Raw genomic sequence first — 57,671 nt, forward strand, 5'->3', positions numbered from 1 at the left:
GAAAACTTCACACCGACTACCGCCGCCCCTACTCCACCTACCGCGACGCCTACGACGCCACGCGCGGACTGTTCTTCTTCTCAATAGCCTGGGGTTTTGAATAACGCTCACTCATCAAACGCAGATACAGCAAATTTTGGGCTCTTCTGCCGTACGGGTGGGTGGGATTTCATGATCGATTAGGGCGCACGCCGTGCCGCGTCTACGTTTCTGACTTGCGAAGGTTAGGAACGATCATGGACGGGACGGTGTGCGCCCTACGAGACTATTACGGGACCTGTTGGGGGTCCAGGACATGGTGGTCGAGTCGACTCATCAGGAGATCTCCGAGGAGGACAGCCGGTGGGAGCTGATCATGCATGTCCGGCCGAGAGCCGGGCAGCGTGGCCGGTGTTCACGTTGCCGACGGCGGTGCGTGGGCTATGACCGGCGTGGGCAGGCGCGCCGGTGGCGGAGCCTGGACTGGGGCACCACCATGGTGCGCCTGGAAGCCGAGGTCACCCGGGTGTCGTGTCCCGAGCACGGGGTCATCGTCGCGCATGTGCCGTGGGCACGCCCGAAAGCCCGCCATACCTATGCCTTCGAGGACACCGTTGCGTGGTGGACCGCCCGCGCCGCGGCGTCGGTGGTGGCGGAGTTCCTGCGCACCACCCGGCGGGCGGTGCAGGCCATCGTGGAGCGAGTCGTGACCGAGCGGGCCGGGCAGACCGATCCGCTGGCGGGGCTGCGCCGTATCGGGATCGACGAAATCGCCTACCGCAAAGGTCAGCGGTATCTCACCTGCGTGATCGATCACGACACCGGCCGGCTGGTGCAGGCGGCCGAGGGCCGTAACTCCGACACGATAGACAAGTTCTTCGACGCCCTCGGCGAGCAACGCACGAAAGAACTGACCCACGTGCCGGCCGATGGCGCCGAGTGGATCCACGGTCCGGTGAAGATCAGGGCGCCTCACGTGGTGCTATGCCTCGACCCGTTTCACGTGATCCAGTGGGCCACGAACGCCGTCGGCAAGGTACGCCGCGGACTATGGAACACCCTGCGAGAGAACGGAAACACCGGCCAGGCCAGCGATGTCAACCGAACCCGCTGGGCCGTTCTCAAGAACCCCGAGGACCTCACCGGCGAACAGCGCACCACGCTCGCGGCTATCGCGAAGACCAACAACCGGCTCTACCGCGCCTACCTGCTCAAGGAGCAGCTCCGCGCTGTATTCGCCGCACGCGGCAAAACCGGACGGGCACTGCTCGCCGGATGGCTCACCTGGGCCGCACGCTGCCGCATACCCGAATTCGTCAAGCTGGCCAAGGCCATCCAACGCTACCGGTCACTCATCCGCAACACCCTCGACCACGGACTATCCAACGCCCGCAGCGAATCCACCAACACACACCTCAGGGTCCTCACCCGACGGGCCTACGGATTCCGCTCACCACAAGCACTCATCACCCTGGCCATGCTCACCCGAAGCCGCCTCTGCCCACCACTACCCACACGATCCACAAAGGACTGACACCAAACTCACCCACACCTACGGCAGTAGATCCGAATTTTGCTTCCAGCTCCACGAGCATTGACCATTACTCGAACTCTTCCTTCCGATCGGACTGAACAGGTTTGCCTAAAACCTGCCAGCTCGTTGCAGATTTTCTTTAATCAATGCCTTGTTTACCAGGCGGTAAACGTCCTTCCCCTTGGCCGAAACAATGCCGCCAACCTTGCCTCGAACGCGAATCTTCTTCCCCGTTGCCCCAATCCGCTTGGACAAGCGTATCCCCCTGTCGCGCGTAATCCCTGAGGTCAATCGCCAACCCATCCCTGCTTCCAAATCCAGCGACAGGGCGCCACTCAAAGTCAACGACAGTGGATCAAACTTCGTCGAAGACTTGCCCGCGCACCGCGACTTCCTGATCACCATCCAGCCAACGCAGGTCAAAAATCTCACCATACCACTCAAGCCTGCCGGATTCGAGTTCAGAGCGAGCGCTGACCGTGCCCGGATCAGATCGGTCCTCGTAGCGCCATCCTGAAGGCTCCTCCGCATCCATCCTCGCGAATACCATGTCGACGTAAACCACTGGACGAGGCTTCGACTCAACAATCTCAGGAACAGTCACGGCAAGATAACCCGCAAATAATTCTCCCGAGAAAACCGCCGCTATCCGACCGTCGAACGGAAGACTCTCTGTACCGGATTTCATTTCCCTACCGACCTCGCCGATGATTCACATGATAATTGTTGCGATACTTGGTGCCAGCCAGTCCGGATTCAAAATTTGACTGCCAACCACGCCTTCCCTTGAACTCAGGGGAACGGTACTGCCTATGCTTGCTTCTGGATACCCAACGCACACTACCACGTTTCGTCACAGTCTTCGTGGCTCTGAAACCTACCCAAATCCGACCAGCAACCTTCGACTGGCGGAAAGTCGCGTGGACACCCTTGTAGAACTGACCGCGCGTACGCTTCGCGGCCTTGAGCACGTTCCCTACTCCGCGTACGAACTTCGCCGCCTTATAGATACCTACTGCGGCCGTAGCAATCCCCGCGGTGACTGCACCTGCGGCGTACATCGCCATGCGTCCCCAGTTTCCCTGGACCGCGTTGCCGACTGCCGCAACGCCGCTCGCGATGGCGCCGATCGGGCCAGGCACCCACTCCGACACAACCTCCGCAACGTGCGTCACCGCGTTGACAGCGGCGCTGAGCCACCCCCACATCCGCCCGTCGAGGTCGGTTGCATTGATGGGATCCCCGGCCACGTAGTCGTAATCGTTGGCAGAACCGCCCTCCACCGGATCGACCGACAGGAACCGCCCCAGCAACGGGCTGTACGGCCGGGCTCCCATCTGCACCAGTGACAACGCACCAGCATGCTCGAACGGCCGCTGAAACTGACCCAGCCAGCCGTAATCCATCGAACCCGGCGAATTGTCCGGCACGTGCTGCGGATCGACCGAGCCTGACGGAGCCAGCGGCTGACCGTACGGATCGTAAGATCGCAGATCACCGACCTGATGACCCGCAACATCAGTGGAAAGAACAAGATCACCACGGACAGAGGGATGATCGAAGCTCGGAGCGAAAGTCCCATCGTTACCGAGCTTGCTGGTGTAGAGCACGCCGCCGGGAAGCGAGAGCGACAAGGACGTGAGACGGTTGTCCGCACTCAGCGTCAGATCAGGCGTGTCGCCATCACCAGTGAAGCCATAGCGAACGACGGTGTTGTTGTCGCAATCACGAGGATCACGACGGACAATGCGGTTGGTCGCGTCGCGGGTGTACGCGACGTCCGCGTTCTGCGTGGCGTTCGGGCCGGTGGTGCGGGCGCCGGTGTTGCGGTCGGAGCCGTCCCAGGTGAGGGTGGTGGTGGCGCCGTCGGCGGATTTCCAGCTGGTGGTGTTGCCGTCGGCGTCGTAGGTGAATCCGGTTAGTGCGGTGGCGCCTTCGGTGGCCAGGAGCCGGTCGGCGGCGTCGTAGCAGTAGCGGGTTTCCGCGGTGCCGGAGGTGGTTTGGTCGAGCAGGCGCATCCGGTTGGTGTTGAGGCCGGCATTCGCTCGGGTGCCGGTGGGGCAGGTCGCGGACGCGGTGGCGGTGTAGTCGTAGGTGTAGTGGTGGCCGGTGGCGTAGGCCTCGGTGAGGCGTCCCGCGCCGTCGTAGGCATAGTTGGGGGCGTTGGGGCGGGCGTCGTTGCCGCCGAGCGACTCGTCGACGATTGTGCCTGCCGCGGTGCGGGCGACCTGGGATACGACGTGCTTGTCGTCGCTGGTCTTCCAGTCCAGTGACAGGGGCCGGGCGGCGTTGTCCTTGCCGAGCGCGCTGAGGCTGGTGCCATTGGCATAGCTGACCGAGGCGAGTTCACCGGCGGTGTCGTAGGCAACAGTGGCGAGCACGGTGCCGTCGAGCTTCTGAGTCTGGACGCGGCCGGCGTCGTCGTAGGTGGAGGTCAGTGTGCGGGGAGCGTCATGGGGCGGAGCGACAGTGCTCGATGCGACGCGTCCGGCCTGATCGTAGCTGGTCGCGGTGCGGACACCGTTGACGTCGGTGTACGCGACATCGCGGCCGAGCAGATCGACGGTGGTGGTGATGGTGCCCTTGTCATCGGCAACCGAACTGGTAAGCGGATCACCGCCGACCGCGTAGGTGTGCGTGACCACCCGCGCCGGCGACGTGGCCGACGCCGGGACCCGCTCCTCGACGGGCCGATCGCGGCTGTCATAAGTGGTGCAGGTCCAGCCACCACCGGTGGCCTCGGCGACCACTCGGCCCGTCGCGTCGTAGACCTGCTCATCGACTCGGGCCGGGCCGGTCGCCGGGGTGGTCGAGGTGACGAGTTTCGCCAGGCCGCCTTGGTGTACCGGAGTGCTGTCCGGCACGCAGGGGTTGGCGCGAGCCTCGGTGTCGCCGTAGTAGGCGTAGGCGGTCTTCGCGCCGGTGGCCATGGTTTTGGCGGTCTTGCGCAGGTAGCCGGTTCCAGGAGCCTCATGCGCGACGGAGCCGTTGATCTTCAGCGCGGCGGGATTGCCCTGGCCGGAGGTGGCCAGGCCGTAGACGGGGTCGAGGCCGTTCTCGTCGAACCGGGTAGTGCCGACCTTGTCCGGGACGCCGTCCGATTCCAACGCGGTTGTCGAGGTTTTCAGGCCATAGCGGGGACGCAGTGCGGTTCCCGGTACGAGTTCTTCGGCTTTGCCGGGTGCGATCCAGTTGAGGTCGAGTTTGGCGTAGCCGCCGTTGTCGTAGTAGTCGATGCGGATTTTCTTGACCTGGCCGGCGGCGTCGCTGTGGACGGTTGCTTCGCGCCAGGCGGGGTTGCTGATCTGCCAGTAGTCCATGACGAGCTGGTCGTCGATCCACATGCGGATGCCGTCGTCGACGTTCGCGCGCAGCCTGTAATCGCCGGCGGCGGGGAAAACGAGGTCGCCGGTCAGCCGCAGCGAGAACGAGTCCGCGCTCAGTCCGGGGACGACATCGTTGCTGTACTCCCATGGGCTTTTGACGCTGCCATCGGCCGGGCCGATCCCGGTACGCCAGACTTTCGGCACACCGGACAGGGTCGGATTGTCGTAGTACGCCGCGGCCAGGCCGTTGATGTTCTCGTCGTAGCCGGTGTGGCCGTGCGACATCCCGCAGGTACCGTTGGGTTGCCGGCCGGTGAAACACGCCGCGGGAGCGGGGCCGTAGGAGTCGGTGGGCCGGTCGGCGTAGTCGTAAGCCGTCGTCGCCTTTCGGCCTGCGGGATCTGTTGTGGACAGTGGCAGGTCATTGGGGCCCCATTCCTGCAGCGACGTCTTGCCTGCCGCGTCCGTTGTGGACAATGTACGGTCGGCGTCGTCGTAGGTAACCTTGCCGGAGAATCCGACCGCCGGGTTCAGGCCCGCAGTGTCGGTGTAGGTGGTGCGGTTGGCGGGGTCGTAGCGGTAGGTCGTCTTCGGTCGCGGCTGTCCGGGTGCGGGGGCGGGTTCGGTGACGTTGGTGGCCTGGGTTTTGCCGTTCTGGTCGGCGTAGCCGATGGTGGTGTAGTAGTCGATCAGGTTCCGGCTCGCGGGGTCGGCGGCGACCCAGTCCGCGGCGAGCGGGCTGCGGATGGCGGTGACGCGGCCGCCTTCGTCGTAGAGGTAGTCGTTGTTCTCCGCCCCGGGGTCTTCGATCCGGGCGATGCGGCCTTGGACGTACCAGAGGAACGTCTGGCTTCCGTCCCAATAGGACACTCGGCAGAGCATCTGCGACGGTGCCACGGCGTCCGCCCCGGCCGGCACGCTGGTGCCGCCGTAGCAGTCATCGCCGGCGCGGTTGTAGTGCAGCGTGTGCGCACGACCGGACACCGGGTCCTTGATCTGGGTCAGCCGTGCCGGGGTGCCGGTGTAGATGTTCTGCAGTGCGGCGGGTTTGCGTGAATCGACGGCCGAGGCTTGGGTGTCGAGTTTGCCGTCGGCGCGGAAGGTGAACACGTCGCCGCCGTCGTGGAGGGTGACGCGGCCGCCGGTGTCCAACGCAAGGACGCCGTCTTCATTGTCGGGCGGGGTGTAGCCGCCGGTGCTCTTCTTGGTCCAGGTGTGCTTGGCGCCGGTGGCGTCGGTGAGCACAATGTTCTGGTCGGTGACTTTGGCTTCGGTGTAGCTGGAGCCGTCGCCGTCCAGGTCGGCCGAGAGCGTCCAGCCTTGCGGAAGCGCGGGCAGGTCGTTGGTGAACAGCCAGTCCGCCGGGACGATCTGCGGCGCGACGGTGGTGTTGTCGGTGGTACGGACGAACAGCCGCATCTTCGCCGCGCCGGTGGCTTCGGCGTTCTCGACCTTGATCGGCACCCGCTGACCCGCGGTCAGGGTGACGTTGGTGGATTCGGTCCAGTTGACGTCGCTGGGGACACCGACGTCGTAGACCTTCGCGCCATTGACCCACACGACCGCGCTGTTGTCGTGTACGCCGGCGAACTGGTAGGTCCCCGCCACCGGTGCCTGGAAGAAGCCTTCCCAGCGGGTGACGAACCAGTCCGCGGGCAATGCGGGCGGGAACGGCGAGTCGGTGCCCCAGTCGACGTTGACCTGCGGTTCGGTGCGCACCAGCACCGGCTGCTGGGCGTCGCTGATCAAGCCGTTATGCGACAGATCGGCGAAGTAGGAAGCCTTGAGGCCCTTGGTTTCCCGCTGCTGGGAATTGAACGTGAAGTTCAGCCCCGCGTTGCCGCCCACGGTGGTGAACGTCGGGGTCTGCTGCGACAGCGATGCGTTGCCGTTGGCCAGGTTCACCGTCACCGGGCCCGCGTCGTCGGTCGGGGACGGACCATGGTCACCGATGCGCTGGTCGACCTTCAGATGCCCCACCCAGGTCGGGGTGATCATGGTGGCACCACTGAACGTCATCGCCTGCCACGTGTAGGCGACACCGTCCTGCAACACCCCCGCCGGCACAGTCCAGAACGGGTCAGGCAGGCACCCGGACTCGACCACCACCCCGGACTTCGCGTCCGAACCCGTCGCGACCCGGAAGCAGTACTTGACCGCGTCACCGTCCGGGTCGGTGACCGGCTTGACCGACAGAGTCGGGGTCAGCGTGGTGACGACCGAGTTGTCCGCCGGGGCGACCAACGTCGTGGCGGGAGCGGGGCTGCCGGAGTCGACGGTGAGGGTGGCGTTGAGGTTCTTGTAGGTCCAGGTGCCCGGGTTCTCCGCGCCAAGCATCATGAAGAACACCGAGCCGTCGCGGGCGTTGACGCGGTCGCGGATGAAGCTCGTGAGGCCCTCGCCGGCGAAACTGCCGACGTCGCCGACGAGTGCGCTGGTCATGTAGCCGCCGACGGCGTTGAAGTCGAATCCCGAGGCGTGGTAGAGGTTCGCGTTCCAGGTCTTGACCGAACCCACGACGCTGGTGTTGCGGGTCAGGTCCATCCGCGCGCCGACGACGGTCTTACCGAACAACGGCGCATAATCCATGCGGAACACGCTGCGGTTGTAAGTGTCACCCCTGGCCTGGCTGTTACCGATCCGCAGGCCACACGCGTCGCAATCGGTGCCGTCGGAGCGGTAGGAGTGCGACTCGGTCACACCAAAAGTGAACGTCGGGTCGACCGACACCGGGAACACCCGCGCGGGATCGCGCAACCAGGCCGGGTCGACCGCGACCGTCAGCCACCACTCGCCGCCGGTCCGCGCAAGCGCGTAAGTGCCACCGGTCACCGCCGGAGCCGTCTCACCCTTGCCCGCCGAATCCCACGTCTCCAGCGGCGGCAGCACGATCTTCGCGGCACCGGAAGAGTCCGCGAGCGTGACCGAGCCGTTCTTCTCCAGCCTCGGCGTCAATCCGCCGGTGTCGAGCTTGAACCGCCACGAAGAGCGGCCGTCGGCGGGCGGGCGCTTGAGCTTGATGGTCTCCTTCACCGCGCCTGGGGTGACCTCGTACTCCAGATCCGTGCCCGCAGCGACCTCGGGATAGGTCACCGAGCCGCCCTTCACCACACCCTGCGCGGGAGCGGCCTGATCCAGCGCGAGACTCGCCGTGTGCCCAGCCGACTCCACCTGCAACACCGCGGGATCATCCGCCTTCGACGCCAGTGACGGGCTCAACGGATGCTGGTCCGCGTCGGACCGTTTGGTCGCCGGGTCGGCCTTCAACGTCGTATCGACCGGCTGCCACACACCCTTGGCGTCCTGCACGTTCAGCGGCTGACTGGACTGCCGCACCGACCGCGTACCGTCCGGGTTCTCATACTCGGTCGCGAACATCGACCACGACACCGGCTTCGAGCGCCGCGGATCGAAATGCGTCCCCGCCCCACCATCCAAACGCGACTGCCCGGAGAAATCCGCCGTCGAGGGCTTCGACAATTGCGGAACTCGTAGCGGAACCGACGGCAACAACGGAAGATCATGGGGCGCAACCCGTTCCGGCTCGGCTGCCCGCGCCGGGGGCGCGACCGCCTCCATTCCCCCGGCCAGCAGTACCGCGATCACCAGCACCAGCACGGCCCGGAGCGCTCCGCTCGCCTGGACAGCACACGACAACCGACGCACAGCCAGTCCCTCCCCTGGCACGGGCCCACGCCCGCGCCACCCGAACACGGAGCACGGTGGCGCTCCGCGAACCCAGCCGTGGCACCACAAGAGCACCGACCGGTCCGCCCGGAAAGCCTCGTCTTTCCGAGCTTGCGAAGATCGCATCGGTGAAACCACACAGCAGCGTTACAGCGTTTGCGTGAGGCGAAGATCACGCTTGCCGAGTGCACAAAAGGACGGTAGAAAATCCGATTCGAAGCCCTGGCGAGCTCGTCCGGGACATCCCCGGGCGGACGGCGCCCGGACTCGGCCAGGGAGATCCCTTTGCTCGCGACAGTGCCCGCCACCGCTGCCCGATCCGGCAGACACGGCACCACCGCGGTCCTCGCGGTGGCCGGAGCGATCCCGGCTCTGCTGGCGCTGCTGGCGGCGTGGCGGGCGCCGCGGATCCACGTGCTGCTCGACTACTGGCACGTCCTGGCGAGAATCACCGACGACGGAGGGAACCTGCTGTTCGGGCAGGTGTTCGCTTACCACCTGGATCAGCCGTTCGTCCTCCCGTCGCTGCTGTTCTACGCCGACGCGGCCTGGTTCGGCGGCGACAACCGGATGCTGACCGTCCTCTCTGTCGCCCTCGTCGGCGGTATCGTCGCCTGCCTGCACTCGATGCTGCCGAAGTCCCTTCCAGTGCAAGGTAAACTCGCACTCACCGTCGGGTTCTCCTGGCTGCTGTTCACCTCCCACGCCGCCGAGATCTGGCTGCAGGGAACCAACGGGATCAGCTGGATCCCGGCGGTGTTCTTCAGTTCGCTGGCGGTATCCCGGGCACACCAGGGTCGCGTGTGGACAGCCGCGATCGCATCCGCGTTGGCGTGCCTCAGCTTCGGCGCCGGACTACCGGTTCTTTTCGTCGTCGCAATCGTTTTCCGGCTGCGTGGCCAGCGCACCGCGACGCTCGGTTTCGCTGCTGCCGGTGCCGTCGTCATCGCCGGATGGCTGCTCACCAAACCGGTCGGACAGCAGTCCCTGGCCACCTCGGCGTTCGACCCCGACGGACGGCTGTCCGTCATCCTCGCCGCGCTCGGTGGCCTGTGGTCCGGCGACCTCGCCGTCGCCGCGATCATCGCCGGAGCGATCACCCTGGCGCTGCTGGCTTTGCTGTCCACCACTCTGCACGCGCAACCGCAAGCCTCCGGATGGATCGGGCTCGGTTGCTACAGCCTGGCTCTCGCCGTCCTCATCGGACTCGGCCGTACCAGCAGTCAGGTCCCCGGCGGCAACGTCGGGCTCATCAGCCGATACGTCGTCATCGCCGCGCTCGCCACCAGTGCCCTGCTCGTCCTCATCACCCTCTACCGTCCACAATGGCCATTGCGGGCACTGGTCGTCACCGTCGTCGCCGTCTCGCTGGCCACCCACGCCATCGGCGCCACCAAGGCCGACAACGCCCGCCGCGGCTATGCCCCACTCGCCCTCACCGCGATCGCCTTGCGCGTCGACGCTCCTGCTGTCCTCAACCAACTCCACATCCAGCGCGACGTCATCCCAGCCGCCCGTGCGCTCGGCGCCTACCCCTTCGACCCCGAATTCACCCTCGGCTGCCACGGCCACGAACTCGGCGACTCCCTCCGGACTGCCGACGCCACCGACCTCCCCGGCCCCGACGCCACCGGTGATACCCACGGCACCGTCACCACCGGCCGCGTCACCGGCGATGCCCTCATCACCGGCTGGGCCACCATCAACGCCACCAGCCCCGACTGCATTCTGCTGGCCGACGCCACGGGGACCATCACCGGCGGCGGCATCACCGGGCTCCCGTCCACCGCGCCCGGCCTCCCGGACGGAACGACCTGGCATGCCACCGCCCGCCCCGGTAACGAGCCCCTCACGGTCTACGCCGAGAAGGACCACCACCTCTACCGGATCACCAGTGGCGGGTAGCCAGTTCACCACGCAGCTTCGGAACACGCGAAGACCAGGTGCGCTACTGCGGTCTCGATCGAGAATCCCTCGATACTTCCGTCGCAAAAGACCTTCCGGCTGTCGCTGGGTAAACGGCGAAGAGGCTCCAGGATGCCAGACACCCGCTCACGACCGGTCAAGCAACTCCGCCAACGCCGCAGGCGCCGCCGCTGGCCCCGGCAACGGACGCCACCGCGCACCGGTCCGCCGCGCGAAACCAGCCGCCTCCGCGCAGTCGTCGGCCGGGGCCAGGATCACCAGCTCCGCGCAAGAACGCGCAGCTGGCAAGGGATCCTCGTCGTCGGTGGCGCGGCAGTCCGAGAGGAGTACGACCACCCGCCGCGCTGCGCGGGAGGTGGCCAACTGGCGGGAAGCCTCTCGTAGGGCGGTGGCGAGGGCGGTGACGCCGTGTCCACGCAAGCCGAGGACCGAATCGACGACGTCCGCGCGGCTGCGTACAGACCACAGTGGACGGATGACCTCGGCCTTGCGGGCGAACGAGACCACCGCGTGCTCGCCGGGTGACCGCCAAGCGCAGGCGGCGGCGGTGAGTGCGGCCGAGGCAAGGCGACGGCCGGTCATCGAGCCGCTGGTGTCGATCAGCAGGCACAGCGCGACTTCCGGGCGTCCCCACTGCCGGGCGATCAGCTCGTCGATACGCGGCGGACGTCTGTCCACAGTGGCGTCGAGTAGCGCGGGCAACGAAGCGTCCAGGTCGAGTTCGCCGCCCTGTTCGGCGTTGACTCGGCGCAACCGGCCGACGCCGCGGCTGCGGACAGCGCCGCGGCGGGCGAGGTCGAGCACCAGGCGGGTCGCCAGACGACGTGCGGCGGCGCGGAGCTTTTCGTCGGTCGCCAAGGACATTTCGACCAGTAAGGACACTGCCTGGTCGGGATCTTCGCGGAGGACGGTGTCGAAAGCGGTTTCGTCCAGCGCGCCCACCTCGGGGGAGACTTCGCCGAACCGTGGCTGCTTGGCCAGTTCGGACCGCGAAGTGCTGCGACGGCCTGGGCTTGGACGGCGACGTGCTGCGGAGCCCGCCCGAGGCGGGCTCAGGCTTCCCCCGGCGCGTCACCACCGGACGACTCGGGTTTGGCGCCGAAAACGGCGGTGTACAGCTCTTCGAGCACCGATTCGGGAGTGCGCCCGCAGCCCTCCCGCACGGTGATCCGGCCGGACAACGCGACCAGCGCGGCGTCGAAGCCGGTCTGCCATCCGGTCGGCGACGCACCGCGGATCCTGGCCAGCGACACCGCGACCCGCACGAGGTCGATCGCGCCGCGCACCGAGGAGCCGACGCGCAGATCGTCGTGTGCACGCGTGCGGCGCACCAGGTCCACGACCTGCGCACGCCACGCCGCGGGCACCTCCGCCCCGCGCCGCGCGACGATCTCGTCCTCCTCGCCGGCGCTCTGGTACCCCATGACGATCCGGCAGACCCGGTCGTAGACCGCCGCCGAGATCCGCGCGGTGCCGATCGCGTCGAACGGGTTCATCGCGGCGACCAGCCGGAACCCCGGCGCGGCGGGCACCCGGCCGAGCCGGGGCACGTGCAGCTCACCCTCCGACATCACGGTGATCAGCACGTTGAGCGTCTCCTCCGGGACCCGGTTCACCTCCTCCACGTAGAGCAATCCGCCCGAGCGCAGCGCTTCGGCCAGCGGACCGTCCACAAAGGTCTCCGCGGAATACCCCTTCGCGAGCACCTGCGACGGGTCGAAATGGCCGATCAGCCGCGCGGGGGTCAGCTCGGCATTGCCTTCCACGAACACGAACTCGGCGTCGCCCGCCGACGCGATGGCCCGCAGCAGCGTGGTCTTCCCGGTGCCCGGCGGCCCTTCGAGCACGACGTGCGCACCCGCGTCGAGCCCGGCGAGCAGCAGCTCGATCTCCCGCCCCCGCCCGACGACCGCGCCCGCGAAGGACGCGGGGCCGGGCACCGCGACCGGCCCCGCCACCGCGTGCAGTCCGCTCACGCCGCGTCGTGCACGAGGACCCCGCGCACGTTGCGGCCCTCGAGCAGATCGTCGTAACCCTGGTTGACTTCCTCCAGGGTGTAGGTGCGGGTGATGATCTCGTCCAGCTTCAGGTCACCGTTGCGGTACAGCCCAAGGATCTTCGGGATGTCCACGGTCGGGTTGCAGTCGCCGAACAGCGAACCCTTCACCGTCTTCTTGAACAGGGTGAGGATCGACCCGGGCAGCGTCACGTTGTTCACCGAGAGCTTGTTGAGCCCGGTCAGCACGACCGTGCCGGCCTTGCCGGTCGCGTTGAACGCGCCGGTCACGATCTCCTCGGTGACCAGGCCCGCGGTGACGATGGTCTTGTCCGCGCCGTTGCCGTTGGTGAACGACTGCGCCAGCTCCATCGCCTCCTCCGGGGTGGCCACGGCGTGCGTGGCGCCCAGCTCCATCGCCTTCTCCCGCTTGTTCTCCAGCGGGTCCAGCGCGATCACGTTCTTCGCGCCGGCGTAACGCGCGCCCTGTACGGCGTTGATGCCGATCCCGCCGACACCGGACACGATCACGGTCTCGCCGGGCTGCACGTCCGCGGCGTTGACCGCCGAACCCCATCCGGTGGGCACCCCGCAGCCGACCAGCACCGCCTTGTCCAGCGGCAGGTCGTCGTCCACCTTGACGGCGGAGTTCTGGTGGATCACCGAGTACCGGCTGAATGTGCCGAGCATGCACATCGCCCCGTACTCCCGAACCGCGCCGGGGCCGCTGAACGGGAATCGCGGGCCGGGCAGGTAACCCTCCAGGATCGTGGCGCCCATGTCGCAAATGGCCTGCTGCCCGGTGGAGCACCACCGGCAGGTGCCGCAGTTCGGGATGAACGAGCACACCACGTGGTCCCCCGGCTTGACCCGGGTGACGCCGGGACCGACGTCCTCGACGATGCCCGCGCCCTCGTGCCCGAGCACCATCGGCAGCCGGGCTTCGAGATCGCCGTACGCGATGTGCACATCGGAGTGGCACAGCCCGGCGTGCGTGTAGCGGATCAGCACCTCCCCCTGCTGCGGGCCGTCGAGTTCCAGCTCGACGATCTCGATGGGCTTGCCGACCTCGTAGACGACCGCTGCTTTGGTCTTCATCTGGTGAACTCCTTTGTCGGATAAGGCATTTTGGCGTGGGTTTACCTCACAATGCGATGTTGACGGCCTTCGTCTGGGGTGTACAGGTCGAGCACCCCGGCTCCGAGTTCGCGGCCCCGGCCTGACTGTTTGTAAACCGCCGAACGGCAGGTCGGCCGGCAGCACCGACAGCCGGGTGCCCGCCAGCTGCTCGGTGAGACGGGCGAGCACCGGCCGTGCGGCCACGATCAGACGGCTGCGGGGATCCACGTCGGACACCGAGATCACCCCGGGATCGAGATCGAGGGGCACCCCGAAGAGCCGGGACCGATGCCACGAGTCCGCGATCTGCGTGCGCATCAGCGGGTCCCGATCCGGCGGCCGCACGAGTGACACAGCTCCTCCCGCCTTCGGACGCCGACGTCCGAACAATCGACCCTACCTCCGCCGCCACGGCTGGGCCAGCCCCGCGCGGGGGCTCAGGAAGCCACCGCCTGATCCCCCAGCTCGACGCCGAACCCCTGGGGGACAACAAGATCGTTCCGGCTCAGCTCGTGCACACTGCGCTTGCCCAGCGCCAGCAGCGTGGAGTCGATGCCGTTGCGCAGGACGTCGAGCACGTTCTCCACGCCGGCCTGGCCACCAGCGGCAAGGCCCCACAGGTAGGCGCGGCCGATCAGCACCGCGCGGGCGCCGAGTGCGAGGGCCTTCACCACGTCGCTGCCGCGCCGGATCCCGCCGTCGAGCAGGACCTCCACCTGGTCGCCGACGGCATCGGCGATCGCGGGCAGCGCGCGGATGGTCGCCGGGGTGCCGTCCAGGTTGTTGCCGCCGTGGTTGGACACCGAGATCGCGCTGACCCCGGCGTCGACCGCCCGGCGGGCCTCGTCGACCCGGATCACGCCCTTGAGCAGGAACGGCCCGTCCCACTGCGCGCGCAGCCACCGCACGTCCTCCCACGAGGGCGGCGGGGTCTGCATCCACTGCCCGTAGGCGCCGAAGAACGTCGGCGCGGGCTCGCCCGGCTGCGCCATGTTCGGCACGCTCAGGTCCGGCAGCCTGCGCGTCTTGACGTAATCCAGCAGCCACCGCGGGTGCGTCGCGCCCTCCGGGGCGAACCGCAGCAGCTCGCGGAAACTGAGCCGTTCGGGGATGTGCGGGCTGCCCCAGTCCCGGCTGTGGGAAAACGACCAGTCGAGGGTGAGGATGATCCCGACGGCCCCGGCCGTGCGGGCACGTTCCAGGCGCCGCAGGATGTCCTCGCGGCTGCCGGTCCAGTAGACCTGGAAGTAGGTGTTCGGATTCGCCGCGACGACCTCCTCGATCGGCTTGCTGCCAAAGGAGGACAGGCCCATCGAGGTACCCCGCGCAGCCGCGGCGCGCGCCACCGCCACCTCGCCATCGGGGTGCACGGCCTGGACGCCGGTCGGCGAGATCAGCACCGGAAGCGCGATGTCGCGGCCGAGCACATGCGTGCCCAGCGCGCGTTCGGCCGCGTGCCCCGCGGTGCGAGGGGCGTAGCGCAGTTCGTCGAACGCGGCCAGATTGTCGTTGAGCGTCAAGCCTTTCTCCGAGCCGGCGATCAGCGCGGAGTACACCGAGCGGGGAAGACGTTTCTTCGCGCGGCGCTGTGCCTCCGCGATGGACTCGAACCAGGTGTTGCTCATCGTTTTCCCTTCGGATCGAACCGCGGCGAACGCCGGACGAGCGCCGGGCGCAGCGGCGTCGCGGTGCGGTGGGTCAGGCAGCCGGACCAGACACCGGCGCCGTAGGCGAGGTCGTCCGCGACCGCGGCGGCGGTGTAGCGGATCGGATCGAGCGCGGGCCGGGTCTTGACCCACGCGGTCAGCGGCGGGCCGAGCAGCAGCGAGGCGAGCGCCGCGCGACGGCCCCACTTCCGCCGTCCGCCCGGGATCATCAACGCGGCCAGCAACGGCGCGGCGTACTGCGTGCCGTACCGGCCGCAACCGAGCCAGGTCTGTTCGACGGCGGTCGCCGTCGTGCGCGCCACGTCCCGGGTGGGGACGTCGTGCGCCTTGAGCAGCCGGGCCGTGCTGCTCGCCGCCCCGCCGAACGCCAACGCGGCGAGCAGCGGACGACGGGCGAGCAAGGCCGCGACGGTGAGCGTGGGCCACGGGTGCAATCCCAGTGGCGCCAACGATTTCGGGTGACGCACGGACAACGGCGCGGCCGACGTGCCGTAACGGGCGCGACGACCGAGCAGCGCCCGCCAGGTGGCCGGTTCGTGGTGGTCGACGTGGATGTCCGGCGCGTACCGGATCCGATGCCCCGCAGCGTGGAGACGCCAGACGAGGTCGACGTCCTCCCCGACCCGCAACCGCTCGTCGAAGGCCCCGACGGACCGCAGCGCGCAGACGCGGGCAACGAGCGCGGCGGTCGGCACGTAGGAGGTGCGGCCACCAGGCAGCACACGGGCGGGACGGTCGCCGAGGTCGAGGCTGCTTGCCGCCCGGGTGTAGCGGCCCGCCCAGGTGCCTTCGGCGAGCGCACGCACGCGCGGCGCGACGGCGGCGACCATCGGGTCGGCGAAGTGGGCGGCAAGCCGTCCGGTCCAGTCTTCGGTGGGCACGCAATCGCTGTCCAGGAAAGCGACCAGCTCGGTGCCGACGTGCTCCAGCGCGGAGTTTCGGGCGGCTCCGGGACCACCGTTGACGTCACGCCGCACCAGTTTCGCACCGTACTTCGCCGCGACGGCCGCCACTTCCGCGGCGTCGGCGGAGGCGTCGTCGACGACGAGCACCGGGTGCCGTCCGTCGAGCGCGGCGAGGCAACGTTCCAGGAGCACGGCCCGGTCGTGCACCGGAATCACCACGGTGACGTCCGGCTCCCCAGGCTCCGGCGGGACCGGGTGTGCGAGCCCGGCGTCCGTGAGCTGACGGGCGAGCACCCCCGCGGCGGGCGATGCCACCGGGCCGTCTGCGAGTTCCTGCCAGGCCCGCCGACCGGCTTCGGTCAGCCGCAGAACGCGGGCCGGGGCTCCGCCGTACCAGAGCATCTCGGTCAGCTGCCGCGTTTCGCGGTCCAGCTGGATGCGAAAGCCCTGGGGCAGTGGTGGTTTCACAGCGCCAGCCCCCCGTCGACCGGCACCACGGCACCGGTCATCGCGCTGCTGCCCGGCCCCGCCAGGAACTCCAGCACCGCGGCGACCTCGTCTGGATCGAGCACCCGCCGCATCGGCTGTTGCGCGGCGAACGCGGCTGCGTCCGACAAGTCGTACAGCCGGGCGCTCTCCTCGAGAATCGGGGTATCGGTGGAACCGGGGCTCACCGCGTTCGCAGTCACCCCGGAATCGCCCAGCTCCACCCCGAGTGCGTGGATCAGCCCGGCGACGCCCGCTTTCGCCGCGCAGTACGCGGCCAGCATCGGCAACCCGCGGGTGGCCGCCGCGGAAGCGATCGCGAGGAACCGCCCCGATCTCGGACGCGACCTGCGCAGCAAAGCGGGCACCGCGGCACGGGCGAGGTTCAGCACGCCGTTGAGATTCACTTCCAGCACCGCCCGTTCCTGATCCGGCGGCACCTCCCACAACGGCACCCCACCGGCGATCACCCCGGCCGCGGCGACCGCCACATCCAGCCCGCCCCACCGGTTTTCCGCCTCGGCCACCGCGTCCGCGACCGCCGCCGGGTCCCGGACGTCCGCGACGAATTCCCCGATCTCCGGCGAATGTTCCCGCGCGGCACGCACCACGGCGGCCAGCTCGTCCGCGCCACCCATCGGATACGGCAGCGCCGGATCGTCCGAGGCACGATCCACCGCGAGCACGGCGTACCCCTGCCGGGCCAGCCGCAGCACCGTCGCGGCCCCGATCCCCCGCGCCGCACCGGTGATGAGCGCGACCCGCGCGGTCATCGCGGACACCAACCGTCCACTTGGGACACCAAGGCCACGGTGAGCACGGTCAGCAGCTCCTCACCCTCCGCCGCGTTCGCCCCGGTCGGATCGCCGAGCACGCCGTTGTCGCTCACCGCACGCACTCCTCCCTCGCGCAGCAACGGCAGCACCTCGCCGAGCGGCCGCCGATCCCCCGGCTCGGCACAGTCCATTTCGACCACACCTGGCCGCAACGCCAGCTGCATCGCGGTTTCCGGCCGCCCGGCGTGCGGATCCCCTTGCCAGCGCGGCTGATACACCTCGACGTCCCGAGACTCCGCACGCAGCCGCGCGACCGCCCGCGCGAGCGGCCCGGTGTTGCCTCCGTGCGCGGAAACGAACAGCAGGTGCCGGAACGTCTCGCCCGCCGAACGGCCGAGTTCCAGCACCAGCAGCTCCGTCGCGGCCTGGCCGATCGACAGTGTCCCGGCGAACCCGGCATGCTCACCGCTGGAGCCGTACGGCACCGGCGGCGCCACCAGCACGTCCGACCGGATTGCGGCCAGCCGTTCACACAACGCGACGGCCAGATCGGTGTCCGTGCTCAGCGGCAGATGCGGGCCGTGCTGTTCGGTCGCCCCGATCGGCACGGCCAGGATCGCCCCGTCCGCCGCACGCTGGGCGACGGACGGCCACGTCGCATCCGCCAGCCGCACACCGGTCACCGCCCCGGCGGCGTGAACCCGGCGAGCGGGTTCTCGTCGCACGCCCGGTCCGGCGGGCGGCGCATCCCGATGGTCACCGGCACCGGCGCACGCTTGCGGTGCGAATGGTCCAGCGACGGCTTCGGCGCACTGCCCGCGGCGACCCCGGCCAACGCGAGTTCCCCGTGCCCACGCACGCATTCCGGGTCCGGCCCGTCCAGCGGGAGACCGGTGAAGAACTTCGCGGCCATGCACCCGCCCCGGCAGGCGTCGTAGGCCGAGCACGAAGTGCAGGCGCCACCGCCCTGCGGGTTGCGCAGCTGCGCGAACAGCTCGGATTCCCGCCACACGCCGGTGAATCCGCCCTCGGACCGGATGTTCCCGGCGAGGAAGGTGTCGTGAATGGCGAACGGGCAGGCGTAGACGTCGCCGACCGGATCGACCAGGCACACCACCCGCCCAGCACCGCACAGGTTCAGGCCCGGCAGCCCGCCGTCGCCGTAACCGGCGAGGTGGAAGAACGAATCGCCGGTGAGCACGTTGTCCCCGTTGGCCACCAGCCAGTCGTAGAGCTCCCGCTGCTGGGCGGCCGTCGGGTGCAACTCGTCCCACACGTCCGCGCCACGGCCGGACGGGCGCAGCCGGGTGATCCGCAGCTGCGCGCGATAGCGGTCCGCGATCGCCTTGAACGCGTCGAGCTGGCCCACGTTCTGCCGCGTGACCACCACGGAGATCTTGAAATTCTCGAAGCCCGCGGCGGAAAGCCGTTCCATCGCACGGATCGCGGTGGCGTACGAACCCGGGCCGCGGACGTGGTCGTTGACCTCCGCGGTCGCCCCGTCCAGCGAGATCTGGACGTCGACGTAATCACTGGCGGCCAGTCGCCGCGCGACCTCCTCGGTGATCTTGATCCCGTTGGTGGAGAACTTGACGCCGACCTGGTGCTCGGTGGCGTAGTCGACCAGCTCCCAGAAATCGGCGCGCACGGTGGGCTCGCCGCCGCCGATGTTCACGTAGAACACCTGCATGCGCTGGAACTCGTCGATCAGTGCCTTGCACTCGGCGGTGCTCAGCTCCCGCGGATCCCGCCGGCCCGAGGAGGACAGGCAGTGCACACAGGACAGATTGCAGGCGTAGGTCAGTTCCCAGGTCAGGCAGATGGGGGCGTCGAGCCCGTACTGGAATTCGTCCACAAGCGACATCAGGCACTCCTCGGCCGGATCATCCGCGACGCGGCCAGCGCGGCCAGCGCGCCGCGGTAGCGCGGCAGTTCCGGTGCGGTGATCCCGGCGCCGGCACAGGCGGCCCGCGCGCTCGGGTGCTCGGCCAGCGACCGCACCACGGTCAGCAGGCCGGGGCTCTTCAGGAAGGACAGCCGGCGGGTGCCGAAGTGGTACAGCAGCGCGCCGAACCGCTCCGGCCGGACGGCCACCCGTTCGTCCAGGCACCAAGCGGCGTCCAGGTCGAACGGGCGGACGGCCGCCGCGGTCTCAGTAGACACCGCACATCCCGTCGATCGAGACCTCCTCGACCAGCAGGTCCTCGGCCACCACGGCATCCTCGGCCTGCTCGGTACGCTCGGACGGCTCGGCGATTTGCTCGCTCATCGCGACTCCTCTGACACGTAGCGGATTTCGGCACAGCGTGTCGAATACAGGGAGAGTAACGTCACGTCGTGCCAGAAAACAAGGCCCAGGGACGGAACGACACTCGCATGACCGAACGCACCCCCGCCGCGGGCCGCCGCGGCCGGCCACCCGGCACGAGTGCCCGCGCGCTGGAGGTCATCGCCCTGCAGCTGTTCCACGAGCGCGGTTTCCACGCCACCACAGTGGACGACATCGCCTCCGCCGCCGGCGTCAGCCGCCGCACCTTTTTCCGGTACTACGAAACCAAATCCGACGTCCTGTGGAACGAGTTCGACGCCGAGGTCGCCGCACTGGAGAAGCTTCTCGCCGACACCTCCGACGAGCTGCCCCTGCTCGACGCCGTACGCGAGGCCGTGCTGGCCGCGAACCACTACCGCGCCGAGGACGTCCCCGAGCTGCGCATGCGGATGAACCTGATCAGCACGGTCGCCGAACTCGGCGCCAGCGCCGCGGTGCACTACGACGCATGGGAACGGGCAGTGAGCACCTACGTCGCCCGGCGCACCGGCCGGCCCGCGGATTCCCTGTACGCGCTCGCAGTGGGCCGTTCGGTACTCGCGGTGTGCCGCGCCGCCTACGAACGCTGGTCCGCCCGCGCCGACGCCGACCTCACCGTCTATCTCGACGCCGCGCTCCGCGCACTGGCCACCGGCTTCCAGGACGCCGGCGCCGAACCCCCGGCGTGAGGACTACCGCGGCTCTCCCCAATCCAGCAGCAGGCACCGCAGCACACCGGCCGGTTCTCCGATCCGGTCGTCCGCGGAGAGAAACGGTGTCAGTGTCTCTTGCGGACAGCTCAGCCCCGTGGGCCGGTCCAGCCGGAGAACGCGGTCCGGGCCGGAGCACGATACTCGCCTTGCGCACCCGGTAGCCGAGGGCCTGCGGCTGATGGTGACGTTCGGCCAAACCGGCGAAAAATCGAGCGGATGGGTGGGGCACCAGCCACCGCGGGACGGCCGTCTAGGACGAGGCGAGTACACCGTTGCGGGCAAGGATTTCCCATGCAGTCCCGATGCTTTCGTCGGCGGCCGCGGCTACCATAGCGCCGCGCGCGGCGACCGGATCAGCTTCCGGCGGGATCATCAGCAGCGTCACGTGGTGGATGCGCGGGCCGACCACGATGACCGTGTGCGGCTGAAGAATGGAGAAACCTGCCAGGCGCACCAGATCCGGCCCGTGGCGAAGCCGGGCAGGAGCGAGATCCCACGAGACCGGGTTGAACCCGATGCGGTCGACCCGCCCGGAACGCTCGGCCAGCGCGGTGACGAGGGCGCTGAATTCTGTGACCGGTTCCCGGGAGCGTGGCCACCAGGCGCCATCGAAGCAGCCCTTCAGGGCATCCGGTCCCTTGAGCCGCAAGCGACGGCCGACCGGCAACGAGTCGATGAGAGTACCCGCGGCATCGCCATGCGCAGTGAACATCATCGCAGTGTTCCCGCCCGGCCGGCCCGGGATCGTCCTGGTGGCGGATCCCCGCGGAGGCGGGCCGATACCGCCAGGCTACGCCGGAACCCGGTCTCGACGGCGGCGCTCACCGGCGAGATCCGCGGCTGCCGCGTGGCTGGCGCGGAATCGGCCGCTCGTCCGGCTCGCCGCCGACGGGAACCGGGGGTGGCCGGAACAACCCGCCGTAGCGGTCGCCCTCGGGGCGGGTCAGTGCACCGGGCCGGGGCTGGGCAACGGCCGGATGGCTGAACAACGGCTCTTCGACGGTTCTGATGAATTCTTCCTTTCCGCACGATGGGCAGGGCACAAGACGGGCCACGCCGCACCAACGCCATTTTTCCGGTTGGGCGCCAACGGCGGAGTGCGGACCCGGCCGGGCTGCTCTGCGGCATCATTGCCGCTGGGATGACGATGGTGTGCGTAGACCCGGCTACATGCCGTACTCCCGTCCCCGGCTCAGGTGGCCGGGATGAGAATCCGAGGACGGCGCGGGCTCGAATGCCCACACACGAAATGCTCTCGGACACCACTGACGGTACACCCTCAGGCCACTGACGTCGCCGCTTCTCCGGAACCGCGGTAGGGCGCAGGCTTGGTCCGGCGCGCTGGCGCCCCCCTGGCGGGTGTAGTGTCGGCGACATCTTCCCGCACCGGCAGCAACCGGACCTTGGCTGTCGTCGGAGGCCTGGGCACGGCCGAAGCTTCGCGGAGCCGTCGACCTGTCGTCGAGTGCCCACCTGGCGACGGAGCGGTTATGCGGATGCCAGTCTCCGATGCGTTCGCACGGAGCAGGATCCGTGCTCTGGCCTTGTCCCCGCCGGGCTCCCCCTGCCATCTGGTTAAGGATCCACTATGGACGAACGGAAAACCGTCGTAGCACCGGACATCGGACATCCGTCCGGCAGCGACTTCGCCGAGCTGTCGGCGCTGATGAAAGCGGCCGGGCTGTTCCGCCGACGGCCGGTGCACTACGCGCTGCGCATCGGGATCAGTGTCGCGGCGTTCGGCGGCGCGTGGGTGCTGCTCGCGCTCGGCGGGAAAAGCTGGTGGCAGGTGTGTACCGCGGTGCTGCTGGCGGTGGCCTACACCCAGTTGTCGTTTCTCGGCCACGACGCCGGGCACAAGCAGATCTTCCGCGGCCGCCGCGCCAACGACGTGATCGGGACCGGGCTGGCCGGGCTGGTCGGGATCAGCTACGGCTGGTGGGTCGGCAAGCACACCCGCCATCACGCCCACCCGAACGTCGACGGCGCCGACCCGGACATCGACATCCCAGCGCTGGCGTTCAGCACCGGGCAGAGCCGCACCAAAGCCGGTTTCCTGCGCTGGATGGCAAAATACCAGGCATTTCTCTTCTTTCCACTGCTGCTGCTGGAAGGTCTCGACCTGCACTGGTCCAGCATCAAGGCGGTATGGCGCGGCGATCTGCAACGTCGGCGGTTGGAGGCCGGCCTGCTGGCCGGGCATCTCGTCGTCTACCTCGCCGCGGTGTTCGTGTTGCTGCCGCCGGGAATCGCGTTCGTGTTCATCGCGGTCCACCACGCGGCCTGGGGCGTCTACATGGGCTGCTCGTTCGCACCCAACCACAAGGCCATGCCGCATCTGGAACCGGGCCACCGACTGGATTTCCTGCGCCGCCAGGTGCTGACCTCGCACAACGTGAAGGGTGGCCGGTGGATGACCTTCACGATGGGCGGGCTGAACTATCAGATCGAACACCACCTGTTCCCCAGCATCCCGATGGCCAGGCTGCGGCGAGCACAACCCCTGGTGCGGGATTTCTGCACGAAACGGGCAATCAGCTACAGCCAGGGCAGCCTCTTCCATACCTACGCCCAGGTGCTACGGCACCTGCACGAGGTCGGGGCACCGCTTCGCGCAGGCGCGAAAGAAACATCCGGATGACCGTCTCAGATCAGCGGGAAACCGCACCGGAAAACGAGCCTGCTGCAGCGCACCTGGCCTTGAAGCCGGCCGGTGCCGAGCGCGGGTACGCCGACGGCGGCCGGTGGCCGTGTCACCGGATCTCGCCGGGCAGCTCACCACGCCGCGCCGTTGATGGGGTCCGGATGCCTGATTGTGACCTTCGGCGATCCGGACCCGTGTAGTGTCGGTGGCGCCCGGGAGCATCCCGTGCGCAGGCGATCGAGCCGGCGCCATCCCCGGCGCCTCGTAGTTCGCCCGGTCTTCGCGCGCCACGTGGTCACGATCTCGGCACGCCGGTGTTCTCGCCTCCGGTAGTCGCCGAAGCCTGGAGCGTCATGACCGTTTCCGACCATCGCGGCCGTCGTCGCGGTGCAGTCCCTGCTGGCCACCACGGTGCGGATCGTCAAGCAGTACGAGCGCGGGGTCCTGTTCCGGCCCGGCCGGGTGGCCGGGGCGCGCGAGCCGAGGCTGCGGCTGATCGTCCCGGTCGTGGACGTGGTGCGCCGGATTCCGTTGCGGGTCATCATGATGCCAATCCAGTCCCAGGTCCTCATCAGCCGCGGCAACATGCGCATCGACGCGTCCGGGGTAGCGGACTTCCGGGTGCGGGAGGCGGTGAAATCGGCCGTCTCGATCGAGAACGTCCACGCCGCGATCGACCGGATCGCCCAGACCACGCTGCGCAAGGTCGGCATCAACACCGACATCCGGGGAATCCCCGACCTCGCCACCCTGCAGCCGCGCAATGCGCAGAGCCTCGTCGAACTCGGCGTGGACAAGAACATCACCGTGGTGTTCCCCGCGCTGTCGATGAGCACTATCTGCGACCCAGGTGCCTTTCCGTCCCGCGAGAACGCGGCCGCGGACCGACCGCCCGCATCGGTCGCCGTGTCGCCCACCGGCTCGCCGGCATCCGGGTGATGAGCGCCCCGGCGCCCATCACGCTCCGAGCCGAACTGCCGAGCACCGCCGCGGCACACGGCTGTCCCGTCTGTCCACACGAGACGGACGCGCACGACGCGATCGCAACCCGCTTCTGCGCCGCGACCGCGGCCGGCGAGTTGCGCCGCCGCTGCGCCTGTGCCGCAGGCAGCCGTCAAACCAGAAAAGAGGAACAACCATGGCCACCGAAATCGCCTTCATGTCGCGTTACGAACAACGGGTCGCCCAAGTACGGGACCTGCTCAGACACGACACTGAGCTCTCTGACACCGCCTGCCAGGCGCTGGCGGTGCGCCTGCTGCACCTGCTCGACGAAGCACCCGAACAGCTGCGGCGCTGACGCCCCGGCGCAGTATCGAAACCACATTCCGGCAAAGGGGTCCGTCGCATTGCCTCAGCTCACTCTCGGCGTCATCGCACGTTCGCGAAAACCGGACGAACGCCGCCTGCCCATCGACCCGCGCCATTTCCACCGGATCGACACCGACCTGCTCGAGCACATCTACCTCGAACACGGCTACGGCGCGGACTTCGGCGTGCCCGACGAACAGCTGAAGAGCACCGTCGCCGGGGTACGCACGCGCGCCGAACTCATCGCCGAATGCGACATCATTCTGCTCGCCAAGCCGTTGCTTACCGACGTCGCCGAGCTGCGACCAGGCCAGACACTGTGGGGCTGGCCGCATTGCGTCCAGGCTCACGAACTGACCCAGCTCGCCGTCGATCGCAAACTGACCCTCATCGCGTTCGAAGCGATGCACCACTGGACCCGCGACGGTTCCTTCGGGCTACACGTGTTCCACAAGAACAACGAGCTGGCCGGCTACTGCTCGGTGCTGCACGCCCTGCAGCTGACCGGCTCGACCGGAGACTACGGCCGCCGTCTGCGCGCGGCCGTCATCGGTTTCGGTGCGACCGCACGGGGCGCGATCACAGCGCTCAGCGCCCACGGCGTCCACGACGTGCACGTCCTCACCGGCCGCGGCGTGACCGCGGTCGCCTCGCCGATCCACTCCGCGACCATGGTCCACTTCGACCACGACGCGGACCGGCCTGGCGACCCCCGCCGCAGCCACGCGCTCACCGCCCGGGGCCGGGTCCCGCTGGCCGGGTTCCTCGCCGAACACGACATCGTCGTCAACTGCGCGCTGCAGGCCCCCTTGGCGCCCCTGACCTTCCTCATCGAGAAGGACCTGGAGGCGTTCGCGCCCGGCAGCCTCATCGTCGACGTCTCGTGCGACGAGGGCATGGGCTTCAGCTGGGCCCGGTCCACCACGTTCGCCGACCCGACCTTCACCGTCGGCGACGGAATCACCTACTACGCCGTCGACCACAGCCCGTCCTACCTGTGGAACTCGGCGACCTGGGAGATCAGCGAGGCGCTCATCCCCCTGCTGCGGCCGCTGCTGGCCGGTCCATCCGCATGGGGGGTAGAGGACACCATCGGGCGCGCGATCGAAATCCGCAACGGCGTGATCGCGAACCCGGAGATCCTGGCCTTCCAACGACGCTCGGCGGAATACCCCCACCGCAGGAGCTAGGAACCTCCCACGGCCGCAGCCCGGGGCAGCCCGGTCGCGGCGGAGATCGTCTCCGTGGTGATCAGATGGTTGTCGGAGACTTGGTGCTGTAACGCGGTTTCCGCCTCTCGCGGCTCTCCGGTGGCCAGGAGTCCGACGCGTGGATCCGCGGCCGGCGGCGATCCGGGCGACGGCGGATTCGAGAACGAGCTGCAGCTGACCCAGAACCTCAGCTCCGAGTTCGTCGTCACCGGCGTGTGCGAGGCCGGGCCGCGAACCACTGCCGCGCCAAGGACGTCGCCGAGCTGCGCATGCGGATGAACCTGATCAGCACCGTCACCGAACTCGACCCCGGCGTGAGGACTACCGCGGCTCTCCCCAGTCCAGCAGCAGTCGCCGCAGGTCGTCGTTGAGACGACAGCGGACCGGCGCCGGCAGCGCGGCGAGCAGCCGCGTCTCGGCCCCGGTCTTGGTACTGAAGACCTCTTTCGCGCGCGACTGACCTTCCTCGGTGAGGCTGACGAGAATCTGCCGCCGGTCGTCCGGGTTGACGTCCCGGCGGACCAGGCCCTTGGCTTCCAGTCCGGCGACCCGCTTCGTGACCCCGCCCGAGGTGAGGTGCATGCTCGCGAGCAGCTCCCCGGCGGAGAGCCGATACGGCGGCCCGGACCGCGCCAGCGCACCCAGCAGCTCCAGCTCCCACAGCTCGATGCCGAACGCGGCCAGCTCGCGGCGCAGCTCGTTCTCCAGGTGGCGCGCGACCCGCAGCAGGCGCATGCTCAGCGCCTTGCTGATCCGTTCGTCGTCGGTCAGCTCGGTGATGCGTGTCATGACTCCGTCGACGTGGTCACGCGGGGGCGGCATGACCGGCTACTCTAGCACTGGTCATTATCTTACCGGTCTCGAATCCACGGGTGGTTCCATGAACGTGCCTGTCCCCGCCGAGCCGGATCCGCGGCGCTGGCGTGCCCTGTGGGTCTGCCTGATCGCGGGCTTCATGACCTTGCTCGACGTGAGCATCGTCAACGTCGCGCTGCCCTCGATGGAGCACGGCATCGGGGCCACCCCGGCGGACGTGTCCTGGGTGGTCTCCGGCTACGCGCTGACCTTCGGGCTGGCGCTGGTGCCGGCCGGGCGGCTCGGCGACGACTACGGCCGCCGCCGGATGTTCCTGCTCGGGCTGGCCCTGTTCGTGGTGACCAGCGTGCTGTGCGGGGTCGCGCCGAACGCGACCTGGCTGGTCGTCGCGCGGCTGTGCCAGGGCATCGCGGGCGGGCTGCTCAACCCGCAGATCATCGGCATGATGCAGCAGCTGTTCTCCGGCCGCGAGCGGGGCAAGGCGTTCGGCGCGTTCGGGGCGACGGTCGGGCTGTCCACCGCGGTCGGGCCGGTGCTCGGCGGCCTGCTGATCCAGGCGTTCGGCAACGGCGAAGGCTGGCGCTGGGTGTTCTACGTGAACCTGCCGATCGGCGTGCTGGCCATCCTGTTCGGCCTGCGGCTGCTGCCCAAGGACGGGCGCACCGGCCGCAAGCGCATCCCGGACCTGGTGGGCACGCTGCTGCTCGGCGGGGCCGTGGTGCTGGTGATGCTGCCGCTGATCGAGCAAGAGCAGCAGAGCGGGAGCCCGCGCTGGTGGCTGATGGGCGTCGCAGCCGGCCTGCTGGTGCTGTTCGTGCTGTGGGAACGGCTGCTCGGCAACCGCGGGAAGCACCCGCTGGTCAACCTGAAGCTGCTGACCGTGCGCAGTTACTCCATGGGCTCGGTGCTGGGGATGGTCTACTTCGCCGGATTCACCGGGATCTTCCTGGTGCTGACGCTGTTCTTCCAGCAGGGCCAGGGTTATTCGGCCCTGCAGGCGGGTGCGGCCATGCTGGCCTTCGCGATCGGCTCGGCGATCTCGCCCGTGCTGGGCGGCAGGCTGGTGCACCGGCTGGGCCGGCCGATGATCGTGGCCGGCGTCCTGCTCGCGGCGCTCGGGCTGGCCGGCACCGCCTGGCTCGTGCGGGACTACACCGGCAGCGGCGCCGCCCTCGTGCTCGCCGCGCCGCTGTTCGTCGCCGGTTTCGGCAGCGGGCTGGTGATCGCCCCGAACTCGACGCTCGCATTGGAGGACATCTCCCCCGCCGAAGGCGGCACCGCGGCCGGCGTACTGCAGACCGGACAGCGAATCGGCTCGGCCGTCGGCACGGCGCTGGGCGGCGCACTGTTCTTCGGCGAGCTGAGCCGGTCCCACGGCGACTACCACTCCGCGGCAGCACTCGGCCTCCTCGGCTCGACCGGGCTGGTCACCCTCGCCCTGCTCGTCGGCATCGTCGACGTGGTGCTTTCCCGCGTCCGCAAGGCCCGGACCGCCGTGGCCGAACCACCCGCGTTGACCGGCAGCGTACAGGGACTCGCCCCGCAAGAAACCGCCGCGATCGCCCTCACTTCGCTGGAAACCCACCAAGTGCACCGCACGAACACCGGCCCGCACGGCGACTTCGCACTGACCGCCCCCGCGGGCACGTACGTGCTGCTGGCCAAAGTGGACGGTCGGGACCCGGTGGCCCGGCACGTCGTCCTCGGCACCGAGCCAACCCGGGAAGACCTCCGACTCCCCGCGTCGGCCCGCCTGGCGGGCACCGTGCACGCCGGCCCCGGCCCGTTCCACGGAGCCCAGGTCACCGTCCTCGACGCCGAGGGCCGGGTACAGGGCACGACCGTCACCGACGCCTCCGGCCGCTACACCGTCGACGGCCTCGTCCCCGGCGAGTACCAGGTCGTCGTGACGAGTTACGCCCCCGCCGCGACCCCGGTCGACCTCACCTCCGGTGGCCCGGCACAGGTCGATCCCCTGCTGCGCTTGGGGTCCACAGTGGACTGATCAGCAGGCGATCTTCCGCGCCCGCGTGCACCCGGTTCGGCGCGGTGCCGGTGCTCACCGGTCCTGCCTGCCCTCTTTCAGGTATTCCTTGGCGAGCGCGAGCGCCTTCAACTGCGCCGCGTTACACCGCTCCGCGACAGCGTTCCCGAGCGCGGCCTCGGCGGACGCCCGGCCACGCAGCGCCGCGGAGCCGGGGTCCGCCAGCCACGGGAACCGGGCGTGGTCCCGCGCCATCGCCCCGGCCAGCCGGCGCGCGACGGCCTCGATCTCCTCGTCCCGCGCATCCACCGTCAGCCTGTCCAAATCGGCGTCTTCGCCGGCGTGCTCGGTCATCAGCGTCCGAAGATCCTCCAGCGCCGTCTCCTGCAGAACCCCCGAGAACACCGTCAGCATCACCCGATCCTCCGGCGAAAGCCGCTCCGCGAGCGACCCGAACCGCGCCGGAATGTCCAGCGGCGCCTGGCTCGCCCGCGTAGCCGCCAGCTCCGTGCGGATCCGCTGCAGGCGTTCGATCGTCTCCGCCAGCTCCGCGTCGAGCCGGTCGAGCGCGTCGTCCGGGCTCTCCTGACCGCCCATCGCCCGGATCTCCGACAGCGACAGCCCGAATTCGGTCAGCCGCTTGACTTGAAGCAGCCGGGCAAGATGAGCCGTGCGGTACTGCTTGTACCCGTTGGCCGTGCGCTCGGGCAGCTCGAGCACCCCCATGTCGTGGTAGTGCCGCACGGTCTTGACCGTGGTACCGGCGAGTTCGGCGAGCTGTCGCGTACTCCACGTCATGATGCTGACCCTTCCCGCTCCGACGACACCGGTCAGTCTAGGAACGTTCGGCGGCCGCGATGCGTGCCGTCCCGGGAGAGTCGCGTCCGGGTCAGGGATTCACACCTGCCGCCACTACTCGCCGAATCCCTTGCATCTCAACGGCCGCCAGGGACACGAAAACCGAGGTTCCCCTGATGGTGGACCTGACGTGCCAGCATACGAACCAAGCTGAAGCCGCGATGGGGGTCCGGGGGCGTGCCCCCGGCTGGGGCGTGGGGCTTGGCCCCACAAAGAAAAACGATGATCGCCGCGAGGGAAGGCGTGCCCGCCGAACAGGCGGCACCCAAGATCGAGTGGGCCTAACGCTTCAGCATACGAACCAAACAATCTTGGTCGAAGGCCCTGAAATCACGATCCGCCCGGTGGGCACCCGACGTCTTACGGCGGGTGGTTCCCGATGAGCGGCGAAGCAAGCATCACCGGGCTGACCGCGCCGCATGCCGACGGGCTGGCCTGCGTGCTGTGCGGAGCTGACTACCTCCGCGTCCGTGTTCCGCATGTGCCGGTGCGCCGGTCGGTGACTGGCTCGCAGGTGTTCGCGTGCCTCGGCTGCTGTCTGGACGACGCGCGGCCCGCGGCGGGAGATGTGCGGCGGTGAGCGCCACGGCATCCCCGGCTCGTCGGGACCGGGCGCTGTGGGTGCAGTGCGCCTGCACCGCGCTGGTCGCGCTCGGCGCGGCGTACGCCTCCTACCGGCATGGCCGCGAGTTCGCGCTGCGGTTCGGTGCCGACGAGGCGACGGCGGCGATCTGGCCGTTGATCGTGGACGGCATCCTGACCACGGCGACGGTCGAGTTGTGGAAGACCACCGGCCACGGCAGCCGTGCCGGTGGCCGATGGGCGGCCTGGTTGTCCTTCGTGTTCGGCATCGTGCTGTCGCTGTGCGCGAACGTGGCGGCGGCCCCGGAGTTGAGCGTGTTCGCCGTGGCGGTGGCGGCGTGCCCGCCGCTGGCGCTGCTGCTGGCGGTTGAGTTGCTCAATCGCGCGCTCAAGCGGCACCGTGCCGGAACCAGCGCCGAGACTGACACCGAGACCGCCGAGACGGGCGAGACCGGGTCGGTGGTGCGTCTCGCGGTGGTCCCGGACGAGGCTCGGACAGCCGAGCCGACCGCCGAGCAGCGGATGTGGGCGTACTACGTGACCGAGCGGTCCAAGGGCCGCACGCCGACCGGCGCGGAGCTGGACCGGATCGCGGGCACGAACAACTACGGCCGCAAGGTGCTGCTGCGGTGGCGGCAGGCCGGACACCTGCCGCCCGTCCTCGGCGGCCCGCGTGGCGAGCGGCCCGTGCGGCGGGAACCCGCCTACGCCTCGTCGGAGGAGGTTGTCGTGTGACCCGACTTTGCTCACGGATCATGGCCAAGACGGTCCGCCGAGTCGCTGACCTGCGCATTCGCAGGTGAGATCGGACGGAGTTCAGGCACCAATTCGTGTGGCATGCTTATCGCTTCAGGTCCACGGCGAGTCCTCGCGTAGGTGCAACCCTGGCTTGTGTCGCACCCTGCACCGCACGCCAGCACCGCCGCCCCGGCATGGCAGGCGCATAGACGTCGGCTGGCCGCAGATGACGTGCCAACCGCCGGTGTACTCGTTGCGAGCCAGGAACACTCGTTCCCCGCTGCTCTCAGTGGCCTGGACCGTTCGGTTGGCGTAGGTGCGCTCGACGGTGTAGCGGTCGACACCATCGGACGCAGTGTCATCAGCAAGCATCCAACGCTTGACTTCCAGCACCGCGCCGAGAGTCGGCGGCGTGGCCATCTCGCGCTGCCACTGTTGCGCAGCGTCCGCTTCCTCGCGCGCCTTTCGGGCCGCCGCATCAGCCCGCTCGATCTCCCATCGCGAGCGCCCCTGAGACCGCTTGCTGTGCGTTCCGCACGGCTGCTTCTTCTTGTTCACACACTGCTCGCCGGGCGCGGCCTGGCAGACCGGGCACTCGTAATCGTCCCGGGCAGGGTCGTGCACGACGACAACGGTGTCGTCATACAAACCCGTGCCTCGCGGGTCCACGAACCGGGAGACGAATTTGGTCTTACCGTAGGTGACGGACTCGAAACCGCCGTTGCGGCCAACCACCAGCTCAGTAATGGGACCGTACTTGCCAACCGCCTCAAACGGGGACAACCGGGCAGTCACGGCCACCGAGCCATGCTGAGTCCACTCCCGCCCGATAACGGGATCACCGACTTTTGCCCACGCAACAGGCTCGCCGCACCAACCGTCACGCAGAACCTCGCCACTCATGGCCCTATCCTGCCTCGGCGACCCCAGCAGGGCACCGTGCTGGCGGACCGCGACGACGTGCATCACCGATCAAGCTTGGCCACCTACGTGCGTCCATTGTCGGCCCGGTGGCGATCCGCTCCAGCGATCACGATCCAGACTGCGCCATCGGGCTGTGGAGCTTGCGGAGATCTCGGCGGCTCGTCAGGTGTCGCGCAAGTTGATCTGAGGTGCGCACACGACCTGGAGTTTCTGTCGCTGGATGTCCCAGGTCATGGCCGCGCCGGGGCCGCTGATGTGATGGCGGGCAGCGGCTTGGACTCGCTGCTGCAAACCGGGCTCCGGTCCTGGAAGCCGTGGTGCCATTCGTAGGGCTGGCAGACGATCCGGCGTCGCCCGAGGCGGGCGTGGATCAAGCCTGGCAGCGGCGAAGTCGCCGCCTCCGCCGTTGTCGCAGCAGTGGCAGAAGTAGGACCACGGCTGAAGGGTGATCCACCGTGGGCCACCGCCAGGAACGCAGGCGTTGTCGAGCACGAGGTCAACCATGGTGCCGCTGGGCCGCTGGCGCAGCGGCACCGCGTTGCCTTCCTCGGTCCTGTTCAGGCGTCGGGCACATCGGTGAAGTCGAACTCGCCGTCGGTGGCTCCGGCGAGGAAGGCCGACCACTCGCCGCGGTCGAGCGAAGCGCGGCCTCGGTCGCCAGCGATGTGACCAGCGTGTGTGTGCCGATCTCGGCGATAGTGGCGACCTGCTGTGGGGGTGAGACCGTCGCGGGCATCGAACGAGAATGCCGCCTACGCCGGGTGGAGGGAAGGTGATCGTGCCTGCGCCGGGATGCCTGCTGTTCCGGATGACGACGGCGAGTGGCGGAACCGATGCTGGATTACACCCGATGAGCGCATGTCAGACAAACGTGAACGTGGTTGCATGGTTGCGCATTCGACGGGCTGGAGTGGCCAAGAGGAGAGCGGTGCGAGAGCCTCGGCGATGGTGGCAGGAGGTCGAGGCAAGCGACTGGTCGGTTTTCGCCTTGCCCGAGGATCTTGTGCGCGAGCGGTACACGGCGCTGCTGGCCGCGTTGGAGGAGTTGTCCACTCGCGGCCCGATGTCCACCCTGATCGAAATCGCCGAGCAGGCGAAGGCGGTTGGCTACCACGATCCGCTGCCGGAGGTTGAGCTGCGTTCGGCGCTCGACCAACTCGCGAAGTGGGGGTTCACGGAGCCTTTTCGCGATTATGCGGCACCGGTCCGGAGTTTTCAGGGCGTGATCGTTCGGCAAGAGTCGTGGGCACTTACTCGCAAGGGCCGGGCTATTGTCGCGGCGGTCCGCCTCGCCGTGGTCGATGCGCGGCGCGCGTTGCAACTGCCCAGCAGACTTCTCGACGGTGTCGAGAGCACGATTCGCGGGCTGCTCGCGCACGCTGGAAGCGATCCGGGCTTGTTGCCGGTTGATCTGGACGATGTACGAACGCGGCTGGACGAACTGCAGAAGGTGACGGCTGACTTCTACGCTGCGCTCGCACAGATGGTGCAGTCCGACGTCACCGATGACGATGTGTTCGGGGACAACCGGGACCGGGTCGTTGAGGCGTTGCGCCAGTTTCCCCGCGAGTACGAGCGGGCGTTGCAACGGGTGGAGGCGGCTCTGGCGGATGTTCGAGCAGCGGGCCACCACGCTTTGGTGGAGGCAGCGGTCGTTCACGCGGGCTTGATCGACGCCGCAGACCAGCAGAGCTGGCTGGAGGACAGGGTGCGGCGGCTGACCGATCTGGAGGCGTGGTTCCAGCCTGACGGCACAGTGCACCGCCTGATCGCTTCAGCGACGGGAGCGGTGCACACGCTGCTCGTGGCGATCGACCGTCGCTACACCGCTCGGCGCAGGGGTTCAGACCTGGGGCACGACTTCCGGCTACTTGCACGGAGTCTGCACGCTCAGTCGACCGACACCGCCGCACGGCGGGTGTACGCCGCCGCGTTTGGGGACTGGCCAGCATGGCATGCCGTAACGAAGGCCGCCGAGGAAGATGTAGCGCATGGCACGTCGGCGGCGGGCAGCCGCTCCAGACACCATGTCGAGGTGACGCTGCGGGAGCACGAGCGGCACGGGCCGCCCAGCGGACGTCCCCGCAAAGTGGCTGACACGAGCAGGGACCGCGAGGCCGCGTTGATCGACGCGGCGGCGCAGGCGAGGAAACGCCGACGGCTCACCGCCCTGCTGGAGACCGATGGTGAGGTCGCGCTGGACCACTTCGCCGGGCTGCCAACGGATGCGGCCGACGTGCTGGTGCGCGCTGTCGAGGTCGCGCTGGCCCAGCTCGACCCGGTCAGCGGGCTGGGACGGGCCTACGCGGACGGGGCGAGCCTCCAGGTCATGGTCAGGCTAGGCGTCATGGGAAGGGTGGTGCGGGTGCGGTTCGGAGACGGGGTGCTGACCGCTCCTGACATCCGGGTGAGCGTGCTGCGCTCCGCCGACGTCGAGATCGACGCGGACACGGCGCAGCAGGGCGGGGCGGCGTGAGCGGCGGCCGCTCTCTGGCCCCGGAGCTGCGGGAGCCCGCCCGCAAGCTGATCGCCACCGGCCGCATCCGGGCCGAGCTGGATGTGGAGCTGTACCGGGCCGCGGTTCAGGGACGTCGGGAACTAACCGACTTCTTCCGGGTGGAACTCGGCTGGGTGGTGGAGGTCGTGGAGTCAGCCGAGCTGGTCCGCCTGCACAAGCGCCGCAGCGACGTGCCGACTGATCGGGGTCCGTGGCTGCGTCGGGAAGGTCGCCCCGTTCATCTGGTGTCGAAGGAGATCCTGGCGCTGGTCGCGCTCGTGTGCGAGCAGCTTTGGCGTCGGCCGAGGATGAGCCTCCGGGAGCTGATGCAGGCCATCGCCCAGGTGTGCGCCGCCGAGGCCCTGGCAGATCAGCTGCCTCAATTCAAGATCGTTGCATCGGATGGCACGGGCAAGAAGGATGCGCGAACGAGTCGGACCAACCTCGTCGACGCGCTCAAGCTCTTGGTGGACGAGGGGTCGATCACCGTTGACGCCGATCTTGATCGCGCGATCAGCGAGGATGAGAACGACCTGGTCGTCAGTGCCTCGCGGGAGCGGTTGGCGCAGAAGTTCTCGTCGCTGTCCCCCGCACTCCTCGGGTTGGCGGACCTGCCGGCTGCCCGGCACGCCGAGGCCCTGTCGTCGCGCGTCCTGTCGTCGGCTGCATTGGGCGATGAGACCGGGCTGGTAGAGGAGCTGAACGCGGGCGAACCGAGCGTGGACGAACGCCGACTGCGAGCCGTCCGCCGCCTGGTTGACGACCCTGCCAGCGACCCGCTGGATGACCGCGCTGCGATGCCCTACCTGCACACGCCGGCCGGTCGTGATCGCGCTCTGGAGGTCATCGCGTCCCTGGGGTTCACCACGACTGCACGGCGCGACTGGTGGGAGGTCACCGACGCCAGTGGCATCGGCACGCTGATCGACTTCCCGAACGGGAGGCGAAACGAGCGGCAGGCAGCGCTCGCGCTGCTGGACGCGGTGACCCAGCGGCCCGACCCACGGGGTGAGCTGCACCTCTCCGAGGTCGTCGAGCTGTTCGCGCAGGTGCGGACGAGGGTGCCGCGCTGGGCCGCGGCCTACGACCATCGGCTGCCTGCACTGGCCAGGGCTGCGGCTGCGGAACTCGTCGCCGTCGGGCTGTTGGCGCGGAGGGGGCCGGATGTCTGGCAACCCACACCCGGTGTCCACTTCTGGCGGGTCGCGGTCCGGCACAGCGCTCCGGTGACCGGCACCACGTCGAACGGTGGAAAGGACGTCGCCCCATGAACAGCGTGGAACACCCAGCAGCGCGGTGGGGAGCGGTTCGCGACCTACCCTCCGTGGGGGTGCCGGAGGCTGACGGCCGCTGGCAGCCCACCCGCGCCGGCGCAGTCAACTCTTGGGCCTGGTCCGACGAGGTCCTGATGTTCGCCGACGGCTGGATGACCTTGACCGGCCCCAACGGATCGGGCAAGTCGTTGACGGCATCCATGCTGGTCACGCTTCTCCTGGACGCCGACACCTCGCAGACCGCCCTCTCGGTGACAGGTAAGGCTGCGGGCACGCTGACCAGCAGGCACACCGACCGCAACGAACGCGAGGACCGCACCGGCACGTGGTGGGTCGAGTACGGGATGCGAGACGCGGCGAGCGGATCGACGTCCTACTTGACCACCGGGTTGTGGCTGCGTTCGGTCGGCGGAAACCTTCAGCGCGCCTTCTTCCTGACACCCGGTCGGATTGGTGACCAGCTCGTGCTGACGCGGGCAGGAGATCCCGTGCGCATCGACGATCTGGCCAGCCAGCTCGCCGCGGCTGGCGGTGAGCTGTTCACCTCAGCGGCCCCGCTGAGGTCGAAGGCCGCCGGGCATCTGGCGGCGGTCGGCGATGAGCCCGGTTACCGGAACGCGGTGCGCCAGCGCCTGTTCGCACCGTTGGATGAGGTTCAGTTCGAGGCGCTGATGGGTGTGCTGCGCAGCCTGCGGAGCCTGCGCACCGCCGAGGCCATCCCGCCGGCGCAGATGCGTGCGGTGCTCACCGAGGCCCTGCCCGCGCTGGATCCAGACCGCCTGACCGTCATCGGTGAAGCTATGGAGCGCATCTCGGAGCTGGAGACGCAATTGGCGGACATGCGCGACGAGGCCAAGCAGCTCGCCACCGTCGACAAGCGCTACCACCGTTACGTTTCGGCGTTGGTCGAGGTGGAGGCGGCGCAGCTTACTGCCGCCAACACGGAGTTCGACGCTCAGGCTCGCCGGACGCGGGACGCAACCGAGAAGCTTGAGGCCGCTCGGCGGGAACAGGACGAGGCCGCCGAGCGACTCAGAGCGCTGAACGCCGAGATCTCCGTGCTCGAAGGCCGCAGGGACGCCGCTGACGTCGTGTTGCGGGGTCACGCGGGTGCCGAACTGCCACAGCGGGAGCAGCGAGCGGCGGAACTCGCGCAGGATGCCGAGCAAGCTGAAGGTCGGGCCGGCGAGGCCGAGGCCGACGCACACACTGCGGCAGAACAGTCCGCCGAGGCCGAGGTGAGCGCCGAGGAAAGTAAGGAGCACCTCACGCAGTTGCTGGGCGAGTTGCGTGACGCGTCCCGCGAGGTGGGCGCCGACGCCGCACTCGAGCGGATCGTCGAGGCCACGGGGCCGCTCACCGCGTCCGGCGACCGCGATACTCCTTCCCTCGACCTTCAGCAGACGTGTGCGACTCCGCTGGCGTGGGTGGCTTCCCGGGCCGCGCAGGTCGATCTCGTTGCGGAGGCGCTGCACGTGCATGCCGACGCCCAGCGCGACGAGCGCTCGGCTGCGGACGAGCTGCGTCGCCGCGAACGAGCCGAAAACGAGGCGCGGCAGCAAGCGGAGAACACCACCCGCACACGCCAGGAGGCCGAGGCAGACCTGGCCGAGCGGATCAGCCGGTGGACGGCACAAGCCCGGCACTTCGACGAACTACCCGCCGAACTGGTCGACTCCCGCGACTCGGAAGACGAACGCCTGGAGCCGGACCTGATCGAAGGGTGGGTGTCAGCGGCGGCGGACTTGGTGCGCGGCCGGATCGACGTGGCGGGGCATCACCGTGCCGCCGACACCGCCACGGCTCTTCAAGGCCAGGCCGAGCGGGCACGCGAAAACGTGAGCAAAGAGCAGCAGAAGGCGGAGGCGGAGGCTGCGAAGGTCGCCGCGGCCTTGGCAGAGGTGCGTGCAGCGGCGCTCACCGAGGAAGCCGAGGACCAACGCCGACACGCCGCGGCGGAGGAGACCTGCACCAGAGAGATCAGCGCCGCTCGAAACCAGCTCGATGCCGCCGAGCGCGCCGCCATCGACGCCGCCACGAAAGCCGACCGGACCGCGATCAGCTGGGTATCGGAAACCCACCGGTGGCGCGCCGCCAACCGGTTCCTGACCACCGTTGCGTTGCCCGACCCCGCCGAGGATGTAGACCCTGGCGCAGTTCGCCTGGCTGTAGAACAGGCGCATGCCCAGGCCAAGGTCGACCTGGAGCTGCTCCTGAACGAGTCCCGGCGGACGTTGACTGCCGCACGGGCCGCGGCGGACGCGGTCGAGGACAAGCTGCTCGACGCCCGCCGCGCGGCGCCGGTGCCGACAGCGCCACCCTGGCGTGACCGCCGCCCAGACCATGGTGTGCCACTGTGGGCCTTGGTCGATTTCGCCGAGGGTCTATCACCTGACCAGGCGGATCTGGTGGAGGGTGCCCTTCTCGTCTCCGGCGTGCTGGACGCGTTGGTGACGCCGGACGGCACGGCGCTGGCCGGTGACCTGGTCATCACCGCCGACACGCCGGTCCCGGGCAGCACCCTCGCAGACCTGCTGCGCCCAGAGCCCTCCCCGGTCGTTCCCGCAGACCGCGTGGGCGCGTTGCTGCGGTCAGTACCGGCGCCCCGCACCGCCGAGCACGGGCAGCTCGCGACCGGCCCACTCACCGCGGCCGCGCCGGAGGGGTACCGAGCGGAGTTCATCGGCCGCACCACCCGCGAGCGCCACCGGCTGAGGCTCGTCGCCGAACTGGAAGCCGAACTGGCTCGCGCAACGTCCGCCGTCGACGCTGCCTTGTCCGAGGTCTCGATGCGGGAGTCCGATGTGCGCGCGGCCGCGGCGGAGCGCGACTCCTTCCCTGATCACACCGAACTCGTCGATGCCCGCGTGGACGCGGCGCGATTGCGGGCCGACGCCGAGCAGTCGCGGCACCGAGCAGCGGAACGCACCGCTGCGGCGGAACGTGAACGCGACGAAGTGCTCGCCCTGCTGGCTGCAGCGGCGGCACATCGGACCTCTGGAGTTGCCGCTGCAGAACAGGGACTGGCCCACGCCGAGGACGTAGCCAGTCAGGCCGGCCGCCGAACGGATGAGGCGACCCGGACAGCAGAACAACGCCGGCTGGCAGCGATCCAGGCTGCTGACGCGCTGAGCAAGGCCACTGAAGCGCAGCGCGAGGCTGATGCCGAACGCGTCTCGTTCCCCGACCTTGGTCATGTGCGGCGCGCCCAACTCGCCGAGGACCGCGACGAGGGCGTACTGCGCCGTGCCGCCGAGCAGGTGCTCGACACCGCCGAACGGCATCGGCAAGCGGGGGTGGCGGTACGCGAGGCACTGCGCCGGCTGAACCAAGCAGCAACACTGCCAGATGGGCGATTGCTGCCCACGGAACGGACGCTCCTCCAGGCCCACCGTGCCACCGCCACTCATCTCGAGCACCGGGTCGAGCTGTGGAAACACGCCGCCACCAGAGCCACCGAACTGGCCCGCCAGGCCCGCACCGCCGCCGCCTTGGCCCGCAACCGCGCCGCGGTTGCCGCCAGGGCGCAGGCGGAGGCGGACGCTGCCAAGCTCAAGGCGATCCGCGAAGCCTCCGCCGTCGCTGAGGCGCGCGAACTGTACGGCGCCGAGTACCAACAACTCACGTCGGCAAGGGGGCTGATCGTCGACGAGCTCAACCGCGCGAAGAAGGAGCACGGTGAGGTGCTGGATCGCGGTCAGCTGGCCGGCAACGCCGCCGCAGCCGCGCAGGCAACTCTCGACGGAATCGCCCCTCAACGCGAGGCGGCGGAACAACGCCGTGACGCGTGCTTGCGGCAGATCGGCCGGCTCGTGGAGGAGCGGTTCGCGTCCATGCCGGACGAGCTCAGCGACGGAACAGGCAAGCCCGCCCACCTCACGGCCGCGCTGACCTGGGCCCGGCGACTGCTGTCTCACCACACGGGCGGCACGGACCGGCTGGAGACACTCCGGCAGGCACGCGCCCGCGCGCTCTCCCAGGTGGAGTCCAGCGCGCGCACGACCAGCACCGCGCTGGCGCGGTTCGACCGCCAAGTCGTGCTGGCGAGCGTCGAGGGGACCGAGTGGCGCCGTGCGGTGGTCGCCGATCCCGGCGCGAGCAGGGGCGAGGACCTGCCTACCGCAGTCGAGAAGTTGACCGCGACGGCGGCGCAGCTGGAGGACGACCTGCGCGATGACGTGAAACGCACGCTGAAAACGGGCCTGTTCACCCAACTGCGGCGGGACATCCTGGTTCGCCGGGAAGCTGCCCAGGAGCTGGTTCGTCAGATTCGCAGGACTCTAGCCGGGGTGCGCACCGGGGTGGCGAATGTCGGCGTTCAAGTCGAGTGGACTGTCCGGGAGGACGATGACGCCCGACGCATGGTCGAGTTGATCTCGCAGCCGCAGTCCGACGAGATCTTCGAGGACATGTACACCGTGCTGCGTCAGCGGATGAACGAGCGAGCCGGCGATTCGTGGAAGGACCGTGTCGCGCACACCTTCGACTACCGCTCATGGCACGACTGGACGATCTCAGTAACCCACTCCTCCTTCGCCGACCAGAACGAAGGGAAGTTCCGCGAGGTCACGGCGCGCTCCAACCCGCTGGAGTCGCTGTCCACCGGCGAGCGGCGGCTGGCCACGATGCTCCCCCTGCTCGCAGCAGCGTGGTCGATGTACTCGGGCCCGGACTATCGAGGACCGCGTTGGGTCTCGATCGACGAGATCGACGCCGCCTTCGACGAACCCAACCTCAGGCAGGTGCTCGCACTTCTTCGCTCCTGGGACTTCGACGTGCTGGCCACCGCCCCGTTCATCACCCCGATGATCAAGAAGGAAACCGGCCGAGTCGTGGTCCACCAGCTCGTCACCGCGGGCAAGCGCCGGGTGACGGTGCCGTGGTTGTGGGAGGGACGCGGTGAGCCGGAAGTTCTGACGCTCGACCTGCCCACGGGCGGAGGTGAGGTTAATGCCGACGCGACGGGATGAGCTCGCGCGCGATCCGGACCTCGCACCGCTTTGGGTAGCAGTGCACCGAAGGTTGTGCTCCGGCGCCCAACCGGCAACCATCTCGGCAATTCGTGTCGAGGGCTTGTCCCCCAACGGGATCGCCGTGCTCAGGTCGTGGTTGGACACCACCGCACGCCGTCGCCGCGACCGTTCGGCGGTGGAGAGTCGCGGTGCAGTCACGGTAGTGCCCATCCGCCAGGTTCTGGACGTCCTCGGCATACCAGCTGACGACCTCATCCCCTTGGTGGAACTGGCGGTAGGCCGGCCCGTGGTCAACTTGGCGGCCCAACGAAGGGAAGCCCTCGCGCAGCGGCGCGACCTGTGGGCGGACGTCGAGGCAAAGCTGCCCACCCTGCCAGCTCTGGTGGCGCGAATGCGCGCGGCCGGGACGGACAACGAGGAGTCCGTACTAACTCTTGTTGACGGTCTTGCGGAAATCGTGTCCAGGCTGCCCTTCGATCCACCGACCAGCCTCGCCAAGCTGTCCCACGACCACGCCGGCGACCCGCACTACTTCGACCTCGACCGCCTTGCCGGCGCACGACTGGTGAGCGCGGTCGCTGAGCGCAGCGGCACGCCCGAACCGACACGCCCCGACCTGATCCGCGCCATGCTGACCAAGGTCGGCATCCTCGCAGACCGGCTGTCGGCCACGGTTCTGCTGCACCAGGTCCAGGTGACAGGCGACGGCCCGGTCGACCGCCGACTGCGGGACGCGACCACTCCGGTGCCAGTCACCCTGCTGGACCTGACCGTTCACCCACCCGCGCTGGCTCCCCAGGTGCTCACCGTCGTCGAGAACCCTTCAGTCCTGGAAGCCGCGATGCGCTGTGGAAGCCCGATCGCCCTCGCGTGCACTAGCGGTCACCTGGGCAGCGTCGACCACGCCCTGCTACAACTCGCCGTCGACCACGGCGTCGACCTCCGCTACGCCGGCGACCTTGATGGCCCTGGCCTGCGCATCGCCGGCCAGGTCGCCGCGATCTACGGGGCGACCTTGATCGCCATGTCGCCCGATGTCGTCCGCCGTGCGGGGCCGGCGCCGTCCGCCGTCGCATTTGGAGACCCTCCCGAGTGGATCGACCCCGAACTGCGCGACGCCATCGCCTCCTCCGGACGCGTCGTGTATCAGGAACACGACGCCGCGCTGGAGGTCCTCTTCGGATCTGATCAACCCATGGCGACGATCCCCAAGCCGGACGCAGCCCGTGCTCCCGACTGAACGGCGAAATGTCCTGCGCGCGCGAACGCCTCCGTCACCCGTTCGTGGCGAATCGAACTCGGTTCCACCCGTTCCACCCACAGACCGGGGCATCGTCGAGGCTCGCGCCGGGATCGCATCGCCGGTGACCAGCATGAGAGACTTGGTTTGCCGCGGCGACGGCTTGGTCGGCGGCGGAGGCATTGTTTGACAGCCGATCTTCGGCCGCGACCAGGTTCCCCTGTCGGTATCGTCAGTTCGTGACCTCCGGGTCGTTCATTCTCATCAAGATCGACGAGGTCAACGGACGATGATCGAGATCGGTGACGAGCAGATCTACCGGCAACGCGACGACGACCCGTCACGGCGCGTGCGCGTTGTCGCGATCGACACCAGCAAACGGAACCCTCGATACGAGATCGAGTTCCTCGATGGCGAGGCCATCGGGACGCGGGAGAATGTTCCGGAGAGGCGCCTGCGCGGCGCCTGGTCCGATGTTGAGCGCTACGACGAGAGGATGGCGAACTGGGCGCGGGTCTCCGCGTTCGAAATGACCGACGCCGAGGAGGCCGCAGCGGAGTTGGTCTTCGACGCACTGATCCCCGACGAGGTGGCGGAACTGCAGTGGTCCCCGAATACGACTCGCATCATCGATCCGGCGAAGCTCGAACCGCTGATCGGCATCCCGGTTGCTGAGCTTGTCGACCGAGTCGAGTCCTTCACCGACGACGATGGTCATTCGATCGTATCCCCGGAAGGAACTCTCCTCATCGCTGAACTCGCTTGCCACGTCACCCCGATGCCCGTGCTGGACCTGGTGGTCGCTGACGAGCAGGAGTACCGCGAGAAAACCATGCGCGGCCACACCTACACCGATCATCGAGGCGAGAACCGGACCTCGGATCCGGAGTGGGAGTACAAGTGGTACCTGGAACGCGGCCGTCCGCTACACGAACTGCTGCGCAGCTGGTGCGGTAATCGTGCGGTCACCCTGCAAGAGCGCCTGGCCGCGGCGGAAGCCGAGGTGCGACGCTTGGACCTACTCGTAACGCGCTTGGTGGACCAATTACGCGGAAACGGGCACAGCATCTTCGCTGACGTGATCGCGAGCGTGCACGAGGAAGAGCGCATTACCCCGGCGAACTATCGCCCGGTGGTCGATCGCCCACTGAAGGAGTCGGAGATTCCCGTTCGGTATATCGAGGTGCCTCGCCGCCGCTGGTGGGGATGAGAGGGCCCGCGACTCAATATTTGATGAACCTCTCCAGGTCGCTTTCCGATGGCCTCGCGATGACGCGCGGCGCATAGGCTTCATCGGGAAATGGGTCGAGGCTGTCAGCGACCGCCGCGATCCGCTCCGCCCACGAGCAGGCCCGCTCCCGGTCGGCCTCGTCTAGCGCCGCGGCGCGACGCTTTACCTCTGCCGCGTAGGCACGCATCTGGTTCGCCTCGCGCCACCGTTGAGCCTGATCGCGGGCGTCTTCGTCAATCATGTGTTCCCGATAGGCCGCTGCCGCGCGTTCCCGCGCGGCTTCCAGCCGCTTCTGACCCTCAACACGTGCTTGCTGAGCCCGCCGCTCTTGCTCCTGCTGCCTCGCGCGCAGGTCGGTCAGATACCCGTGACGGAGACGAATCTCTTCCAGCACCTGCGCGAGATCATCCTCCAAGCGGTGGTCATCGGTGTCCTTCCACTTACTTGCCCAGAACTGCACACCAGGCCCGTCCAGAACAATGTCGAAGTGCTCGTCCGGGACCTCGTCGAAGTCCGGAAACAGGTAGCCACGACGTGCTCTCGCGAGCTCTCGCTCTGTCGGCTCGTGCGGACGTTGCAGAGTGGCCTGGGTGAAGCGAAGTTGGAATCTGTCCTGGCCGATACAGAACGTGACCTCGTCCTGCGCGCGATCGACCGAACCATACCTGCCATGAGGCTGGTTCCCGATCTCCACGGTCATTCCCGCTTCTCGCGCACCAAGCACCAACGCCTCCAACAAACGGAAAGCACGATCGCGCGGCTCACCAGTAACCGGAAATGTCTCGCTGTCCATCAGCGCGCGAACGAGATCACTTGGGTCCGACAACTCGCGCGCGACGGACAACCGGTCGAGTGCCCTGGTCTGCCAGTCAGGCACTGGCTCCAGAGTCAGCGTCACCATGAAGCCGCCTGGTTCCCGGACGTGTCCGAAGGATATGTAGAACTTGTCTGGGACTCGGCCGAGGCTCTTCGCCATCCCAGCAAGCCGCCGGTACTTGCCAGCCTCGCTGTGCGGCACGACGATGCGGTGGTCCGGCGCGTCGGTGAGCGAGGTCATCAACTGGTCAACCGCCCCCTGCTTCCGCTTCTTCGGGGCACGGCTACTCGACGGGGGTGGATCCCCGGCCTGTTCGTCAGGAATCGGTTGCTGGGCGCGTTCGAGATACCTCGCGCCTTCATCGGTCATGCGCGCCACCCACGATGGTCCGTTGCCCTTCACCACGATCAGCCCACGGTTATGCAGTGCGCGAGCGACTACCCGATGCGCCGTTCCCTCGTAGATCCCGTCCGCGCAACCCCCGCTCACCCAGTTCAGGACTGCCAGCTGCTTGGCGTTCAGGGTGGCGTTCAGCATGCTTGATGGCGCTCTCCGAGATGGGCCAGCCATGCTCTCTGAAATGGGCCAGCTGAGGAGTGCAGCGTAGCCGGTGTCAGCGGCGGAGCGGGATCACTCCGTCGGGTGCCGCGACGGGCATCTGCGGGCGGGCGGCTTCGGGTGTGGTGAGCAGCGCGACGATGGTGACCGGGCCGCCGCAGTGCGGGCAGTCGCGCTGGGCTGCGATGTGCGGCAGCGGCGCCGCAGGCGCCGGCGTCGCCGCCGGAGGCGGTGTCCCGAAGGACCTGGCGGTGCTGGGCGCGGGTGTGGTGCGTTCGACCTCCCGGCGGGCGCCGCGGTGCGTTTGCACTGGCGCGAGCAGTAGAGCCGGGTCTTGGCCTGCCGGCCGGTCGCGACGAACGGTTCCCAGCAGATCGGGCAGGTCTTGCGGGTCGCGTTGTAGTCCGGAGCGCGGGTCAAGAGACATGCGCGTTCACCGCCTTCCGCAGCTTGTCCGATGTGGACTGATGCGACCGCAGCCGAAAAGACGGGCCGTCGATGCCGACCACGGTCGCCCGGTGCAGCAACCGGTCCAGCATCGCCGCCGCGACAGTCGCGTCCCCGAAAGCCGTTGCCCAGTCAGCAATCCCGACGTTCGTTGTCAGGATCGTGGACGACTTGAGGTAACGCTGGTTGATCACCTGGAACAAGGCTGAGGCGCCGTCGCCGGGTAGCGGCAGATAGCCCAGTTCGTCGATCACGAGCAGCTTCGGTCCGGCGAAGAACCGCATGCAGGTGGCCCAGCGCCCTTCGACCGCGGCCTTGTGGCAGCGGGCGGCGAGGTCGGCGGCGGTGGTGAAGTAGACCCGGTTGCCGGCCTCGGCCGTGCCGCGCGCGAGCGCGGTGGCCAGCATGGTCTTGCCGACCCCGGGCGGCCCGACGAACAACACGTTGGAGGCGTCGTCGAGAAAGCGGAGGGTGGCCAGGTCGCGGATGAGTTTCTCGTCGACCCCGGGCTGGGCGGCGAAGTCGAAGTCGGCCAGGGTCCAGGGATCGGGCAGGCAGGCGAACCGCAACCGGCCGGCCAGCCGGCGTTCTTCGGTGGCGTTGACCTCGATCTCCAGCAGCCGCTCCAGCGCAGCGGTCATCGACAGGTTCTCCGCGCGCGCCTGATCGAGGATCCGGGGCAGGGCTTCGGCGGCATTGTCGAGCTTCAGGTAGGAGAAGTGCGAACGGAGTTGCTGATAGCGGCGGGCCTCGCTCATCTGTGGCCCTGAACGGTTTCCGGACAAGTGATCAGTCCTCCTCGGACTCATAGGTGGGTGCCCTGCCCAGCTTCGCCGCGGTGGCAGCGTAGGTGGCCAGGTCGATCACGACGTGGGCCGCGGGCCCCGTCGCGGGCAGGCCGCGCAGTCGTGCTGCTTCGGCCAACGCCGCCGCCGACGGCGGCCGGCGTGTCTTGTGGGTGCAGGGCCGGGCGGTGCTGAACGCGCCCATCGCGGCGTGTTCGAGCGCGATCACGTGCCCGTCGTCGCGGACGACCCGACCCGCGCCGTCCGGGGCGCGGTGGTGGACCTGAACCTGCGCGCCGCCCAGCCCGGGCGGGACGGAGTAGGCGTTGCCGCGGAAGGACACCAGCGCCTGCGGCGTGAGGATCCGACCGAGGTCGAACTCGGCTGGGAACGCGAGCAGCGGCGGGGCGTGCAGCCGCTCGGCCGCGGCCAGGCCGGCGACGGTGGTGCGTTCACCGTCGAGGACCCGGCGGCGACTGTCGAGCTTGGCCGCGAGCCGGTCCAGCCCCGCCTGGGCCTCGGCGATCGTGACGTCGTCGCCAAGGGTGCGCCACCAGCGTTGCGCGGCCGAGTGGTTGGCCTTCTCGACTACGCCCTTGCGGTTCCCGCGCCGCGGCGGACACGTCACCGACCGGACTCCGTAGTGCTTCGCGACCTGCGCGAACGCGGCCGTGATCCGGCCGGAGGCCGGGTGGCAGACCGTGGCCATCCGGTCGAAGCGCCAGACCTGGGTCACCCCGCCCAGCCGCCGGACCACTGCATCGAGGGCCTCGACCAGGTGCGGGAAGTCCTCGGCATCGGCCAGGACCCCGCGCCACCTGCTCGAGTGCGCCAGCGCACCGACCAGCAGATGCGCCTGCTTCCCGGCGCCCCAGCTCACCGGCGGGTCCGGCAGCTCCAGCCAGTCCCACTGGGTTTCCTCACCCGGCGGGTGAGTGATGACCGCGACGTCCCGGCCGCGGGCCACCTGGCAAAACTCGCAGTGCGGGCGCAGCTGATAGCGGCGCAGCGCGCGGGTGAACGTCGAGTAGCCGCCCTGGTACCCGAGCTCGGCGATCTCGTCCAGCAGCGTCGCCGCCCACAGATGCGGGTCGTCGGCCAGCCGGGCCCGGCAGTAGGCCACGAACGGCTCGAACGGATCCGGCCCCACCGGCCGGCGCTTGCCCGGCACCACGTCACCGGACAGGTAGCGGCGGATGGTCTTGCGGTCGCGTCCGAGATGCCGGGCGATCGCCGAGACCGACCAGCCTTGAGCACGCAGGGCCTGCGCCTCCACGTCTTCCTCCAGAGTGAGCATCCACGCCTCCGGCCACGGTCACGGTCACGGTGATCAACACCGAAACCGTCACCCCGAGGCCGCTGACCAGCACAAACGACGCGCCGACAGGACACCCCAACTGGGGAACTTCAGAGAGCAGGACTGGCCCTATTCAGAGAGCGCCATCATGCTTGCTTCCTTTGTGGTTCGGAACTAACTGGTGGGAACACACCATCACCGACCAGGAGCCAATCGAACAAGGTGCAGCCCAGGAGACGTTGCCACACGGTCGGATGCTCTCCTCCAATTGACCCTTCTCGTCAACCCAGCCATCCTCCCGTCCTACGACCTCAGCACGACGTTGGGGCGACGTTGCCACCCCAACGTCGCCTAAAGTGAGTCACGCGGCACCGTGGGACTCGGCCGTGCTGACGAGTTCGGGACCGGTCGCGTGAGCACCGGCCAGTGCAACAAGCGCCTCGTCGAGCAGGCGCCGGACGGCCGAATTCAGGGTGGTGCACTCGCTGTCGATCTTCGTCGCCGACTTCTGGATCGTGGCGGACAGCTTCTTGACCGAGTCGATCTTCACCAGGTGGTTGAGCGCTTCGGCGATCTTCTCCTCGGCCGTGGCGACTTGATGGACGCCCTTGCGGCTTGCCGTCGCGATGGCGGTCGTGCGCAAGAGCATGATCACGGTGCGCAGGAGGTCAAGGCTGTCGTTGTCGGGGTCGAAGGCCAGCACGAGCCGCTGCGCGCCGATCACACGGAGGGCCTGCCCGCCGTTCTGGTCGATGGTGCGGACGAGGCCCAGCGAGGCGACGGCATCACGGTTGCGCTCGGCTTCGGCGAAGTAGTCGGTCCAGCCGGTGCGCGACGAGTCGGTCATCTCGATGACGACGCGGGCGGCGCCGTCGTTCAGGCTCAGCACACCGTCGCCCTTCTTGCAGCGGGGCAGGCGGCCCGTGGTCGTGCTGGTGTCCGTGTAGTCGTCGCCGAGCCCGGCGGCGATGCCCGTCAGCACGGTATGCACCGAGCCTGCGTAGGACTCGCCCTTGATCGGCGTCACCTTGGCGAGGGCGGTCGTGGCCTCGTGGACGCGCAGCACGGTCGACACCTCCTCGATCTTGCTCGTCAACTCGGCGTGTTGCTTGGCCAGTTGCTCGGTGAGCTGATCCTGCTGGGCGGTGAGTTCGGCGGCGTGCTTGGCCATCGGGGAAGTCGGGTCGGACGGGTCGAACTGCCGCGCGGCCTTGGCCAGCAGTTCGGCCGTTCCAGCGCTCACCTTCGCGTCGAGATCGGTGCTGAACTTGTCGAGCACCGGCTGGAGGCGTTCGACAAGTTCGGGGTTCTCACCGGCGAAGATGCGGCGCAGTTCGGTGTTGAGGTCCTGCTTCGCCGTCATTACCGCCATGGTGAGCTCCTTGCGGCTCTGGGTGTCCGCGTCGGTGATGGTCGTCTTGGCGTCACGGGCCGCCGCCATGACGGCTTCGGACGCTTCCTTCACTGCTCGCGCCGTGAGTTCGGCTGCCTGGGCGGTGGAGTGGGCGGTCTTGTCTCCGACGTCCTTCAGCAGTCGTTCGAGTGCCTGAGCTTCTTGGGCCTGTCCGGTCACGCTCAGTGCATGCGCGCCGATGCGTACAGCCTCGGTGACGTAGTTGGTCAGGTCGGCGCCGGCGAGGGTGCCGAGGTTCTCCACGAGCGGGCCGCGCTCGCCGGAGACCCAGCGCTGGGCCTCTCGTGCGACCTCGCGGTCGTGGATCGTCAGTCGCTCGATGACGACCGCTGTGGCGTCGTTGTCGAAGTGGGCTGGGTGCTTGATGTGCTGGGTCATTGGGTTCTCCTGCGGGAAGCGCTGCCGATGATCGACAGCGGGCCTACACAGGTTGAGCCATGTCCGGAAGCGTTGTCGCTCATGAACGTGGATAAGCGGGGTTATCACTTCCCCTACCCGCGACATTGGCCGTTCTCGATACTCTCTGTGTCGTGAGTCGGCGGATAGACCGAGGAGGTGTGTCGTGGCAGGTGGGGGGCCTACGTTGACGTTGCAGGACGTCGCTGATCTTGCTCGTGTCCGTCGTCCGGTCGTGAGCATGTGGCGCAACCGGCCGCGCGTCCGCGGTCTGCATGTGCCCTTCCCCGCCCCTGTCGAGGTCTCGGGCGGGATGGAGCGCTTCCGCCGCGAAGACGTCGTCGAGTGGCTGGCGCGCACTGGCCGAGGTAACAACCGCGAGGCGAATTTCGACGCACCAGCGTTGAGCGTGCCCGATGACGTGCCCCTGGATGAACTCGTCACGTGGCTCTGCCTCGCAGTATTGACAGGGGAGGAACTGGCGGACACGACAGCGGAGAACCGCACCACCCTGGCGCGCGGTGTCGATCCCGACGACCGGGTGCTGTTCCGCGAGGTGGAGGCTTCCGTGCCGGCCGTCTGCACGCTGCGATTCATCGATGACCTGGTTGAGGCGTCGTACGGCCCGCGCGAGGCACTCGACCGGCTGGAACAAGGAAGGGCCGCGCGGACGCTGGGCACTCGTGATCTCACCTCCGACGCAGTCGACCTCATCCATGCCGTCGCCGAAGCCTGCGCCCTCCACCTTGACCCCGAGGGCGTGCCGCTCGTGCACGTCGGTCCGGCGTCGAGCGTGACGCTCGCGCTTGCTGACACCTTCACCCATCTCGTGGTGCCCGGCGGCACTCCGGAGTTGCGGGACATCAGACGCAGGGCGGTGATTCGCGAGATCGAGACCGTCGACGACGCGGCAGGCCCTGGCGTCCGAGTGTTGTCGGCCATCGGCAGGCCCGCCGACGAGGTGCTCGACCTGGTCGACAACCTCGTGCTCGATCTCGGCGAGGGTGAACTCGGGATCATCATCGGCCCGGCTGGCGTTCTGTGTGACGAGCTACAGGGACAGCAGGAGCGGCACCGAGCGCAGACTCTCCGCTCGGAGAGCCTCGCCGTCGCGCTGCGCCTTCCTCGGGGCATGTGGCGTGAGGCGCACCGGCAGGCGCTGGGCCTGTGGGTTTGCGCGACCGGAGGGTCCATGCAACGGCCGCTGGTCGCCGACCTAGCCGCGTTCACCCGAGACGAGCTGGACCTGGGCGACCTCGCCTCCGACGTGACCGGCGCGTTGGCCGCCATGCGAGGTCGTGCCTTCCGCTACCTTCGCCCGCACGACCTCCCGCCGATCCTGAGTGCCCGCACCGTCGTCGTGCCCCGTGGGGTGCGAGCACTGCGGCTCGCGACGACGGAGATCGAGCGGCACCTCGCCGTCATCAATGCGGCCACCCTGGTGACGAGCGAGCCGATCCAGCCCTTCGACGTCCTGGCCGAACGTGCCCCCGGCGCGATGTTGCTGCGCAGGCGGTCATTGGGCGAACTGAAAGACCTGGGACACGTGCGGGTGCTCCGCGGCAGCCGCATCGACCGCAGTCACGGCAATCCGGCCGGTTCCGTCGCGGTCCTGTCCGCGACCAACCCACACGGCACTGCACGCCTCGACCCGTTCGATGCTGCGCGGCTATACCCGCGCGCGGTCCGAACAGATCCGGGGGATGTGGTATTCGCGGAACGGCCACGCCCGATCGCGACGGTCGACGACCACGGCGGATCGCTGGTGGCTTCCCCGTCGAAGATCCTTCGGATCAGTTCGCAAGCGGGAATCGGCCCCCACGCGGTGGCGGCGATCATCAACCGGCTGCCGAACGAGCCCACCGAGTGGCAGACCTGGAGCGTGCCGATCCTCGACACCTCCGAGGTGGAGCGGCTGGAAGAGGCGCTTCTCGCTGCGGTGAACCACGAGACCACCCTGCGGCGGCACCTGGACGCAACACGGGATCTCGTCACCGCCATGATCGACGGAGTCGCCGCCGGCGCGGTGACTCTCACCACGCGGACAACGCAGTAGGAAGGACGGGCAGCATGCCTCCCCGCACGAAGAAGGAACCGTCGGTACCGTCGACAATGAAGGAGCTGAAGGACACCCTCTGGAAGGCCGCCGACCGGCTCCGCGGCTCGCTGTCCGCGAACCAGTACAAGGACGTCATCCTCGGCCTAGTGTTCCTCAAGTACGTCTCCGACGCCTACGACGAACGCCGCGAGGCCATCCACGCCGATCTGACGGCACAGGACTACGACGAAGAGCAGATCGCCGACCTGATCGACGACCCCGAGGAGTACCAGGGGTACGGAGTCTTCGTCGTACCGCCCACCGCCCGGTGGTCCTACCTCGCCCAGTACGCCAAGGGCAAGCCCGCCGAAGGCTCCGAGCCCGCCAAGAACCTTGGCCAGCTCATCGACGAGGCGATGGATCTCGTCATGAAGACCAACCCCTCGCTCCAAGGCACGCTGCCGCGCCTTTACAACAAGGACAACATCGACCAGCGCCGCCTCGGCGAGCTGATCGACCTGTTCAACAGCACCAAGTTCAGCCGCCAGGGCGAGCACCGCGCCCGGGACCTCATGGGCGAGGTCTATGAGTACTTCCTCGGCAACTTCGCACGATCGGAGGGCAAGCGGGGCGGCGAGTTCTTCACCCCGCCCAGTGTTGTCCGAGTGATCGTCGAGGTGTTGGAGCCCTCACGCGGCAGGGTGTACGACCCGTGCTGCGGCTCGGGCGGCATGTTCGTGCAGACCGAGAAGTTCATCTACGAACACAACGGCGACCCCAAGGACATCGCCATCTACGGCCAGGAGAGCTTGGAGGAGACGTGGCGGATGGCGAAGATGAACCTCGCCATCCACGGCATCGATAACAAGGGCCTCGGGGCGCGGTGGGGCGACACCTTCGCCCGCGACCAGCACGCGGACGTCCAGATGGACTACGTGATGGCCAACCCGCCGTTCAACATCAAGCACTGGTCTCGCAACACCGAAGACCCACGCTGGAAGTTCGGCGTCCCGCCCGCCAACAACGCCAACTACGCCTGGATTCAGCACATCCTGTACAAGCTCGCCCCCGGCGGCAGTGCTGGCGTTGTCATGGCGAACGGCTCGATGTCGTCGAACTCCAACGGCGAAGGCGCCATCCGCGCCCAGATCGTCGAGGCCGACCTTGTCTCATGCATGGTCGCGTTGCCGACACAACTGTTCCGCAGCACCGGCATCCCGGTTTGCGTCTGGTTCTTCACCAAGGACAAGCGCGCCGGAAAGCACGGTGCGGTGGACCGATACGGCCAGGTGCTGTTCATCGACGCCCGCGAACTCGGCTACATGGTCGACCGCGCTGAACGCGCCCTGTCTGACGAGGACATCGCCAAAATCGCCGATACCTACCACGCATGGCGCGGCACCCGTTCCGCCGCACAGAAGCACCTGATCTACGAGGACATCCCCGGCTTCTGTAAGTCGGTGGGCCTGCCCGACATCAAGGCCACCGACTACGCCCTTACTCCAGGCCGCTACGTCGGAGCCGCCGAAGTCGAAGACGACGGCGAACCCATCCATGACAAGATCCAGCGCCTGACCAAGGAGCTGGTGGCGATCTTCGACGAGTCGGCACGCTTGGAAAAGGTCGTCCGCGACCAGTTGGAGCGAATCGATGCATGAGTGGCGGAGGGTCCTACTCGGAGAGGTAGCTTCAGAGGTTACCGTTGGTCACGTTGGCTCGATGGCGCAAGAGTATCAAGACTCCGGGGTCCCATTTCTCCGGTCGCAGAATGTTCGCCCTCACCGTATCGATATCGACGATATGAAGTATATCGACGATGCTTTTCACGCTAAGCTCAAGAAGTCGCAGCTGCGTCCCGGTGATGTCGTTACGGTTCGCACGGGCAAGCCGGGGCAAACGTCAGTGGTGCCAGATTGGCTCAACTCGGCCAACTGCTCCGATCTCGTTATTACGCGACCTGGGCCAAACTTGGACGCGCGGTGGCTGAGCTATTACCTCAACTGGGTGACCGATAGCCATATTGCCGGGCATCTCGTGGGGGCCGTGCAGCAGCACTTTAATGTCAAGTCTGCCAAGGGGCTTGAATTGCTGCTGCCTTCCTTGGTCGAACAGCAAGCCATTGCTGAAATTCTAGGGGCGCTCGATTCAAAGATCGCCGCCAACGACCACTTGGCGGCTACTGCTCTCGAACTGGCGCGCACGGTGTACATCGAGATTCTGCTAGGAAAACCCAGAATCTCGATGTCGGGGGTTCTCAACCCCATCCTCGGAGGTACGCCAACTCGGTCCGACGAGTCACTGTGGAATGGATCAGTCGCCTGGGCCTCGGCGAAAGATGTAGCCAACGCAAAGCACGGTGTCATCCTCTCGACATTGGAATCCATTACAGAGCTCGCCGCCTCGAAAGCTAGGACGCGAACGTTGCCCATCGGTACGGTGGTGTTGACCGCACGAGGCACAGTCGGAGCGGTCGCCCGACTGGGAGTCCCTGCCTCTATAAACCAGTCCTGCTATGGCTTCGTCCCGAGTGCGATTCCCACATCGTGCCTGTTCTTCACCGTCGAAGATGCGGCGAACCAGGCCCGGTCCATGGCTCACGGATCGGTGTTCGACACCATCACGATGAGCACGTTCGAGCACGTTCGGGTGCCAAAGCTCAACGACCAGGAATGGCTGGCTATCGAAGAGCGAATTGCCCCGATCCTGTCATCGTCGCAACAAGCTGTTTCAGAATCAAGAAAACTCGCTGCGACCCGGGATGAACTACTTCCCTTGCTGATGTCGGGAAAGGTCCGTGTGCGTGACGCCGAGAAGGGCGTGGAGGGGACTGTGTGATGGCGGGGCAACCGGGGTTCAGCGAGGCGGAGTGGGAGGGCGTCGCGCTGGAGACGCTCGCCGAGCAGGAGTGGCAGCCGCTCCCAGGGATCGCTGTCGCGCCAGGCGCTGACAACGGCCGCGCGTCGTGGGATGACGTCGTGCTTCCTGGGCGGATGCTGGCCAAGATGCGGGATCTGAACCCGCAGGTGCCGGCGGAGTACCTGGAGCAGGCGCTGGCGGAGATCATCCAGCCGACCTCGCAGGACGCAATCGCGGAGAACTACCGGCTGCACCAGATCTGCACTCAGGGCTACCGCGGGATCAGCTACATCGACGCCGACGGCGTCGAACAGAATCCGACCATCCGGCTAGTCAGCCACCAGGTCGGCGACAACGAGCTGCTCGCGGTCAACCAAGTCACCGTTCGCACGGCGGAGGTCGAGCGCCGCTTCGATGTCGTGCTCTACCTCAACGGCATGCCGGTCGCGATCTTCGAGCTGAAGCGGGCAGGTGCGGCCAAGGCCGACCTCGACGCCGCGCATGCCCAGTTGGCGACCTACCTGCGTGAGTTCCCGATGGCGTTCCGGTTCGCGGTGGTGACCGTGATCAGCGACGGCATTACAGCACGCTATGGCACGCCGTTCACGCCGTTGAACCACTACTCGCCCTGGAACGTCGATGACGACGGAAAGCCGGTGAGGCTTGGCGAGCCGCTCGATGATGTGCACCTCGGCACCGAGTTGGAGTTTCTGATTGAGGGGGTGTTCAACCCCGAGCGGTTCCTCCAGTTGCAGCGGAACTTCACCGCGTTCGACGCCGGGGCCGAGGGGTACGCGAAGCGGATCGCCAAGCCTCACCAGTACTTCGCGGTCACCAAAGCAGTTGGGTCGACGGTCGCCGCCGTGGAGAGCAACGGCAAGGCCGGCGTTGTGTGGCACACCCAGGGGTCGGGCAAGTCGATGGAGATGGAGCTGTACGCCCACCTCGTGGCGGCACAGCCGAAGCTCAAGAACCCGACCATCATCGTCGTGACCGACCGCAAGGAACTCGACGGGCAACTGTACGAAGCGTTCAACCGATCCCGTCTGCTGAGCGAGTCCCCGATCAAGGTGACGACCCGCGCGGAACTGCGTGAGGAACTGGCCAGCCGCGCCACGGGCGGCATCTACTTCACCACGCTCCAGAAGTTCGGTCTTAGCAAGGCTGAGAAGGACGCCGGGCTGGATCATCCGCTGCTGTCGGAGCGCCGCAACATCATCGTCATCGCCGATGAGGCCCACCGCAGCCACTACGACGACCTCGACGGCTACGCCCGGCACCTCAAGGACGCCCTGCCCAACGCCGCGCTGATCGCGTTCACCGGAACGCCGATCTCCTTCGACGACCGCAACACCCGAGAGGTGTTCGGTGACTACATCGACATCTACGACCTGACCCGAGCGGTCGACGACGGCGCGACCGTCCCGGTCTACTTCGAGCCGCGCCTGATCAAGGTTGGGTTGACGAAGGACGTCAGTGATGAGGACCTCGACCTGGCTGCGGACGAGGCCACTCTCGGGCTTGACGAGGTGGAGCGCGCCAAGATCGAGAAGTCCGTCGCTGTGATCAACGCGGTGTACGGGGCGCCCGCACGACTGGAGGCACTGGCGGCCGACATCGTCCGGCACTGGGAGACTCGCTCGGAGCAGATGCGCAAGTTCATCGGCTCTCCCGGCAAGGCGTTCATCGTCGGCGCGACCCGAGAGATCTGCGCCCACCTTTACGACGAGATCATCAAGCTCAAGCCGGACTGGCACCACGACGCCGTCGACAAGGGCGTAATCAAGGTCGTCTACTCCGGCTCGGCTCAGGACGTCATGCCGGTGGCCAAGCATGTCCGGCGTGATGGGCAGAACAAGGTCATCCAGAAGCGGCTTCGTGACGCGGACGACGAGCTTCAGATCGTCCTGGTCAAGGACATGATGCTCACCGGATTCGACGCGCCACCGCTGCACACGCTGTACCTCGACCGCCCTCTCAAGGGCGCGCTGCTGATGCAGACCCTGGCGCGGGTGAACCGCACCTTCCGAGGCAAGCCGGACGGCCTGCTCGTCGCCTACGCGCCCCTGGCGGACAACCTCAACCGGGCGCTCGCCGAATACACCGACACCGACCAGGCCAAGAAGCCGGTCGGCAAGAACATCGACGAGGCTGTCGACCTCACCACCACGCTCATCGCCTCCCTCGACGAGCTGTGCGCTGGGTACCCGTGGCGGGCGAAGCTGGATGGAGGTCCGAAGAGTTGGGTCAAGGCCGCCTACGGGCTCACCAACTACCTGCGCTCACCCACCACCCCCGGTAACCAGGTGCCGGAAGGCGAGGAGACGCTCGGCGACCGCTTCCGGAAGTTGGCCAACCAACTGGCCCGTGCTTGGGCGCTGTGTTCGGGCAACCAGACTCTCGAACACCTCCGCGTCACGGCGAGGTTCTACGAAGAAGTCCGCGTGTGGATGGGCAAGTTCGACGCCCAACAGCGGCAGGCCGAGGGCAAGCCCGTGCCGGAGGAGATCCAGCGGATGCTCTCCGCGCTGGTGGCCACCTCAACCGCGTCCGGTGAGATCATCGACATCTACGACGCCGCTGGTCTGCAGAAGCCGGCGCTGTCCGATCTGGGGCCGGAGTTCCAGCTCAAGGCCCAATCGGCGTCGAACCCGCACCTCGCCATCGAAGCGTTGCGCGCGCTGCTGGTTGAGGAGTCGGATCACGTCACGCGGCACAACCTTGTGCGTCAGCGGGCGTTCTCCGAGCGAATCTCCGAGCTGATGCGCAAGTACACCAACCAGCAGCTCACCTCTGCGGAGGTCATCGCCGAGCTCATCGAACTGGCCAAGGAAGTCGCCGCGGAGGGCAACCGCGGCCAGCGCTTCGATCCGCCCCTGTCCCACGACGAGTTGGCGTTCTACGACGCGGTCAGCACCAACGAGTCCGCCGTTGAACTCCAGGGCGACGACGTGCTTGCCCAGATCGCGCGCGAACTGGTGGCGGTCATGCGACGCGACGTCAAGACCGACTGGACGGTGCGAGACGATGTCCGAGCCAAGCTCCGATCGTCAATCAAGCGGCTGCTCGTGAAGTACAAGTACCCGCCGGACAAGCAGCCCGAAGCCATCAAGCTCGTGATCGAGCAGATGGAAGCAATGGCACCCCGCTACGTCTTGGACGGTAACAATGCAAACGATGTCGCAGCGTCCACTACCAAGCGTGAGCTGTGACAGGCGGCACGGCAGGCGCATCTGGCGCACCTGTTGCCGCGGCGCCAGGTGCATGCAAAGGAGTCAACCAGTCTGAGCTCGGGAGAGCGCCTGGACACGGGTTCAGGATCAACTCCGTGGGAGGAGACCATGGCGAATACTGCTATGCAGACCGCGAAGCTCGAAAAGTGGACCGATGTCGAGAATAGCGCGAAATGGCCAACTCTGCTTGTCGGGAACGGTGCCTCCATCAACTTGTGGATCAGCTTCGCCTACCCGAGCCTGTACGAACGGGCGAACCTCTCGACGGTCGCCAAGGCGGTCTTCGCCGATCTCGACGTCACCAACTTCGAGATGGTACTGGAAGCAATTCACCATGCTCATGTGGTGGCCGAAGCGTTGGATAACTCCACTGAGGCTATCGATGCACAGTACGAGCAAGTAAGGGACGCTCTATTCGGCGCAGTCCATAGTGCGCATATCGACTGGCCCCGATTTACCGAGGGCAGATTCGACAAGATCGCCAGCGTGATCCAGGACCATATGGCCGTCTATACGACAAACTACGACCTCTGCATGTACTGGGCTCACATAGACTCAGCAGCTCGCATTACAAGGCGACGCATAATTGACTTTTTCTGGAACCAACCAGGACTGACATTTGACCCTGAAAATGTGGAGGTCGGGTCTCGAACCGCTATGTACCATCTCCACGGCGCGATCCACCTTTGACAAGACGATCATAGCAACAACGGAAAGTGGACCAACGCCAACGATGGGAACCTGCTGTCGCTGGCCCGAAACTACCCGCCAGAGTCGAGCAAGCGGCCGCTGTTCGTCAGCGAGGGGTCATCCAAGGCGAAGCTGCAAACGATAGGGCGGTCGCCGTACCTGACATTCTGTCTGGACTCACTCAGGCGCGACGAGGGAAACACTGTCATTTTCGGTCACTCGCTCAGCGACGAAGACAAGCACATCGTCGACGCGTTGAAAAACGGTGTGTCGCGTGAGTTCGCCGTATCAATCTACCCATCCGATGATCGCCAGTGGATCATCCAGGAGAAGGCCCGCATCGCAAGGATGCTCGGTGAGAACGCGCGCTTCTTCGACAGCACCACGCACCCACTGGGCGACCCGTCTCTGACAATTCAGGAATCCTCTAGTCTT

40 protein-coding genes and 2 pseudogenes (1 of these 42 running past the window's edge) are annotated in these 57,671 nt (G+C 67.8%); 21 read left to right on the plus strand and 21 right to left on the minus strand.

The genetic code is table 11. The features are described 5' to 3' along the window. The first annotated feature begins 250 nt into the window (after positions 1–250). A complete protein-coding gene (locus tag D5S19_RS11060) occupies positions 251–1,513 on the plus strand; it encodes an ISL3 family transposase (RefSeq protein WP_120023269.1) in 1,263 nt (420 codons plus the stop codon). Positions 1,514–1,868: 355 nt separating this feature from the next. Here D5S19_RS11060 and D5S19_RS31640 read toward each other — a convergent pair whose 3' ends face one another. Together D5S19_RS31640 and D5S19_RS11070 are read right to left on the minus strand one after the other, a co-directional pair. Then, complete coding sequence (locus D5S19_RS31640; protein WP_147397368.1) at positions 1,869–2,201, minus strand: hypothetical protein; 333 nt, start codon at positions 2,199–2,201, stop codon at positions 1,869–1,871. Positions 2,202–2,205: 4 nt separating this feature from the next. After that, entirely contained in the window at positions 2,206–8,505 is a 6,300-nt protein-coding gene (locus D5S19_RS11070; RefSeq protein ID WP_233573825.1) for a PA14 domain-containing protein, read from the minus strand. 318 nt (positions 8,506–8,823) lie between these two features. Between D5S19_RS11070 and D5S19_RS11075 the strand changes: the two genes are divergently transcribed. Then, entirely contained in the window at positions 8,824–10,431 is a 1,608-nt protein-coding gene (locus D5S19_RS11075; RefSeq protein WP_233573826.1) for a DUF2079 domain-containing protein, read from the plus strand. Positions 10,432–10,578: 147 nt separating this feature from the next. Here the strand turns inward: D5S19_RS11075 and D5S19_RS11080 are convergent, their stop codons facing one another. The 10 genes from D5S19_RS11080 to mftA all read right to left on the minus strand — a co-directional run bounded on the left by D5S19_RS11080 (position 10,579) and on the right by mftA (position 19,670). Beyond that, complete coding sequence (locus D5S19_RS11080) at positions 10,579–11,394, minus strand: vWA domain-containing protein (RefSeq protein WP_233573827.1); 816 nt, start codon at positions 11,392–11,394, stop codon at positions 10,579–10,581. Positions 11,395–11,504: 110 nt separating this feature from the next. Then, positions 11,505–12,428 carry an AAA family ATPase gene (locus D5S19_RS11085; RefSeq protein ID WP_120023272.1) on the minus strand — a complete coding sequence of 308 codons (924 nt, stop codon included), beginning with the start codon at positions 12,426–12,428 and terminating at the stop codon, positions 11,505–11,507. After that, positions 12,425–13,546, minus strand: a complete 1,122-nt coding sequence (locus D5S19_RS11090; protein WP_120023273.1) for an NDMA-dependent alcohol dehydrogenase — start codon at positions 13,544–13,546, stop codon at positions 12,425–12,427. The genes D5S19_RS11085 and D5S19_RS11090 overlap by 4 nt, the downstream gene beginning before the upstream one ends. A 458-nt stretch (positions 13,547–14,004) precedes the next feature. Next, on the minus strand, positions 14,005–15,192 hold the full coding sequence (gene mftD / locus D5S19_RS11095) for a pre-mycofactocin synthase MftD (protein WP_120023274.1): 1,188 nt from the start codon (positions 15,190–15,192) through the stop codon (positions 14,005–14,007). Next, a complete protein-coding gene (gene mftF / locus D5S19_RS11100; RefSeq protein WP_120023275.1) occupies positions 15,189–16,607 on the minus strand; it encodes a mycofactocin biosynthesis glycosyltransferase MftF in 1,419 nt (472 codons plus the stop codon). Before mftF ends, mftD begins: the two co-directional genes overlap by 4 nt. Further along, on the minus strand, positions 16,604–17,398 hold the full coding sequence (locus D5S19_RS11105; RefSeq protein WP_120023333.1) for a mycofactocin-coupled SDR family oxidoreductase: 795 nt from the start codon (positions 17,396–17,398) through the stop codon (positions 16,604–16,606). Before D5S19_RS11105 ends, mftF begins: the two co-directional genes overlap by 4 nt. Next, positions 17,395–18,075 carry a mycofactocin biosynthesis peptidyl-dipeptidase MftE gene (gene mftE / locus D5S19_RS11110; protein WP_120023334.1) on the minus strand — a complete coding sequence of 227 codons (681 nt, stop codon included), beginning with the start codon at positions 18,073–18,075 and terminating at the stop codon, positions 17,395–17,397. Before mftE ends, D5S19_RS11105 begins: the two co-directional genes overlap by 4 nt. A gap of 5 nt (positions 18,076–18,080) precedes the next feature. Then, a complete protein-coding gene (mftC, locus tag D5S19_RS11115; RefSeq protein WP_120023276.1) occupies positions 18,081–19,265 on the minus strand; it encodes a mycofactocin radical SAM maturase in 1,185 nt (394 codons plus the stop codon). After that, positions 19,265–19,564, minus strand: a complete 300-nt coding sequence (mftB, locus tag D5S19_RS11120) for a mycofactocin biosynthesis chaperone MftB (RefSeq protein ID WP_120023277.1) — start codon at positions 19,562–19,564, stop codon at positions 19,265–19,267. The genes mftC and mftB overlap by 1 nt, the downstream gene beginning before the upstream one ends. Continuing rightward, on the minus strand, positions 19,554–19,670 hold the full coding sequence (mftA, locus tag D5S19_RS11125; protein WP_120023278.1) for a mycofactocin precursor MftA: 117 nt from the start codon (positions 19,668–19,670) through the stop codon (positions 19,554–19,556). The genes mftB and mftA overlap by 11 nt, the downstream gene beginning before the upstream one ends. Before the next feature lie 107 nt (positions 19,671–19,777). On the opposite strand from mftA, the gene mftR reads away from it, so the two are divergent. Next, complete coding sequence (mftR, locus tag D5S19_RS11130) at positions 19,778–20,398, plus strand: mycofactocin system transcriptional regulator (RefSeq protein ID WP_120023279.1); 621 nt, start codon at positions 19,778–19,780, stop codon at positions 20,396–20,398. A 274-nt stretch (positions 20,399–20,672) separates the two neighbouring features. On the opposite strand, the gene D5S19_RS11135 is transcribed toward mftR, so the two are convergent. After that, positions 20,673–21,137, minus strand: a complete 465-nt coding sequence (locus D5S19_RS11135) for a DUF5994 family protein (protein ID WP_120023280.1) — start codon at positions 21,135–21,137, stop codon at positions 20,673–20,675. A gap of 873 nt (positions 21,138–22,010) precedes the next feature. Here D5S19_RS11135 and D5S19_RS11140 point away from each other — a divergent pair. The 5 genes and pseudogenes from D5S19_RS11140 (at position 22,011) to D5S19_RS11150 (ending at position 25,567) form a co-directional block, all read left to right on the plus strand. Then, entirely contained in the window at positions 22,011–23,063 is a 1,053-nt protein-coding gene (locus tag D5S19_RS11140; protein ID WP_120023281.1) for a fatty acid desaturase family protein, read from the plus strand. 390 nt (positions 23,064–23,453) lie between these two features. Beyond that, a complete protein-coding gene (locus tag D5S19_RS11145; RefSeq protein WP_233573828.1) occupies positions 23,454–24,005 on the plus strand; it encodes an SPFH domain-containing protein in 552 nt (183 codons plus the stop codon). Continuing rightward, positions 24,005–24,157: pseudogene (locus D5S19_RS32445) on the plus strand (RGCVC family protein); the annotation flags it as partial. The gene D5S19_RS11145 and the pseudogene D5S19_RS32445, both read left to right, overlap by 1 nt. A 47-nt stretch (positions 24,158–24,204) precedes the next feature. Continuing rightward, the gene (locus D5S19_RS32450; RefSeq protein ID WP_199730447.1) at positions 24,205–24,366 is read left to right on the plus strand and encodes a DUF6307 family protein; all 162 of its coding nucleotides are present in this window, start codon (positions 24,205–24,207) and stop codon (positions 24,364–24,366) included. Positions 24,367–24,415: 49 nt separating this feature from the next. Further along, complete coding sequence (locus D5S19_RS11150) at positions 24,416–25,567, plus strand: N(5)-(carboxyethyl)ornithine synthase (RefSeq protein ID WP_120023283.1); 1,152 nt, start codon at positions 24,416–24,418, stop codon at positions 25,565–25,567. A 342-nt stretch (positions 25,568–25,909) separates the two neighbouring features. On the opposite strand, the gene D5S19_RS11165 is transcribed toward D5S19_RS11150, so the two are convergent. After that, the gene (locus D5S19_RS11165; RefSeq protein WP_233573829.1) at positions 25,910–26,377 is read right to left on the minus strand and encodes a MarR family winged helix-turn-helix transcriptional regulator; all 468 of its coding nucleotides are present in this window, start codon (positions 26,375–26,377) and stop codon (positions 25,910–25,912) included. A 91-nt stretch (positions 26,378–26,468) separates the two neighbouring features. Here D5S19_RS11165 and D5S19_RS11170 point away from each other — a divergent pair, with 91 nt between their 5' ends. Beyond that, positions 26,469–28,409: an MFS transporter gene (locus tag D5S19_RS11170; protein ID WP_120023286.1), complete on the plus strand. Its 1,941-nt coding sequence runs from the start codon at positions 26,469–26,471 to the stop codon at positions 28,407–28,409. 54 nt (positions 28,410–28,463) lie between these two features. Here the strand turns inward: D5S19_RS11170 and D5S19_RS11175 are convergent, their stop codons facing one another. After that, positions 28,464–29,186 carry a MerR family transcriptional regulator gene (locus tag D5S19_RS11175; protein WP_120023287.1) on the minus strand — a complete coding sequence of 241 codons (723 nt, stop codon included), beginning with the start codon at positions 29,184–29,186 and terminating at the stop codon, positions 28,464–28,466. 439 nt (positions 29,187–29,625) lie between these two features. Between D5S19_RS11175 and D5S19_RS11180 the strand changes: the two genes are divergently transcribed. Together D5S19_RS11180 and D5S19_RS11185 are read left to right on the plus strand one after the other, a co-directional pair. Then, positions 29,626–29,826 (plus strand): hypothetical protein, encoded by a 201-nt coding sequence (locus tag D5S19_RS11180; RefSeq protein ID WP_120023288.1) that lies wholly within the window; start codon positions 29,626–29,628, stop codon positions 29,824–29,826. After that, a complete protein-coding gene (locus tag D5S19_RS11185) occupies positions 29,823–30,563 on the plus strand; it encodes a DUF2637 domain-containing protein (RefSeq protein ID WP_120023289.1) in 741 nt (246 codons plus the stop codon). Before D5S19_RS11180 ends, D5S19_RS11185 begins: the two co-directional genes overlap by 4 nt. 114 nt (positions 30,564–30,677) lie before the next feature. On the opposite strand, the gene D5S19_RS11190 is transcribed toward D5S19_RS11185, so the two are convergent. Next, positions 30,678–31,469 carry a hypothetical protein gene (locus tag D5S19_RS11190; protein ID WP_147397370.1) on the minus strand — a complete coding sequence of 264 codons (792 nt, stop codon included), beginning with the start codon at positions 31,467–31,469 and terminating at the stop codon, positions 30,678–30,680. Positions 31,470–32,262: 793 nt separating this feature from the next. Between D5S19_RS11190 and D5S19_RS11195 the strand changes: the two genes are divergently transcribed. The 5 genes from D5S19_RS11195 (at position 32,263) to D5S19_RS11215 (ending at position 42,684) form a co-directional block, all read left to right on the plus strand. Next, entirely contained in the window at positions 32,263–33,966 is a 1,704-nt protein-coding gene (locus D5S19_RS11195) for a DUF2397 family protein (protein WP_199730444.1), read from the plus strand. Then, entirely contained in the window at positions 33,963–35,258 is a 1,296-nt protein-coding gene (locus tag D5S19_RS11200; protein ID WP_120023292.1) for a DUF2398 family protein, read from the plus strand. Before D5S19_RS11195 ends, D5S19_RS11200 begins: the two co-directional genes overlap by 4 nt. A gap of 59 nt (positions 35,259–35,317) precedes the next feature. Continuing rightward, positions 35,318–40,231 carry an SbcC/MukB-like Walker B domain-containing protein gene (locus D5S19_RS11205; RefSeq protein ID WP_120023293.1) on the plus strand — a complete coding sequence of 1,638 codons (4,914 nt, stop codon included), beginning with the start codon at positions 35,318–35,320 and terminating at the stop codon, positions 40,229–40,231. Between the two features lie 205 nt (positions 40,232–40,436). Further along, complete coding sequence (locus tag D5S19_RS11210; protein WP_199730445.1) at positions 40,437–41,474, plus strand: DUF2399 domain-containing protein; 1,038 nt, start codon at positions 40,437–40,439, stop codon at positions 41,472–41,474. A 289-nt stretch (positions 41,475–41,763) separates the two neighbouring features. Continuing rightward, positions 41,764–42,684, plus strand: a complete 921-nt coding sequence (locus tag D5S19_RS11215; protein WP_120023295.1) for a hypothetical protein — start codon at positions 41,764–41,766, stop codon at positions 42,682–42,684. Positions 42,685–42,697: 13 nt separating this feature from the next. Here D5S19_RS11215 and D5S19_RS11220 read toward each other — a convergent pair whose 3' ends face one another. The 5 genes from D5S19_RS11220 to D5S19_RS11240 all read right to left on the minus strand — a co-directional run bounded on the left by D5S19_RS11220 (position 42,698) and on the right by D5S19_RS11240 (position 48,401). Further along, on the minus strand, positions 42,698–44,059 hold the full coding sequence (locus D5S19_RS11220) for a hypothetical protein (protein ID WP_120023296.1): 1,362 nt from the start codon (positions 44,057–44,059) through the stop codon (positions 42,698–42,700). A 76-nt stretch (positions 44,060–44,135) separates the two neighbouring features. Continuing rightward, a complete protein-coding gene (locus tag D5S19_RS11225) occupies positions 44,136–44,507 on the minus strand; it encodes a hypothetical protein (protein ID WP_147397371.1) in 372 nt (123 codons plus the stop codon). Continuing rightward, positions 44,497–45,285, minus strand: a complete 789-nt coding sequence (gene istB / locus D5S19_RS11230) for an IS21-like element helper ATPase IstB (protein ID WP_120023298.1) — start codon at positions 45,283–45,285, stop codon at positions 44,497–44,499. The genes D5S19_RS11225 and istB overlap by 11 nt, the downstream gene beginning before the upstream one ends. A gap of 31 nt (positions 45,286–45,316) precedes the next feature. Beyond that, positions 45,317–46,609 carry an IS21 family transposase gene (gene istA / locus D5S19_RS11235; RefSeq protein WP_120023299.1) on the minus strand — a complete coding sequence of 431 codons (1,293 nt, stop codon included), beginning with the start codon at positions 46,607–46,609 and terminating at the stop codon, positions 45,317–45,319. Between the two features lie 361 nt (positions 46,610–46,970). Beyond that, entirely contained in the window at positions 46,971–48,401 is a 1,431-nt protein-coding gene (locus D5S19_RS11240; protein ID WP_120023300.1) for a Fis family transcriptional regulator, read from the minus strand. Positions 48,402–48,585: 184 nt separating this feature from the next. On the opposite strand from D5S19_RS11240, the gene D5S19_RS11245 reads away from it, so the two are divergent. The 5 genes and pseudogenes from D5S19_RS11245 to D5S19_RS33020 all read left to right on the plus strand — a co-directional run. Further along, positions 48,586–50,475 (plus strand): helix-turn-helix transcriptional regulator, encoded by a 1,890-nt coding sequence (locus D5S19_RS11245; protein WP_233573831.1) that lies wholly within the window; start codon positions 48,586–48,588, stop codon positions 50,473–50,475. A 56-nt stretch (positions 50,476–50,531) separates the two neighbouring features. After that, positions 50,532–52,115, plus strand: coding sequence for an HsdM family class I SAM-dependent methyltransferase (locus tag D5S19_RS11250; RefSeq protein WP_233573832.1), 1,584 nt, complete (start codon positions 50,532–50,534; stop codon positions 52,113–52,115). Between the two features lie 61 nt (positions 52,116–52,176). Further along, a complete protein-coding gene (locus D5S19_RS11255) occupies positions 52,177–53,292 on the plus strand; it encodes a restriction endonuclease subunit S (RefSeq protein ID WP_199730446.1) in 1,116 nt (371 codons plus the stop codon). Further along, positions 53,292–56,525, plus strand: coding sequence for a type I restriction endonuclease subunit R (locus D5S19_RS11260; protein WP_120023303.1), 3,234 nt, complete (start codon positions 53,292–53,294; stop codon positions 56,523–56,525). Before D5S19_RS11255 ends, D5S19_RS11260 begins: the two co-directional genes overlap by 1 nt. Positions 56,526–56,669: 144 nt before the next feature. After that, positions 56,670–57,671, plus strand: a pseudogene (locus tag D5S19_RS33020) (DUF4917 family protein); it runs 6 nt beyond the window's last position.

Origin of the sequence: Amycolatopsis panacis (assembly GCF_003600245.1) — a bacterium.
GTDB lineage: Bacteria > Actinomycetota > Actinomycetes > Mycobacteriales > Pseudonocardiaceae > Amycolatopsis > Amycolatopsis sulphurea.

Excerpts from the sequence above, each read along its gene's own strand:
- istA (WP_120023299.1), bottom strand. The coding sequence starts at position 46,609 with ATGCTCACTCTGGAGGAAGACGTGGAGGCGCAGGCCCTGCGTGCTCAA.
- D5S19_RS11170 (WP_120023286.1), top strand. The coding sequence starts at position 26,469 with ATGAACGTGCCTGTCCCCGCCGAGCCGGATCCGCGGCGCTGGCGTGCC.
- mftA (WP_120023278.1), bottom strand. The coding sequence starts at position 19,670 with ATGAGCGAGCAAATCGCCGAGCCGTCCGAGCGTACCGAGCAGGCCGAG.
- D5S19_RS11190 (WP_147397370.1), bottom strand. The coding sequence starts at position 31,469 with ATGAGTGGCGAGGTTCTGCGTGACGGTTGGTGCGGCGAGCCTGTTGCG.
- D5S19_RS32450 (WP_199730447.1), top strand. The coding sequence starts at position 24,205 with ATGGCCACCGAAATCGCCTTCATGTCGCGTTACGAACAACGGGTCGCC.
- istB (WP_120023298.1), bottom strand. The coding sequence starts at position 45,285 with ATGAGCGAGGCCCGCCGCTATCAGCAACTCCGTTCGCACTTCTCCTAC.
- D5S19_RS11105 (WP_120023333.1), bottom strand. The coding sequence starts at position 17,398 with ATGACCGCGCGGGTCGCGCTCATCACCGGTGCGGCGCGGGGGATCGGG.
- D5S19_RS11225 (WP_147397371.1), bottom strand. The coding sequence starts at position 44,507 with ATGTCTCTTGACCCGCGCTCCGGACTACAACGCGACCCGCAAGACCTG.
- D5S19_RS11220 (WP_120023296.1), bottom strand. The coding sequence starts at position 44,059 with ATGCTGAACGCCACCCTGAACGCCAAGCAGCTGGCAGTCCTGAACTGG.
- D5S19_RS11260 (WP_120023303.1), top strand. The coding sequence starts at position 53,292 with ATGGCGGGGCAACCGGGGTTCAGCGAGGCGGAGTGGGAGGGCGTCGCG.
- D5S19_RS31640 (WP_147397368.1), bottom strand. The coding sequence starts at position 2,201 with ATGAAATCCGGTACAGAGAGTCTTCCGTTCGACGGTCGGATAGCGGCG.
- D5S19_RS11165 (WP_233573829.1), bottom strand. The coding sequence starts at position 26,377 with ATGACACGCATCACCGAGCTGACCGACGACGAACGGATCAGCAAGGCG.
- D5S19_RS11180 (WP_120023288.1), top strand. The coding sequence starts at position 29,626 with ATGAGCGGCGAAGCAAGCATCACCGGGCTGACCGCGCCGCATGCCGAC.
- mftC (WP_120023276.1), bottom strand. The coding sequence starts at position 19,265 with ATGTCGCTTGTGGACGAATTCCAGTACGGGCTCGACGCCCCCATCTGC.
- D5S19_RS11135 (WP_120023280.1), bottom strand. The coding sequence starts at position 21,137 with ATGATGTTCACTGCGCATGGCGATGCCGCGGGTACTCTCATCGACTCG.
- D5S19_RS11250 (WP_233573832.1), top strand. The coding sequence starts at position 50,532 with ATGAAGGAGCTGAAGGACACCCTCTGGAAGGCCGCCGACCGGCTCCGC.
- D5S19_RS11090 (WP_120023273.1), bottom strand. The coding sequence starts at position 13,546 with ATGAAGACCAAAGCAGCGGTCGTCTACGAGGTCGGCAAGCCCATCGAG.
- D5S19_RS11175 (WP_120023287.1), bottom strand. The coding sequence starts at position 29,186 with ATGACGTGGAGTACGCGACAGCTCGCCGAACTCGCCGGTACCACGGTC.
- D5S19_RS11215 (WP_120023295.1), top strand. The coding sequence starts at position 41,764 with ATGATCGAGATCGGTGACGAGCAGATCTACCGGCAACGCGACGACGAC.
- D5S19_RS11140 (WP_120023281.1), top strand. The coding sequence starts at position 22,011 with ATGGACGAACGGAAAACCGTCGTAGCACCGGACATCGGACATCCGTCC.
- mftD (WP_120023274.1), bottom strand. The coding sequence starts at position 15,192 with ATGAGCAACACCTGGTTCGAGTCCATCGCGGAGGCACAGCGCCGCGCG.
- D5S19_RS11255 (WP_199730446.1), top strand. The coding sequence starts at position 52,177 with ATGGCGCAAGAGTATCAAGACTCCGGGGTCCCATTTCTCCGGTCGCAG.
- D5S19_RS11240 (WP_120023300.1), bottom strand. The coding sequence starts at position 48,401 with ATGACCCAGCACATCAAGCACCCAGCCCACTTCGACAACGACGCCACA.
- mftR (WP_120023279.1), top strand. The coding sequence starts at position 19,778 with ATGACCGAACGCACCCCCGCCGCGGGCCGCCGCGGCCGGCCACCCGGC.